Origin of the sequence: Abyssisolibacter fermentans, from assembly GCF_001559865.1 — a bacterium.
GTDB classification, from domain to species: domain Bacteria; phylum Bacillota; class Clostridia; order Tissierellales; family MCWD3; genus Abyssisolibacter; species Abyssisolibacter fermentans.
This window is the reverse complement of record NZ_LOHE01000024.1, coordinates 1-57671: the sequence shown is the minus strand read 5'-3', so window position 1 is coordinate 57671 and position 57671 is coordinate 1. Positions and strand designations below refer to the sequence as shown.

The following is a 57671-nucleotide window of genomic DNA, read 5'->3' as shown; positions in this document are numbered from 1 at the left end:
TATTAGTTCCTTTGCATCAGTAGGTTTTGTTATTGAAAAACTTGTTGAAGGACCACGATTTGATTCTCATAAAAATATTCCAGGTGAGTTTACATTAGTAGCATCTAAACTAAAAATTATTTTACCCCACACCAAAGGGTAGGTAGTATGAACATTAATACTTAACATATGTTTATATTATTATCTCGTAAAGGGATTTTGATACGAGTTGTTACGTGTTGATGAATTATTATAAATGGAACTAAGAAAAGTGTTAGTAGAATTAGTCGTACATAGAACTGTGAAATACGAGTTTACTAATGAAAGAGAACAGTTGAGAAATTTGGATTCTGAATATCGCAACGTTACACAAGAGTGGGTCACAGCTATTGAAGCATTGAGAATAGATGATAAGTTTAATCGTTTACTTTGTAAAGTCGGTCAAATGCTGTTGCTATAACATAAAAGAAGACAATATTACTTAAATTATTTTATTGATAAGGATTTAACAGCTAAGGTTAATTAGTCATCTTTAAGTGATATTCATAAAGAAAATAATTATTATTAATGGGAGATGGAATATTTGGAAGAGATTTTAAAAGAAGATAGATTTAACTTTATATCCGATAATGATAAAGCTTTTATGATTGCATTTGACAAAGAGTTAACAAACCTTGGGTATCATTTTGGTAGTAATATTGGGAGTGGTTATTGTTGGGGAAAGTATATGGTTATTTATTATAAAAAAGGTGTTAAAAGCAAAAAAGTTTATGCTAGAATTTATATCAGAGATAAGAGTATTGTACTTCGGTTATTTCTAAGCAAAATTGATTCACATCAAAGATACATTGAAAATGCGCCAGAACACATTCAGGAAGTTTTTGTTGGTGATTATGGAAAATGCAATCGTTGTCACAACGATAAAGCTGGTTTATGTAAGTTCAGGAAAACGTATAAAATTCATAACCAACTTATAGAAAAATGTAACGGCAAAACATTCGAGTTTTATAATCCGACTGTTCATAAATTGCCTGATTATATCAGCCTGTTTTCTGAATTTTATTCAAGAAAGAGAAAGTAATATAGTATATTCAGATTATCATAGGATACGATGGTGATTATTATATAGGGTTGTTTATTACTTCTCATAACAAAATGGTAGCACAAGGGTAAAACATTTTGAAAAATATAAATGATTTTTAATAATTGGAGGTTATACATGGATAAAAATTTACAAAATCTTATTGATAATTCTATAAAGTGGGCATTAAGCCATCTAAACAGTACAGCTTACACATTCATGTGTTTGGGATTTGTGGAAGATGCTTTGGAACGTAGTAATAGCATTGAGATATTCGGAGGAGATAGTGCCAAAGAATCTGCGGATTTATATGAAGCACATAGATTTAAAGGGATGCCGCCTAAAGGGTCTTTTGTGTTTTATGATTGTGTAGGAGTAATTAAAGGAATCACTAAAAACTGGGGACATGTAGGTTTGGCTACTGATGATGGTAAGGTAATTCATGCATGGGATAAAGTGAGAATAGATGATTATAGAGAAATTGAAAATCTTGCAACAGCACCAGGATGGGACAAACTTCAATATATTGGATGGGTACCACTTGAACGTATTTTAATAGGGCATTGTACTAAGGTTTATGAATAATTAAGTAAAGTTTTCAGTTATCGCCTAATATAATGTTCACGTTCGCTCGGACAAGGATACACCGCCTAAGCCTGTTGGTGCAGTCTTTGCATGAAGGTATGAACGACTCCTTCTAAGACTATAAAACGTTGTAGATAAGAATCGTTGTGGATTGCGATGCTCCATAAAAGCTTTGGGTTTGTAACCCAAGCAAAACGCTAGTCTAAATAAACTAAACTAATATAACACAAAGCACCGATTGGTCATAATTGGTGCTTATTTTAAATATTTTTTATTCTATGTGGTATTGGTTGACGTGGTTTTTTTATCTATAATTTAACCCTGATTATTCATAAAAAAAAGTATTAATTTTCTATGAATAATCTAGATTTAATACTTTTTAACATAATAGATTAGGTTAATTCCTAATCGGTTAAGGAGGTAACTAATCATCATATACTATATAGATGAGAGCTAAACTCTAGTAAACATCAAGATTTACAATATATCAAGCATTATCAAGAAAAGTAAATTGTTATATGATATACTGTTTTTAAAGGTTGGTGATGGAAGATGTCTGATTATTATAATAAGTTACAGAAAACACTGGATTATATTGAAGAACATATAAAAGAGGATATTTCACTTGAAGAATTATCGGCTTTATGTTTCTACTCTGCCCATCATTTTCATAGAGTATTTCAATCTATAGTAGGGATACCTGTTACAGATTACATAAGAAAGAGAAAATTGTCTGTAGCAGCGGGGGAAATAATAGAAACGGATAAGAAAATAGTGGATATAGCATTAGATTATGGATTTAACTCTCATGAAACATTTTCAAGAGCATTTAAGAGAATATTTGATATTACTCCAAATGCATATAGAAAGCTGAATACACATGCTATACCTACTGATTTCTGGAAAGTTAGTTTTGCTAATAGTGCTTTGCAGAAGCGATATATGAGAGCTGTTGAAACTTTATGTGAAAGATTAAAAAAAGACATTAATGTCCTTGCAGTAATTATAATGGGAAGCCTTTCTTATGATCAGGTTTGGGAAAAATCTGATATAGATATGACTATTATAGTTAATGATAATTGTAAACTTAAGTCTGAGCTATGCCTTTTAGAAGATGATATATATATAAACGGACATGTACTGGCTAGAACTGAATTTAAAAAAATGATTGGGAAAAGTTCACAAGCATCAATGACACATTCTTATTACTCATTAGGGACATTAATTTATTGTAAAGATGAATCATTAAAGGAACTGTTTGAAAATATTTTTGATACAAATAAAATAGGTGAAAGAGATAAATCCTATGCTTTAATGGAAAGAACGGAATGGGTTCTTTGGAGGTTATATAAAGCAGAAAAGTGGTTAAAAGTTAAAAGTGATGTTAAGTACTCGTATTTATGGATAACTGAAACATTAAAACATATAGCAGCAATCGAGGTACTATTAAATAATAATATTCCTTCGAGAGAGGTTATATTACAGGCCTTAAAGTATAATAATCCAATTATCGAAAAATTATATTTGGGATTGATGGATGAGAGAAAAAATAGTATATATGTATCGCGCTCTATTGACATGATTTATGAGTATTTAAGACAACATATAGATATCATATGCAAGCCTATCCTAGATTATTTTAATAAAGTTAATGAGATGAAAGCACTTTCAACAATTGTACAAGATTTTAATAAGACTATAAGTACTCATATAATTTGTGAAATATGTGAATGGCTTTGTGAAGAGGGGATTCTTGTGAAAGATATCTCAGAAACACATATAACGAATAAGAGTAATACTGTTGTATATGAACCTGCTTATTTTAAGAATGATGTAGATATTGACATATTCATATAGAAATACCTTTAGAGGAGTGGTTTAGTGTTAGGGATGAAAGATATAGAGATAAAGGGTGCAAGGCAGAATAACCTTAAGAACATTGATGTAAATATTCCACGAGATAAGATTACTGTCATAACAGGCGTAAGTGGATCTGGCAAGTCTTCACTTGCGTTTGACATTATTTATGGAGAGGGTCAGAGAAGATTTCTTGATTCATTACCTACATTTTCACGAAGTAGAATTTCACAACTGAAGAAACCAGAAGTAGATTTTGTTTTCGGGCTATCTCCAGTAATAGCTATAGAACAAAAAAGAGGACTTGTTAATCCAAGATCAACGGTCGGAACTATGACAGATATATATGATTATATGAGATTGTTATATGCGACTGTGGGAACAGTTAAGTGTCCTTATTGCGAAGAGAAATTTGACATTAAGACGTCTGGGCAAATAGTTGAAGCAGTATTATCATTGCCAGAGGGAACGAAGATTGAATTCTTAACACCAGTATGTAAACTGTATGGAGAAACCTATGCATATCTTTTTGATGAGATAAGAAAGAAGGGGTACAATAGTCTAGTTATAGATGGGAAGAGAATCGATATTAGTGAAGAAATAGATATAGATGAATATTGTGACCATGATATCAAAATAGTCATTGATAGATTTGAAGTAAAAAACAATATTGAAAAAAGCATAACAAATTCCTTAGAAACTGCACTAGAGGTAATTGGAGAACATATTCTTATTGCAGAGTTTCTTTCGGAGGATATACCTGAAGAAGTAAAAGACAAATTTTATAGTAGTTTTGGTTGTAAAAAACACCATATTACCATGGCAAACATTGAATCACATTACTTTGCATTTAATAACATTTCTAGTTCTTGTCGAACATGTGGAGGAATAGGTACTTCCAAAAAGGCAGATCCAAGGTTAATGATTGTTAATCAACAGAAAAGTATTAATGAAGGAGCATTCGATCCAAGTGTGTACAACTACCGAGGAGAAATAACATATAAACATATCTTAATGTATAATCTTTCAAGACATTATAACTTTAGCTTAGATACACCTTTTAATGAATTGCCTGATGATATAAAAGATATATTGTTTTATGGAACAAAAGGTGAAAAAATTACGATAGAAGCGCCACCTAATTTCAATAAGAGAAACTGGATTATTGGTAGAAAAATTCAATTTAGTGGATACGTAAATCAAACTGAACACTGGTACAGGGAAACAACAAGAAAGGATAAAGTAAATGAAGCAGTGCTTGAATGGTTTAAAAAGAAAATGGTAGAATATACCTGTCCGGATTGTGGCGGAAAAAAGTTAAAGAAACAAAGGTTCAATATTCTTATTAATGATAAGAATATACATGAACTATGCTGGATGCAGTTAACAGAATTATATGATTTTATGTCGAAGCTAAAATTTCCGTCAGATAAAAAATATATTGCAGAACCAATTGTCCATGAGATAAACAAAAGGATATCATTACTTATAGAGATTGGACTAGATTATCTTTCACTAGGTAGGAGAGCAGATACAATTTCTGGTGGAGAAGCACAAAGAATAAGATTAGCTTCACAAATTAGTTCAGGTCTTATGGGAATGATATATATACTTGATGAACCTAGTGTAGGACTTCATGCTCGAGATAGTAAAAAGGTAATAAAAATCTTAAAGCAACTTAGAGATATAGGTAATACAGTTATTGTTGTTGAACACGATATTGAAACAATAGAAAATGCTGATAACATAGTTGAGATTGGTCCAGGACCTGGAATACATGGTGGGAAGATTGTTGAAATAGGAAGTATAGATGTGATAAAGAAAGCTAAACAATCTATAACAGGAAGATATCTTTGTGGTAAAGAAAGGATACTTGTTCCTAAAGAAAGACGTAAGTATAATGGCAATAAACTGATAATTCTTGGAGCTAGAGAAAACAACTTAAAAGATATTGATGTAGAGATTCCATTAGGTGTTTTTGTATGTATATCAGGTGTTTCAGGGTCTGGGAAAAGTACACTCGTCAATGAGATTATCTATAAGAAGCTTAGGAGCATAGCAGATCCAAGAATTATTCCTGGAAAACATAGAGATTTAAAAGGGAACGAGCATATAAAAAACATTATAAATATTGATCAGTCTCCCATAGGGAAAAATAGCAGATCTAATCCTGCAACGTATATCGGCTTATTTGATAGCATAAGAAGATTATTTATGAACACTGAAGAAGCAAAGGCAAATGGGTATACTATTTCAAACTTTAGTTTTAACAGTAAGAATAGTGGGAGATGTGAGCATTGTAAAGGAGATGGACGAATAGTAACAAAATTACAATTTATGCCTGATGTTGAAATTGTATGTCCCATATGCAAGGGACAACGATATAAAAAAGAGATACTAGATGTTAAATATAACGGAAAAAACATATATGAGGTACTTGATATGAGTGTTGAAGAAGCAGCAGAATTTTTTAAGGATAAGAAAAACATATATCATAAACTTAGCATTATGAATCAATTAGGATTAGGATATATCAAGTTAGGCCAGCCTTCAACAACTTTATCAGGTGGAGAAGCGCAGAGAATAAAGCTAGCTTCTGAATTAGGTAAGATAAAGAGAGGTACAAGTAATCTTTATATACTAGACGAGCCTACTACAGGACTTCATATTTCAGATATAAAAAAGTTATTAAATTGTTTAAATCTACTTGTAGATAAGGGACATTCTCTACTTGTTATTGAACATAATTTAGAAGTACTTAAAACTGCAGACCATATCATTGATCTTGGACCTGAAGGAGGGAAAAATGGAGGATATGTGGTAGCACAAGGAACACCAGAACAAGTGAAAGAAGTGAAGGAATCTGTGACTGGACAGTATTTAAAACATGTTTTGTAAATAAAACAACTTACCTACTAAAGTAGGTGGATTTAGACATAAAGGTTTAAGACTAAAAGCCTTATTTAGGCTTAAGCCACTTAAAGAACTTGAGCTTAAGCCTAATAAATCTTTTTTATCAATCTTCTACTTTAAAAAAAGTACTTTTAGTAACCGTTATTTTTGATTTTCAATATAATATTTTACTATTTCTTCAATAGCTTATTCAAAGCTACTGAAAAATATTTCTGTTCCTCGTCTGTAAGTTTTTCGTTAATAATTTTTTCTATACGCTTAAACGCATTTTGTTCTGCCATTTCTACACGTTTTCCCTTTTCGGATAATCGAATATATGAAACTCTTCGATCTTCGTAGGATTTTTCTTTATAAACCAAGCCAATTCGTTCCATTTTTTGAATGTGAATCGTCACCGTTGGCTTTGACATGTTCATAGCTTTTGACAGTGCCGTAATTGTTGGTTTTTCTAATATAGATATCCAGTCTAGAATTGTAAATTGTCCATAAGTAATATTGTCAAGGTCTTCCTTTTCAAACAATTTTTCTTTTTCTTCTCTGATTATATTGGAACATTGCACTAAAATTTGATCTATTAATTTATAAAACTCCAAAAAATCACCTTCCAAGATTATTATAACAACGCAGGCAATTACGTAGTAATTGCAACACACCGTTTCAACGAGGCGAAAGATTGTACACCGCCTGTTAAATCTAATCGGTACCCGTCACCTATAGAGGTGGGGAATATTTTGCTTGTTATAAATTAATTTTATCAAAATTATAATTATTTATAAAGAGGTTTTATTTGTTTTATATATCCCTTCTGCTTTCAGAAATGGAATGTGAACAATAAGTTTAACTGTCATCCCAAATGCAAGAATTAAGACAGGGTAAATGATTTTTGGTTGTTCAAAAAGAATTCCGTAGATATACATACCTAATACCCTAGACAGTGATATTAACATCATAAAAATAGACGAAAATCGTCCAAGGTACTCTTTAGGCACTTCTGACTGATAAAAGGTTTTAAAAAATACGCCATAATATCCAAAGGACAGGAACATACAGAAGCATCCTATTGAAAGATATATTACTGGTAAATACGAATAATTTGAAATCCATGTAATAAAATAATTTGACCCTAAAGGTGCAAATAGAAAAACAGCACCAATCATCCCGATAATACCTATATTGATATGACTTGCAATCTTTCTTTTATCTTTTTGATGAAGTGCTATAAGAGACGCTAGGATAGTACTCACTGATATCGTTCCTTGAAGGACTCCATAATGAAATTCAGGTGTTTTAAAAGTAACCACTAATAAACTAAGCATACCAACTTCGATAAATGAAAATAAGAACAAGTGTGTTAATGCACCATTGCCTATTAGAGATGCCACACGAATATCACTGAATATTACTTTAACACCGGTTCCCATATCTTTAATCAAATTGGATTTTGCCTTTAGGTTTGAAATTGTATCTACATCAAAAAACATTTCAGCTAAAGCTGATAAAATAAAAGTAATGGCATCAATAAAAATAATCAGCTTGAGGCTCCCTGATGCTAAAAGCACACTGGCAATCAATGGAGATATAACATTAAAGGTGCTATAAATCGACTGATTCAACGAATTCACAGTTCCTATATTTTCTTTATTGAATAAACGAGGCACTATCGATATTGAAGCTGGCATAAAAAATGTATCAGCCATCGCAAATCCAATTATTAGAGGTACAATAACCGTAAGTCCAAGGTGATTAATAAACATAAGACCTAATAACACGAATCCTCGGAGCAAGTCTAAGCCAATCATAACTTTTTTCTGATCCAACCGATCTACAATAGCTCCTGAGAATATACTAAGAATCAATCTTGGTATGAAAGCTGTTGCGATTATACTTCCAAACATTTTAGGAGATTGTGTTAGTTTCATTATATGAAGTGCCAATGCTGTCGTAAGCATAACATCTCCAAATACAGATGTATTACTTCCAAATAAATAGAGATATAAATTTCGTTTGTATCGAATTTCTTTCATAGAAATTCCCCCTCTGTATAATTAGTTAGCATAAACTAACTAAATTATATAGTGCTTTGTAAATTATGTCAATATTTATATTAAAAAAATAGAATTTTCTTATCCTATATATTACGAGAATGTATTTTCGACATCATTTTCACAATAATAGTAAAAAAGATACATAGTAAACCATGGATTTAATTTATTTCATGGTTTATCTAAGCAGAGAATAAAAAATTTAGATTTGGTGTAAATCGTAAATAAAAATCAGCGAGTGAAAGTGGAAGCTTTTGATAATGGGAATTAAATTGTTCATTTTAATAATGACCGTATTAGAATTTATAAGGAGTTGTCTCAAAATGGCAAATTTCTGTGTTAGTGAAATATTTCACGACTAATCACGTCTATTACATATGAAATAAAAGGATTTAAAAGATAAATATAGAAATTATAAAGGTGTAGGTGCAATGATGATGCATGTATAAAAGCAAAAATAAAAAGAAAAGTTACTGTGCATCCCTTACTTGAGACATTCATTTGCAACTCACTTATTAGAAGGAGGAATATATTGAAAAAGTATTTACTTTTATCAATAGTTGTAATTATTGGATTTTTAAGTTTCTTCATTTTATCTTACCGTAATATGGATGAAGATGTTTTTTATAGTAATGAAGATAAAAAAACAGTTGTTGCTGAAATACCAGAAAAAAATATAAGACTATATGCCATAAATAAGGATAATGGAATGTATACAGAGTTTATTTTACAATTAGGAAATAGTGAAAGGTATTTTAATTGGCAAAATATATCTAATCCAACATTTAGTCCAAAACTTATACTTTCAGACTTGAATAAAGATGGGGTAGAAGAACTTATTGTTATACTAATAAATGGTACTGGTACAGGATTTCATACTGAACAAGTACACATTATAGATATTTCTACATTTCAAGATTATGATGCAGAAAATCCAATTCATGTTATTTACAAAAATGTTAAAACAAAACTTTCTCCTAAAGAAATAAGGATTTCTTTTGCTGATTATACAACAACACTTGTTTAAAGGTATATAGACATTGAACTTCAACAACTTTTTGAAGATATTGTTTTTGGAAACATAATAAATTATGAAATCAAAGATGATAAGTTATATGTTACAGTATGGGCACAAATTGGTCCAGCTTCTTTTATTGGTAAGATGGATATGTCATATTATTTTCAAGGTAAGATGTATGTAGTAGACAATATTAAATTCACACCTATAGAACTTAAAAAATAAAAAACTTAGACAACTACAGTCGACGATTATTTTAAAAGATTTAGGGAAAGAGCTACGAAGTTGAATAAGTCAACATCATATAATACCATATTGCTGTTCGCTTCGCACATCATCATATCTAGCACAAATAGTACAGAAGTTAAATGAGCTGATGAAGTCGACAATAAGCAAACGCTATATAAAATCTCGCGCAGAAGACCGCGCATTCGTGCACGGGAGATTGCTTGGAGAAAGCTTCTAAGATATTTAACACATATACAAGATTTTGCAAGTTAAATTATTTATGTACTGGAGGTAAGAGAGAATGAAGATTGTTTTTGTTCGGCATGGTGAACCGGATTATAATGATGTTAAACAAAGAGGATTTATTGGTCATGGACGTGACTTAGCTCATTTGACTAAATTAGGGAAAGCACAAGCACGAATAGCAGCAGAAAACCCGATATTAGACGGAATTGAACTTGTTGTATCATCGCCTTACACCAGAGCATTACAAACAGCGGCTATAATATCAAAATATAGGAATGTTGAAATTGAAGTTGAGTTAGACTTACATGAATGGCTACCAGATTTAACGTATTCTTTTTCCGATTATGATTCAGTTGACAAAGCTTTGAAACTTTGTATTTCTAGCAAAGGGATTTGTCCAAAAGATTCTCCAATCAAATATGAAGAACTATCAAATGTCTTTGATAGAGCCAAGAAATGCCTTGAAAAATACACATCATATAAAAAAATAGCAGTAGTCACTCACGGTATGTTAATATGCCAGTTTGCTTTTTCAAAAGAATTCCAATACTGTGGTGTTTCGGAAATAGAATTTGGTAAAAATTCAAAATGGTGTGGCTGGATTGATACACTGTAGTATAAGTTTATGAGTTAGAAATCAAGGGCTGACATCCTGTCAGTCTCTGGCTTCGTGGGCCCGCGACTTTACATAACAATGCAACGTTGGCAGCACATGGTACACCCCTCCACTAACCGAGTCAGTTTCTGCATTAGCCGACCCAAAAGGTCCCTCGCCATAAGCAGAAATTTGTAATTGTCTCACTCATTTCAGAGTATGTCTTTTGGGTCATAAACATTAGTGATAAGTTGGTATGAAATCATAAGATTTGGAAGTACCAAATTTAATTAAGGAGAGATAAAATGAATGCTATAGAGATATTAGCTAGAGAACGGGTATTATTATTTGCTTTTATTTTGGTCTTACTTAGTGGTTTCCTAATGGGAGAGATTATTTTTAGACTGAAAAAGGAAAAGGCTTTAAAGTTGGGAGAAAAACTTGATGGAAGTAGAGATGTTCATATTAGAATAATTTATAACAATATAACAAAATCTTATGGTGTTTTGAGAGTAATAATAGTTATATTTGCGATGAATTTATTGGGAGGAGCATTAATTTGGTCCTCTGTTGGTGGGATATTAATTGTTATTCCATTTTCACACTATGCTTTAATTGGATTTTTAACTAATCTAGTATTAAAAAGATATCCAGAGCGAATGAAGTGGGTAACAATACCTAATATATTGTTTGAAGTAGCAGCTTTTATGGTCGCAGCTGTTGGTGGAATAGGTATAGGGCTAAATATTTGGGGAGCAGGGAACTTATATGTTGCATTTAAAGAATGGAGTATACTTTTTATAACAATTGTGGTGCCATTTCAACTTATTGCAGCCATATTTGAAGGATTTCTATTTAAGAGAATCTACATAATAGAAAAACACCCATGGCCTCGAGAGATATCTAAAGAAAACAATTTATAGAATGAATGCAAGAGTTAGATTTCGAAGCTGCGTGAGGCAACATCCGATAAAAAATGTTTCCGTTCGTTATCACACATTCTTTCACCGGGTATAGCATCACCAAGAAGAAGGGCTCTGCGGGTTCTGTTCAGATGATATACATTGATACAATCTAGTCAACCTAGGAGACTCTATATGCTCTTTATTCAAGACTACAACCAAGATGTAGACAAGTTCTATGAAGCCTTAATATCAAGACTAGGAGAGTTTAGTATAGAAATAGCCAAAGAGAAGATAAAAATCTTATTCAGGTATGAGCAATTAGTTGTGCGCTGCGTTAGCCATGACCTTTTGGTTGGTAACCTAAGTAAAATGTGTTAGTTTAAATAGACTAAACTATTCGGTTGGAGTCTAGAGTCAGAGAAATAAAGGTACTTAAAATATGTTAGAAGGTTATGAAAAATGAAAGAAAGAGAAAAACTTGATTAAATTCATAATTTTATATATAATGGACACAAATTCTAAAATAAAAGGGGGTACATATATGAGATTAAAAAATGCTACTATTTTCGCAATAATCGGGAGTATAATAGGACTTATAGGAAAAATCATTATTTTCTTATTTACCTTAGATGATTTTTTATTTGTAGATAACCCGATATTATATTTCAGACTTGCAAATGCCTTTGATATTATTTTTGCCGGTTCATTAGTTATTTTTTTCGTTGTACTATTTTCAAATCAACGTAAACAAAAGAAACAGAAAGGAGAGGCGTAAATGTCTGATTTAGATAAAATTTTAGAAACCAGTGACGAAACTTTATCAACTGAAAGTGAGGATAAATCTAGAATAGAAAATAGTTCTACTAATAATAACCATTATAATTATGCTGATACATTAAAAACTTTTTCTACAGTGGTATTCATATTAAGTATAATAATTGCATTAATTGTTTTTTATAAATTTGGTTTTATTAAAACTTCTTACTATTCCACTGAAATTAATCCAATAGGGATAGGTGTAAGTTTAGGGATATTCGCACAAGGATTATTAATTTGCTTGTTTGCGTCTGTAGTTCATAGGTTAACACGTGATATTATTGATATTAAGAGCAATACACAATCAAAGAAAAAATAGAAGAGAAAATATAAGATTTAATTAATGTCAACTTGGTAAAGTTTATTTTTGGGTAATATGCACAAAAATTATCAAATATTCATTTAAGCATCTTTTTACTATTAACAATAAAATAAAAATACATAAAAACCATGAGATTGTAATAAATTTCATGGTTTTAGCTTTTTGTAAAATATAATATAGAAATACATGAAATAAAAAGTTTTTAAAGATAAATATAGAAGTATTATGAGGTAAATAAAATGCTTTTTAACTGTAATTTTGTACAAAAAATATTTGGAAAAGTATAATAAAGAGAAAAAATACTGTACATACTTTGAATTATTCATTTGTTATTCAATTATTAGATAATATAATGCATAGAACATTAATTGTTTAGCTCATAAGTTTTTGGTGAATTTGGGCAAAAGTTTGAACTAACATACGGAAATTTAAAAGTTATCTAACATATCCCTCTTGGATATTCCTTAAGAGTGATGAATAGAGATAGAAAGGAGAATCTAGAGATGAAAAAATCGCTATAATTTCGGATATACATGAAGCATTTTTACTAAATGATTTCTTTTTTGAGTAATGGATAATATAGCTTTTGCTTTCTATTTTACATAAAAAATATTAATATTTACAGGTAACACAATTCAGCTTTATCTAATATTATATAACAAGAGACATGCACAATAATCAAAAGTACTAATGAGAATTAAAAAGAGGTGAAATCATGAAAATTGATGCTTTTATATTTTTGTTAGGCTCACTAACTGGTTTTATTGCTTATTTAGCTGGATTGAATTTTGAGATTATTATGTTATGGCTGATATTATTAGTATTAGATCTCATATCAGGACTTTTGAAAGCATTTAGAACAAGGCATTTTTCCAGCCATTGTATGAGACTTGGTTTAACAAAAAAAGCGGCTGAAGTAATATTATTATGTGCAGTAGTTTCTGGTCAAAGGATACTATCTATAAATGGATTTGAAATTCCATTATTAGAGATTTTCGTGTGTGCCTTATGCTTTAAAGAATTTGGAAGTATTCTAGAAAACTGCAATACAATGGGAGTAAAAATACCAGAAATTATTATGAAATGGCTAAGAATACTAGATGATCAGATTAATAATAATGATGATAGTTAGTTGAAAAATAAATAGTAAACAGAAATATGTTCGAAATAACTCCTTTAATTTGTATAGAATAATATAATAAATGATATCTTTAATAGGCTAGGATAAATGCTATATTTGTCCTAGCTTACTTATTAATTGATAAATTCTATTTCATAAATAGAGTAGGTGATTTTTATTTCAGTTAAAGTAGAATTATTAAAGTTTCTATGTTTATTATTTCTGCTGAATGGATTTATTTTTTATAACCCAAAAGCTTAAGTTTGAAAAAAAAGATATTAAGTATATAATAATATTTGAAGAAATTGCTTTGAATATAAGATAATACCTTTATAAAATGAAAACTATGGAGGATAAACAATGATAATAAATGAAAATTTAATAGAGTTTAATATAAATGCCAAAAATAAAAATGAAGTTATAAAATTACTATCTGAGCTTTCAGCTAAAGCAGGTAAGGTATTGGATGTAAATACATTTATTAAAGATGTACATGCTAGAGAAAAATCATACTCTACAGGAATTGGAGATGGTATAGCTATTCCTCATGCTAAATCAAGTGCAGTTAAAGAGGCTATGATAGTATTCGGGAAATTACAATCGTCTGTAGAGTGGGAATCAATAGATAAAGAAAATGTAGATTTAGTTTTTTTATTAGGTGTTCCAAGTGAGAATAAAGATAATCTTCATTTAAAAATATTGTCTGACTTATCTAGAAAACTGATGGATAAAGAATTTATAAAGAGTCTTAGAAAAGCAAAGAATAAAACAGAAGTGATATCTATTATAAGTAGTGTGTTTGATTGATTTAATTCTTATGTCTTAAATTATCTCGCTCTGTTTATGAAATTAAACCTGATTATTAATTATAACTTTCATAATATGTTGTATAGTTCTGAATTAGAAGATTTCAGTGAGTTTGAAGGGATACTGAGTTGGTATGTCCGTCATATAATGGATTTCTTATAACAGAAGGATGCAATATAGTATCAATTTTCTATGAATAGTCTGGGTATATATTAAAAATAATGCTATCCAAAATTAAAAAGATGGTATATTATAATATAAATAAAGCGATTTATTGATTTAGAAGACTACCGTATATATCAAAACTTTATTTAACTCTAATTATTCATATAAAGCACAATAATATGATGTATAATATTGAATTATGAGCAGAGAGCTTAAATTTAATTTAGCATGCTTATTCATTTTAAAAATTACACATTTATAAAAAATTTATGAATAATCTGGGTTCAAACTTAATAATGGGAGAGGGACATATGAAATCAAAAAACAACAAATGGATATACTTATTAATGGTAGCAGCAGCTTTGTTTTGGGCAGGAGCATTTATCGCAGGCAAAATTTCAATTAAAGAGTTTAGTCCTGTATCAGTAACTTTTTTGAGATTCTTTTTTGCTTCAATTGTTATTTTTACTTTATTAGTTTACAAGCAAAAAGATTCATGGAAACCCAAAAAAGAAGATTTACCGATTATTTTTATGCTAGGCTTAGTTGGTATGGTAGGATATCATATATTATTTTTTACTGCATTAAAATATACAAAAGCTATAAATGCATCAATACTTGCAGCCACGAACCCATTGATGACTGTTTTAATAGCAGGGTTGATCGGACAAGAAAAATTAAGTATAAAAAAAATAGGAGCAATAGCATTAGCGTTTATTGGAGTAGCACTTACATTAACAAATTGGGATATAAACATATTGATAACAATGAATTTGAATAAAGGCGATATGATTATGATACTAGCAGTTTTTTGTTGGGCTACATATTCCATATTAGTAAAAAAACATGTGAAAAATTACACTCCATTATTTTTAACAGCATACAGCTTTATTACGTGTACTATTATATTATTTCCTTTTGCTATTGCTGAGGGGTTATTCGATGCTGTTGCGCTGGCTTCTAAAAATGCCTGGATTGCAGTGTTATATATGTCTATATTTCCAACGGTGTTTGGTTATTTAATTCAACAAAAATCTATTGGATTAATTGGTCCTTCAAAAACTTCAATATTTATAAATTTAGTGCCTGTTTTTTCAATAATTTTGTCTATAACTTTATTAGATGAACAGTTTTATTTACTAAATATATTTAGTGGATTATTAATTATTTTATCTGTCTATATAACGACTATAAAATTAAAGGATTAAAGATTTGAACAACAATACAGAGTAAGAATGAGTTGGATTTAATATTGCAATTTATAAAACATAAAAAAATATAATTTAATTGGAAAATTTATTTGACAAACATTTTATTTTATGTTATCATTAATTGTTACTTAAATTATTAGTAAACAAATTAACATTAATATTTTTAATTGGTGTTTGTATTTTATGTACTATCCTAATTTAGAAATGTTTGTTATGTGTTTTACAAAGATTTAAGGAAAATAAATTTAGGAGGTACAGTATATATGACTGGTACAGTAAAATGGTTTAACTCAAGCAAAGGATTTGGATTTATAACAGGAGAAGACGGAAATGACGTATTTGCTCATTTTTCTCAAATTAATGTTGATGGATTCAAAACTTTAGAAGAAGGTCAAAAAGTATCATTTGATGTTGCTCAAGGACCAAAAGGACCTCAAGCAGAAAATATTACTATTATTTAGTTAATGGATATTTTAACCTTATGCTATTATTAGCATAAGGTTTTTTGTGTTATTTAGTATATTTATTAGCATATGATGAAGCTGCGTATGATTCGGGTTTTATTTTAGTACTAAAACCTAATCCAGAAAAATATTTTATAATTTCGTTGATCATGCATCTTGTCTTACCGTTTTTACCTATGTCAATATGAATTTCATTATAAAAATCTGTTCCTTCATCTAAACAGTTAATAACCGAATTCAACAGTTTGTCAAAATAATTGATAGATATTTCGTTAACAATTTGTAAGGTTAAATTAGCTTCAATAGAAATTTTTTCTCTTATGCTATTAATTTTGTATGGAATTATAATCTTATTTACACAACCCCATGCACATTTACCTATTCTGTGAATTACTATAGCAGTGACAAAAACTGTAGAATTAGATTTGACTTGTGAATCAGTGCCTATAGAAAGACGATAGCTAGAATTACAATCTTGTTTTATAAAATTTATAACATAAGAGAAAACAGAATCTAAATCCATATTATCATGAGTGCTGTTATAAAAGCTGGATTTGTATAAAAGATTTTTCACATTAAATTCCATAACATCACCTTTCATGTGATAGGAATGTAATAACCATAGTAATTATTATTAAAAAAACAGTTGATATATGCTTGATAAAATAAGAAAGAAAACCATTCTATAAATAATAAAACAAAAAAGGTTAATTAATTGGGTATAATATGATAATAAATATTAAATTATAGAAGTATAAAATGTTTAAATATGATATACTATTTTCATTGAGCCTAGCTAAATAAATACAGAAATAATAAGTAAATATTTGTGTTAATAAACACAGAAAGGAATAAAAATTATGGATACAAAAGAAATGAAAATTAAAGATTACCCTTTATCAAATGAGATTAAAAGAGGTCTTAGTGAACTTGGTTTTAAAAAACCACTAGAGGTTCAAGCTATAGTTATACCTAAAATATTAGAAGAAGATAGAGATTTAATAGTACAATCACAGACAGGTAGTGGTAAAACTGCTGCTTTTGGAATACCAATTTGTGAGAAGATTAATGCTGAACTAGAATCCACTCAAATGTTAGTTTTAACACCAACAAGAGAGTTAGCAGAGCAGGTAAAGTATGATATAGAGGGTATTGGTAAATATAAAGGAATTAAATGTGTTGCAGTTTATGGTAAACAGCCAATTGAAATTCAAAGAAAAGAGTTGAAAAAGAAACCACATGTAATAGTAGCTACACCAGGAAGAATGATGGATCATTTGTTTAGAAAAAATGTTAAATTAAAAGATTTGAAATATCTAGTTATTGATGAAGCGGATGAAATGTTGATAATGGGTTTTGGTGAGCAGATTGAAAAAATAATTGAAAAGACACCAGACGATAGAGTTACATTATTATTTTCTGCTACTATGCCTTTAGAGGCACAATATTTAAGTCAAAAATATTTGAAAAATCCTGAAAATATTGAGGTAAAATCAGATAATAGTGTTTTAAATAAAATAGAGCAAATTCATTATACGGTAGAAGCTTTAAAAAAAGTTGATTTCCTTAAAATGATGCTAAGACGTGAGGCTCCTAGAAAAACTATAATATTCTGTAACACACAAGAACAGGTAGAAAGACTTTATGCTATTATGAAAAAATGGAGTTATCTAATATGTCGCGTACATGGAGGAATGAAACAATTAGATAGAATGAATACAATGACAGCATTTAAAAGAGGTCAATACAATACAATGATAGCGACAGATGTTGCAGCAAGAGGAATTCATGTAGAAAGGGTTACTCATGTTATAAACTTTTTTGTTCCTTTTGACAATGAGAACTACATACATAGAATCGGTAGAACGGGAAGGGTTGACCAAAACGGTGTGGCAATTACCTTTGTAACAAAGCCAGAAGTAGAGAGGTTTGAAGAGTTACAGAAATTTTTAGGATATAAAATCCCTTGTAAGGGAGGGCATGTTTCTAGGAAAATTGGTAAAAAAGAACAAAAAAGATTGTCTAAAAAAAATCGGTATATTGCTGGAAATAAGAAAGGCGTAATAGTTCAATTGAATGCAGGAAATGTGAACAGTATTTTTACCAAGAGAGATATAATTTCAACTCTTAGAAGCATAAGCGGTATTAATCAATCAGATATAGGTAAAATAGAAATTAAGGGCAAAGTAACAAATATTGAAATTTTAGGTGGCAAGGAAAGAATAGTTTACAAAGCTTTTAGTAATATAAAGATTAATGGTAAAAAATATCGTGCAAAACTAAAAAGCTAAAAAATAGTTATAAATAAAATAGTGTTAATGCTTAATTAATTAATGCTGTATTGAAAATTAAAAAAAATAAAAAATAACCTTGACAATAATTCATTATAAACTTATAATGTTTACAAAGTTAATAAAGTAAAAGCTATGATAGGAAGAGTAAATTAGAAAAAGTAATATAGAGAGGGAGTGCCTTGGCTGTAAGCATCCTATTACTTGCTAATCGAAGACTAACCTTGAGTTGTATCTGAGGTCATAAATTGTTTTATGACGTAAGGATTTCCGCTTAAATGAGCGTTATATGATTGAGTGAAGTATTATATATTTTATATAATATTTAATTAGGGTGGTACCGCGCGAATATACTCTCGTCCCTAGAAGCAATTCTAGGAACGGGAGTTTTTTTAATTTAAGCAGAGAACCCAAATTTATGATTTGGTGTGAGTCGCTTACTCCTAGGAACAAAATGAGTAGGAGTTACAGCTTGAAAGATTAAAGAAAAGGCAAAAATTCAGAAAGCAGAGAATCCAAAATTTAATTTGTTGTGAATCGCTTACTTCTAGGAAAGAAGTGAGTAGAGTTTCATTATTAATATTGGATTGAATAGAGATTTTTAAAAAATAAAAGGAGGATTATGATATGATTAATATTACATTACCAGATGGCTCAGTTAGACAATATGAAGCTGGCATAAAAGTTATTGATGTTGCAAATGATATTAGTTCAGGTTTAGCTAGAGTTATTTTAGGAGCTAAGGTGAATGATAAAACAGTTGGGTTAGATGAAGTAATAAATGAAGATATTAGTTTAGAATTATTAAAATTCGACAATGAAGATGGAAGAAATATATTTAGACATACAAGTGCACATATTTTAGCACAAGCAGTAAAAAGACTATTCCCTGATACAAAATTAGCAATAGGTCCTGCTATCAAAGATGGGTTCTATTATGATTTCGATACTGAGCACAAGTTTACACCAGAAGATTTAGAAAAAATTGAAGCTGAAATGAAAAAAATTGCTAAAGAAAACTTAAAACTTGAAAGATTTATACTTCCAAGAAATGAAGCAATACAAAAGCTAAAGGAAATGGGAGAGGATTATAAAGTTGAACTGGTAGAAGATTTACCAGAAGATGAGATTATATCATTTTATAAGCAAGGAGATTTTGTAGACCTTTGTGCAGGTCCTCATTTACAGTCAACAAAAAAAGTTAAAGCAGTGAAAATTCTAAGTATCGCAGGAGCTTATTGGAGAGGTAATGAAAACAACAAAATGCTTCAAAGGCTTTATGGTACTTCATTTGAAAAGAAAAAAGATTTAGATTTACATTTAGAAAGATTAGAGGAAGCTAAAAAAAGGGATCATAGAAAACTTGGTCAAGAATTAGACTTATTTAGTTTAAATGAAGCAGGAACAGGATTTCCATTCTTCCACCCAAAAGGAATGGCTTTAAGAAATGTCTTAGAAGATTTATGGAGAAAAGAACATGCATTAAGAGGCTATGGAGAAATAAAAACACCTATAATACTAAATGAAGAATTATGGCATACATCTGGACACTGGGACCATTATAAAGAAAATATGTATTTCACAAAAATAGATGATATGGATCATGCAATTAAACCTATGAACTGTCCGGGTTCAATGCTTGTATTCAAAAATAAAAGATACAGCTATAGAGATTTCCCAGTTAGAATGGCTGAACTTGGTCTTGTTCACAGACATGAAAAATCAGGAACTCTTCATGGATTAATGAGAGTTAGATCATTTACTCAAGATGATGCGCATATATTCATGTTACCAGAGCAAATTAAAGAAGAAGTTCTAGGAGTATTAAAGTTTGCTGATGATTTCTATAATTTATTTGGTTTTAAATATAGTTTGGAGCTTTCAACAAGACCAGAAGATTCTATGGGAACAGATGAAGAATGGCAAATAGCGGAAGACGCATTAAAAGAAGCATTAAAAACTGCTGGGCTAGAATATACAATAAATGAAGGAGATGGAGCATTCTATGGACCAAAGATAGACCTTCATTTAGAAGATGCAATAGGTAGGACTTGGCAATGTGGAACAATACAGCTTGATATGCAAATGCCACAAAGATTTGATTTAAATTATATTGGTAAAGATGGAGAAAAGCATAGGCCGGTTATGATTCACAGGGTTATATTTGGAAGTATAGAGAGATTTATTGGAATACTAATAGAACATTTTGCTGGAAAATTCCCATTGTGGATTGCACCAGTTCAAGTAACTGTTCTTCCTATATCTGATAAATACAATGATTATGCATATGATATCAAGAAAAAATTAATGGAAAAACAAATAAGAGTTGAAGTTGACCATAGAGCTGAAAAAATAGGTTATAAGATTAGAGAAGCACAGCTTCAAAAAATACCTTATATGCTTATTGTAGGAGAAAAAGAAGCAGAAGCAAATAGCTTAGCAATTAGAGATAGAGAAAAAGGTGATATAGGAGCAATGAAGGTTGAAGAGTTTGTTGATATGATAGTAAAGCAAATTGAAGAAAAGAAATAATTAACAAAAACCTAGAATTTTAATTCTAGGTTTTGTGCTATTAATGGAAAGCTTTACTGTTGTAATAAGAGTTTGAAAAATTATTAAAATAGCTAGGGTAAATCTTTGAGGAAAGTGATGCTCAATGTTTTTGTGTTGAAGCTATACAAGACATTTTTTTACTAGGAGATGCCTATATTTCGTTATCTAAGCTGCTCTTGCTCTTGTATAGTAATATAATTTATGATATAATCACATTGAAAATTTATAATTAGGAATAAATTAGGATGAGGAGGTGTAAAGGATGAACTTATTTGTTAGTTCGTACATGCTAGAGTATTATGATGTACATAGAAACATAACATTCAATTTTGGTGACCATAGGGGAGGTGCGTCCAAAATTAAATATTATGTAAACTAATTAATAAGTAAAACTTTACATTTAGAATATAGAATTATGTTTTAAACCTTAAGTAGAGTCTACTTAAGGTTTTTTTGCGCGCTTTCATTGGGAGGAGGGTAAAAGATATTATTAGGTAATTAAAAATTAACTATATACAACATTGGGGGTATTACCATGAGTTATAAAACAAATTTAAATAAAAATATTAATAGAAATTATTTATATACATTCATAAGTTCTTTGAACTTATCTCAGGGATTATGGATGATCTATCTAGCAGCAAAGGGAATGTCTTTAATGCAGCTTGGAATTTTAGAAGCAATATTTCATATTACGTCGTTTTTTATGGAAATTCCAACGGGGATAGTAGCAGATATTTATGGAAGAAAAGTTAGTAGAATAACAGGCAGATTTGCTTCAGTTGTTAGTACAATAATATTATTATATTCCAATAATTTTTATTGGTTTATGATTTCATTTGTTATATCAGCTCTATCATATAATTTGGAATCAGGAGCTGGAGAAGCTTTAGTATATGATTCTTTGAAAGAAATAGGTAAAGAGAAGAAGTATATGAAGATAAATGGGAAAATTGAGATGTTCATGCAGATTGGATGTATTACTTCGTATATTGTTGGTGGATATTTGGCTACAAAAAGTTATTTAATGGTATTTGCTTTAACTGCTGTTTTTGAAACTGTTAGCTTTATTCAAGCATTTTCCTTCACAGAACCAAGTATAAAAAACAAAACTGTAAAAGAAAAAAATCCATTTATTGTGCTAAAAAACCAGTTTACAAAGAGTATTGGTGTTTTATCTAGCAATAAGAGAATCGGTTTTCTTATAGTGTTTGGTGAAATCATTAGTGCAACAGCGACCAGTTTATTTTTTTATCTTCAAAACTATTGGAAAGGCAGTGGATACTCAGAAATAAAAATAGGTATTATTTTTTCAATAGCTTCATTATTAGGAGCTATTATAGCAACAAAAGTATATAAAATAGAGAGGGTTATTAAGGAGAAAGGAGTACTAATATTAATGCCTCTTATAACAATTTTATGTTTATGGGGAGTAGTATTGACTAAATTTACTTATGTATTTTATATCATTATATCTGTTGTAGAAGGAATTATATTTGTTGCGGTAGGTGATTATATCAATAAACAGATTCCTAGTAAATACAGAGCAACTATACTATCTTTTAGAAGCATGGTATTTAGTTTCTTCATGATTTTGTTATTTCCATTAATAGGAAAATTAGGTGATGTATTTTCGATAATGTTTGCCTTAAAGAATTTAGCAATCATAGGAAGTATTCTGTATATTATTCATCTATACTTTTTACTTAATTCTAGGAAATGATGACGTATTTCATTAGTCCAGATTATTCATATAACTTTGAATAATCTGGATTTAGATTTATTATTATATGTATATTCTTATTAATGTAATATGTTTTATGGTATAAAACTTTTTACTTAATACTATTTATTGAATTAAAAAAAAGAGTGCATTATAATATACATAGCATAGATTTTAAGTTAGGAAGGTTATTTATGAATTTAATTATATTATTTAAGGAAGATTTTATTGAAAAAGATATTGTTAGAATTGAAGGAAGAAGATTTGAACATGTCTTATCTGTACATAAAGCTGAAGTTGGTCAAACATTAAAGGTTGGATTACTTAATGGCAAAATAGGTACGGGTTATATAACAAATATGGAAAATAAAATGTTGCAAATGAAGGTCAATTTAACTGATGAACCACCTAAACCACTGCAATCTCAGCTAATATTAGCTATGCCTAGACCAAAAGTTTTTGCTAGAATATTGCAAACAGCTACAGCATTAGGTATAAAAAAAATATTTGTTATAAAGACCTGGAGAGTACAGAAAAGCTATTGGAATAGTCCAGTGCTTAGCGAGGAGAGTTTAAGTAAAAATATGATTTTAGGATTAGAACAAACAAAAGATACAATACTACCTGAAGTTAGAGTTGTTAAACTTTTCAAGCCTTTTGTAGAGGATCAAATATCTAGTATTATTGAAGGCACTATTGCATTAGTTGCTCATCCAATAGCTGATGCTATGTGTCCATATGATATCAAGAAACCTACAACTATTGCTATAGGTCCAGAAGGCGGGTTCATAGAATATGAAATTGATATGCTTAAGAAACATGGTTTTACAGTAGTAGGGTTTGGAAATAGAATTCTAAAAGTAGAGACAGCAGTTCCATATATTTATGGCAAATTATATTAAGGGTGATTAAGGTGCATTTAGATAGCATATATAAAGTTTTTAAAAATAGAAAAGGTAAACAGATGAATATAAGAAAAAGCTACTCTGTTTTGTTACCGTTAGTTAAGGTTGAGGGTGAATTACATATACTTTTTGAGGTTAGAGCAAAAGATTTAGAGACCCAACCTGGTGAAATATCTTTTCCAGGAGGAGCAATTGAGAATAATGAAACACCAATAGAGGCTTGTATAAGAGAAACATGCGAAGAATTAGGAGTGAATGAAAAAAATATAAATATAATTGGGGAGCTTGATTATATAGGAGCACCCGCTAATATTCAAATATTTGCTTTTGTTGGCATGTTGGATATAAAGAAGATTCAGGGGTATAGTAACAGTGAAGTTGACCATTGTTTTTTAGTTCCTCTTACATTTTTTTATAATACCGAACCTGATAAATATTATTCTGAAACTGATATTAAGTTAGATGATTCTTTTCCATATGGTTTAATTCCAAATGGTAAGAAATATATTTGGCGTAAAGGTAAGTATCCTATTCATTTTTACAACTATAATGGATACATAATATGGGGAATTACAGCAAAATTCATAGATAATTTCATCTCAACTTACAAACAATATTACATATATAATAAAGATTGAAATTATGATATGTAATAAATTGTTGAGTTTTTGTTATATTGTTTGATAGATAAGAAAAAATATGATAAGATTATTATTGGTAAATAATGGACTGCGAAAGGAGAAGATAAAATGGATAGTAGAATTGCTATATTGGCGAAAAATTTGGTTAATTATTCAACTAAAGTACAAAAAGGTGAAAAAGTATTAATAAGAACAGTAGGAACTAGCACATTTCCATTAGTTAGAGCTTTAATAAAGGAAATATATAAAGCAGGAGGTTATCCATATACTGATATTAGAGATAGTTCGATTAATAGAGAGGTAGCTTTAGGATGCAATGAGGAGCAAATGAAGTTTAAAGCTGAAATGGAATTACTAAACATGAAAAACATGGACGTATACATTGGTATTAGCGGAACAGATAATATGAACGAGCTATCTGATGTTGATAGTGAGAAAATTAGAATAATGAATAAATGTGCTAAACCTGTTTTAGAACATAGAATTGATCATACAAGATGGGTAGTATTAAGATACCCTAATGCAAGTATGGCACAAGCTGCAAATTCAAGTTTAGAAGGCTTTGAAGATTTCTATTTTGATGTATGTACTATGGATTATGGAAAAATGTCAAAAGCAATGGATAATTTAGTAGAATTGATGAGTAAAACAGATAGAGTTCATATAAAAGGAGAAGGTACAGATTTAACATTTTCCATTAAAGGTATTCCAGTAATTAAATGTGCAGGAGAAGTAAACATACCAGACGGAGAAGTATTTACAGCTCCTGTTAAGGATTCTATTAATGGTGTATTAACATACAATTGTCCAGCTGTATATCAAGGTTTTACTTATGAAAATATATGTTTAGAATTTAAAGATGGAAAAATAGTTAAGGCTACAGCTAATGATACTGAGAGAATCAACAAAGTATTTGATACTGATGAAGGAGCAAGATATATAGGAGAGTTTGCAATAGGAGTTAATCCATATGTAACAAAACCTATGAAGGATACATTATTTGATGAAAAAATCATGGGAAGCTTCCACTTTACACCAGGAAGAGCTTATGAAGAAGCACCTAATGGTAATAATTCAGCTATACATTGGGATTTAGTATGTATTCAAACACCTGAGTATGGTGGAGGAGAAATATACTTTGATGATGTATTAATAAGAAAAGACGGTAAATTTGTAGTACCTGAACTTGAATGTCTGAATCCTGAAAATTTAAAATAACTTTAAAGCAATACAACTGTAAAACTGATATTTATATAAATATAGATAAATTATTGTTATTAGCTTTATAAATCTTTAATTAGGGGAATCATCTAAAGTTTTTGATGGATGATTCCTTAATAATAATATTGAGATTTTTACAACTATTAATGGGGGAAACTGAGTTACTTAATATGTAGCAAAGAATTTATGAGTAGTATAGCTTTTGAAGCTAACAATAAAATAAAAGGGGGAAATATCATGGACTCAAGAATCGCTAAATTGGCAGAAAATTTAGTAAATTATTCTACAAAAGTTAAAAAAGACGAAAAGGTTTTAATAGAAGCTAAAGGAGCTAGTACATATCCTTTAGTTAGAGCATTGATAAAAGAAGTGTATAAAGCAGGGGGATATCCATTTACTTATTTAGAAGATGGAGCTATTTTTAGAGAAATTGCTTTAGAATGCAATGAAGAACAATTAAAATTCAAAGCTGAGATGAAATTATTAAAGATGAAAAACATGGATGTGTATATTGGTATTGGAGGATCAGACAATATTAATGAGCTTTCTGATGTTGATAGTGAGAAGATTGAATTAATATTAAAATGTGACAAACCAGTAAGGGATTGTAGAGTTGATAATACTAAATGGGTAGTATTAAGATATCCTAATGCAAGCATGGTACAAGCAGCAAATACAAGTTTAGAAAGCTTTGAAGAGTTCTATTTTAATGTATGTATTATGGATTATGAAAAAATGTCAAAAGCAATGGATAATTTAGTTGAATTAATGAACAGAACAGATAAAGTTCATATCAAAGGAGAAGGTACAGATTTAACTTTTTCAATAAAAGGAATTCCAGTAGTTAAATGTGATGGACAACTTAACATACCAGATGGTGAAGTGTATACTGCACCTATAAAAGATTCTGTTAATGGCAAGCTTTCGTACAATTGTCCTGCTGTATATCAAGGCTTTACTTACGAAAATATTTGTTTAGAATTTAAGGATGGAAAAATTGTTAAAGCAACAGCAAATGATACTGAGAGAATAAATAAAGTATTTGATACTGATGAAGGAGCAAGATATGTAGGAGAGTTTGCAATAGGAGTTAATCCATATGTAACAAAACCTATGAAGGATACATTATTTGATGAAAAAATCATGGGAAGCTTCCACTTTACACCAGGAAGAGCTTATGAAAAAGCACCTAATGGTAATAATTCAGCTATACATTGGGATTTAGTATGCATTCAAACACCTGAGTATGGTGGGGGAGAAATATACTTTGATGATGTATTAATAAGAAAAGATGGTAAATTTGTTGTACCTGAGCTTGAGTGTCTGAATCCTGAAAATTTGAAATAGTTTCAAGCAATACAACTGCAAAACGGAAATTTATATAAATATAGATAAATTTATTGTTTTTAGCTTTATAAGTTTTTAATTAGGGAATCATCTAAAATTTTTGATAGAGGATGATTGCTTAATAAAATATTGGTATTTTTTACAACTAGTGATGGGGGAAACTGAGTTACTTAATATGCAGCATAGAATTTATGAGTAGCATAGCTTTTGAAGCTGACAATAAAATAAAAGGGGGAAATATCATGGACTCAAGAATCGTTAAATTGGCAGAAAATTTAGTTAATTATTCTACGAAAGTTAAAAAAGGTGATAAAGTACTGATTAATACTGAAGGAACAAGTACATATCCTTTAGTTAGGGCAGTAATAAAAGAAGTGTATAAAGCAGGGGGCTATCCATATGTTAATCTTCAAGACAGTTCAATAGAAAGAGAACTTGCTTTAAATTATAGCGATGAGCAGCTAAAGCTATTTTGTGATATTGAACTAAAAAGAACAAAATCAATGGATGTACAAATTAATATAGGTGGAACTGATAATATAAATGAATTATCAGATGTAGCTCCAGAAAAATTCAGGCTATTATCAAAATATTATGAACCAATTATGGACTATGTTCTTAGTAATGTTAGATGGGTATATTTGAGATATCCAAATGCGAGTATGGCACAAGCGGCAAATACAAGCTTAGAAAGCTTTGAAGACTTTTATTTTAAGGTTTGTAATCTAGATTATAGCAAAATGTCAAAAGCAATGGATAATTTAGTAGAACTAATGACTAAAACAGATAGAGTTCATATAAAAGGAAATGGAACAGATTTAACTTTTTCTATAAAGGGTATTCCGGTAATTAAGTGCTGTGGAGATGAAAACATCCCTGATGGTGAAGTTTTCACAGCACCTGTTAAGGACTCTATAAATGGCATACTTTCTTACAATTGTCCTGCTGTATATGAAGGTTTTACTTATGAAAATATATGTTTAGAATTTAAAGATGGAAAAATTGTTAAGGCTACAGCTAATGATACTGAGAGGATTAACAAAGTGTTTGATACTGATGAAGGAGCAAGATATGTAGGAGAGTTTGCAATAGGGGTTAATCCATATGTAATAAAACCTATGAAGGATGCATTATTTGATGAAAAAATCATGGGAAGCTTTCACTTTACACCAGGAAGAGCTTATGAAGAGGCACCTAATGGTAATAGTTCAGTTATACATTGGGATTTAGTATGTATTCAAACACCTGAATATGGTGGAGGAGAAATATATTTTGATGATGTACTAATAAGAAAAGATGGTATGTTTGTATTGCCTGAACTTGAATGCTTAAATCCTGAGAATTTAAAATAATATTATTAGTGATGTTGTCTCAAAATGGACAAGTTTAGTACTGCCATTTTGAGACTTTTGTATTAATCTGCTTTTTTTATAGAGTACATTAGCTCACCATCATAAGAGCTACCTTCTGCTTCTTCATCCTTTATTTCGTATTCATAGTACATACCTATCTTCTTTAGTACCTTGCTAGATGCTTTATTATCTTTATTGACAGTAGCAACTATTTTATTAATATTCATGTTATTAAAACCATATACAATAATAGCTTTTCCTATTTCAGTTGCATATCCTTTTCTATAGTGTTCTTCAAATAGTCCATAGAACAATTCGTTTTCAGTAGTATCATAAGTAAGTGGGAATAATCCAACAAAACCTATACATTCGTTGTTGTCTTTTGAAACTACTAATAAGAGAAATCCTTGAAATTTGTTTATTGTACTTTCTTTATATCGATTTAATATTCTTTTCAATAACTTTTCACACTCTTTGAACGTTCTTTCTTTAGCAAAGGGAACATTTCTCATTATAGCTTCATCATTTACTATTCTATGTAAATTATAAATATCAGCATTGGCAAAATTTCTAATAAATAAACGTTCTGTTTCTATATTAATATGTTCATACATATTAATTTCACCCCTTAATATTTTGTACTATATAGATGTGTAATTGTGGTTTTCTGCACTTAATTATAACATAACTTATTATACTATAATATATAAATAATATAATAAAGATTTATATTTGTTATGTATAGGTTAATGTTGACAAGTATAATCAAGTTGACTATACTATAAATATAATCAAATAGAAATCTTTAAGGTGCTTAAAAAGTTAAAAGGGAAAAAGGTTAAAAGCCTTTGCAGCCCCCGCTACTGTATGTAGGGATGAGATTCTAATAGCCACTGCTCTTCAATTTTGAGTGGGAAGGTAGAATCAAAGATGAACTACAAGCCAGGAAACCTGCCTTTAAGAAAAAAGACTTATGCTTCGGAGGGAAGTGTGTGGTTTAAAAACACATATTCCAAATGTGTTATTTTTTTTTGAAAAACCTCCAAGGCAAAATATGAAAGGAGTAATATATATGAAAAAATTATTAAAATTATTTATTATTTGTTTAGTAGTTGTGTTTGCTTCAAGTAGTTTATATGTACAAGAAGGATTAGCTACTAGTCAAAGCGACTTTAATCGTCGTGCAGTGGATTTTAAAGTGATTAATGGCAGATCATTTATATCAACAGATGAGATATATGAATTTGGTGTTAGTGTAAAAAATGAATATAGTAGTACTATAGTGTCTAATGAAGATGTTACAATGACTTTTTATTTAGATTCAAACAAAGTAAAGGTTAATAATATTGATTTAACGGTTGATTGTAAAACCTTCAAGGAAGATAACAAAATATATTTACCATATAGATTCTTATTAGAAACATTAAATTATAGCATAATTTGGGATAGTGGAGCTGGAATAGTTAAGTATGAAAAAATATCAGACGATACATATAAATATCCTATTACAATAAAAAATGGTGATAATGAAATGGTAATTGAAAAAGAGCCTTCTAAAATAATATCATTAGCACCTGGAGTAACTGAAAAATTATTTGAAATAGGTGCAGGAGACAAGGTAGTAGGTAGGACACAATATTGTGATTATCCTAAAGAGGTAGAAAATATAAAAAATGTTGGAACACTTTATGAACCAAATATTGAGGTAATAGTCGATATACAACCAGAAATAGCTATTGCTGAAACACATTTTAAACAAGAGATATTAGATAAATTAAATGAAGCGGGAATAATATCTATTTCTTCAGCTACACCAAACAAGGTTGAAGGAATATATGCCCAAATAATACAGTTAGGTAAAATAGTTAATAGAAATTATGAAGCTAGAGCATTAGTATCAAGTATGAAATCAAAAGTTCAAAAGGTTAAATACGTTCTAAACAATCAAAGCAATCTAAATAAGCCAAGTATATATTACGTAGTAGGTACTGGACAATATGGTGAATATACAGCTGGTAGTGATACATTTATTGCAGATATTATCAGAACAGTTGGAGCTACTAATATTGCTGCTGATGTAACTGGTTGGAAATATAGTGTAGAAAAAGTTATAGATAAAGATCCGGATATAATAGTTGGTAATGAAACTAATGTAGATGCTATGATAAATAACAATAATTACAGCATATTAACTGCTGTTAATCAAAAATCATATTATAAAGTTGACAATAATATATTTGACAGATCATCACCAAGATCTATCAACGAAGGTTTAAAAATATTATTCAACATAGTTCACAGTGATTTAACAAAAAAATTAGGTTTCTAAAGCGGTGATTTAATGTCATACTTAAAAAACAAAAAGAAATATCATATAGCAATTTTAATACTATTTTTATTTCTTATATTGTTCATGTTTTGTGCTGTTGCATTAGGTACAGTACATATAGATGTCACGGATGTTATAAAAATAACTCTAAATAAGATTAAATTTCTAGATATTGATATTTCAAATATAAAAAAATCGAATATATTCATAGTTTTAAATGTAAGACTTCCAAGAATAATAATATCGGCTTTGTGTGGAGGAATATTAGCATTAGTTGGAGTAGCTTATCAAGCTATATTCAAAAATCCAATGGCAGAACCTTATATTATGGGATCGTCATCTGGTGCTGCCTTTGGAGCAACGCTAGGTATAGTTTTAGGTATAAACAAAAACATTATGGGTCTTGGTATTATTTCTCTTTTAGCATTTGCAGGTGCGTTAATAACGACTATATTAGTATATAGTCTGGCGAAAAAAGGAAATAGAATATCCACAACATCAATATTATTATCAGGAATAGTCATGAGTTCACTATTATCTTCTATAGTGTCATTAATTATGATATTTAATCATGAAGAATTAGGTAAAATAATTGGATGGACTATGGGGAGCTTTAATGGAGCAAGTTGGACACAAATAGTAGTAGTGGTAATACCGGCTATAATAGGTTCATTTGTACTTATTTCATTGGCTAAAGAATTAAATGCATTATCAGTTGGTGAAGAAAGTGCTCAGTGCCTAGGAGTAAATGTAGAAACTGTAAAAAAAATTGTTCTTGTAGTTGCATCCTTGTTAGCAGCTTGTGCAGTTTCTGTAAGTGGAATAATCGGATTTGTTGGATTGATAGTACCTCATCTATTGAGACTTATATTCGGTTCTGATCATAGAGTGTTGATGCCGATATCTTTTGTAGGTGGTGCAATGTTCTTGCTAATCTGTGATACTTTAGCAAGAAACATATTAAGAGGCGTAGAAATACCAGTAGGAATAATAACTTCAATATTTGGAGGACCATTTTTCCTTTATCTATTAAGAAAATCAAAAAATAGTATATAGAAAGGTTGAAAATTTATGATTAGTGCTATGGATATACAAAATATATCATTTAAATATTCTAACAATACTATATTAAAAAATATAAGTTTTTCGGTTGATAAGGGAGATTTTTTAGGAATATTAGGACCAAATGGATGTGGGAAGACTACTTTATTAAAAAATTTATGTAATCTATTAAAGCCATATGATGGTAAAATATTTCTTGGGAAAGAAGAAATCGGTAAAATAAGCTGTAAAAGTTTAGCTAAAAGGATGGCAGTAGTCCATCAATTTGATGTAATTAGCTTTGACTTTACTGTTCATGATATTGTATTGATGGGTAGAATGCCATATCAAAAAAGATATTCATCAGAAATAAAAAGAGATTATGATGTGGTAGAAGAATGCATGAAAAAAACTGAAACATGGAAGTTTAGAGATAAAAAAATACTTCAAATAAGTGGTGGAGAAAGGCAAAGAGTTATGTTAGCAAGAGCTTTAGCTCAAGAGCCAGAAATATTGTTATTAGATGAGCCTATTTCTCATTTAGATATAAAACACCAAATTAATTTGTTGAATTTATGTAAGAAATTAAATTTAGAAAATAATTTAACTATTATAGTTACTATACATGATATTAATTTAGCAGCAAAATATTGTGATAATATTATTTTAATGCAAGATGGTAAAATACAGGCATATGATAAACCAGAAAGGGTTTTGACAGAGAAAAACATTAAAAAAATATATGACATAGGAGTAGAGCTCATAAAGAATAAAGAACAAAATATGACATATATTATACCTAAAATTAATTGATATAGAAGGGTGTTTCAAATGTTTTTGAAACACCCATATTTTTAATAGTTTTGCTTATAGAAATTTACATTTATAATATAAATTATTTGAAGCTTTTATAATATCTTCGTTACCTAGTATTGCAGAAATAACTGCAACTCCATTTATCTTGGTATTATTTAATAGTTCTATATTATTTTCGTTGATGCCGCCTATAGCTACAATTGGTATATCAACAGAATTTCTAATATTAGTCAATATATCTATGTTTAGATTTTTTGCATCGCCTTTGGAATTAGTTGGGAAAATTGCTCCAACACCTATATAGTCAGCCCCTTGAATTTTAGCTTTTTGAGCTTGTTCAATATTTGATACAGAGACACCTAGTATTTTATCTTTACCTAGTAATTTTCTAGCTTCAATAGCTGGAAGGTCACTTTGTCCTATATGTAGACCTGCTGCATCAACAGCAAGAGCTATATCTAATCTATCATTTATTATAAGTGGGACATTATAATAATCTGTTAATTCTTTTAGTGCTAAAGCTGTTTGATAAAAATCTCTAGTAGAAATATTTTTTTCTCTAAGTTGAACTACAGAAACACCTCCGATTATTGCATCTCTTACGCATTCTACCAAATTTCTATCACCAATAATGTTACTATCAGTAACTAAATAGAGTTTATAATTAACTTTATTTATAGAGTTCAATATTACCACCCCTTAATATATTTTCATTCATATTTGAAATTCCATCAAAGATTTTTACTTTAAAAGATCCGATACCATCACTTTCTTTTAAGCTTTTAAAAGCATATTCTCCAGCTAAACTCATAGATAAAATACCTGATGTAGCTGCCAAAAGATAATCATCTGTAACACCACAAAATGCACCTATGAGTGATGCTGTCATACAACCAGTTCCAGTAACATCAGATAACATGGGATGACCATTTTTGATTATCATTGTGTTTCTGCCATCACTCACTACATCTTCTTTACCAGAAATAACAATTACATTCTTATATTTATTTGCAAGGTTTTTGGCAATGGTTTCTTTGTTATTATCGTTATCAATAGAGTCTACACCTTTCATCTTAGTTTCCAAACCGCTTATTGCTTTTATCTCTCCTAAATTTCCTTTAATAACGGATATGTAAAGTTCATTTAATAGTTTTTGTACAGAGTTAGTTCTAAAAGTTGTGGCGCCAGCACCTACTGGATCTAAAACAATTGGAACATTCAATTTGTTTGCAATTTTACCTACCAATAGCATATTATTTATAGATTCTTTTGTGGAAGTCCCTATGTTTAGTACCAATGCAGATGACATGCTTAATAATTCCTCTGCTTCAGAAACTTCAAAACTCATAATTGGAGAAGCTCCTATTGCTAAGGTCATATTAGCACAATCATTAATAGTAACAAAATTTGTTAAGTGAAGTACAAGTGGCTTTTTAGTATTAATATTTTTTAGTAAATCAGAACATGCTTTAAGATAATTAGTATTCATATTTTTCCTCCTAATAATATTGTACAAAAATTGTAGCGTATAATGTGAAACCTTACTCAATCTTTGTAGGAGTGAGCTACATACATAAATTACAGATTTTCATCCCGACTCAAAATCAATATTCGGTTTCTCTATAAAAAGCATAAGACCTGATTAAAGGACTCATGCTTTTTTATACCAAATAGCTCTCCTACGCTGGCATTACCCAGATCAGGTTAAGGGTCAAAGACTTTGTTGGGTCTTTTTCTCAGCCAGCCTTTCTAGCTCCCCTAGTTATTGAAACCTAGATTATTCAAAGTTATATGAATAATCAGGGTAATTATTTAATTGTCATACATATGTTAACACAATAAAGCAAAGAAAACAATAAGCAGAATTATACAGTAAAATATTCGAAATTGTATGAATAATTAGGGCTTATTATTATAAAAAAATATATATAGTTAATAAAAATTAATAAATTCGACAAATTTATTTAAGTGTTGAAGCCTTGAAATATGGGCTTTATATTGTATGTGGGAATATTTAATAGTATTATTGAAGGAAAAATATACAATAGTAGAGAATAATGTAATAATAATATTGTGGGGTGATTCAATGGGATTTAATGAAATAAGACTTAACCATACAAATATATCTAGTGTAATGAGTACATCGTTTTTAAAGATATATAGTAACAATACTTCCAATGTTATGAATAAATTTGTAGATGACGATATAAATATTGCAGTAATTGTAGAAAAAGCTAACAATAAAGATATACCTAAAGCTGTATTGACATCAAAGGATATTCTTAGGCTAACCCTAAAAAATATAGAATTAACAGAATATGTAGAAAATTGGAAAAAATCTAATAATTTTTTTTGTTGTGTTAGTTGTAGACGAGAAATAGGTGATGTAATAAACACTATCTCAAAATTTAATCCAGAATATGTTCTAGTGTATGAAGATAAAGAGGTAATAGGTATATTAACTCAGAAACAAATACAAAGGTTGTATGATGAAAGCCTTATGTATACTTGCACACTTCTAAATAAAATTGTAGATGTTGTAAATGATGCTGTATGTGTAGTAGATACAGATAGTATTGTTCGTTATTGGAATGCAAGTGCAGAAATAATGCACAATATAAAAAAAGTAGATATTATTAATAAACCCATATATGAAGTGTTCCCTAATGCTTTATTACCTAGAGTAATAAAAGAAGAAAAAACATTTGAAAATATATATAATGAATCTAGAGAAAATTGTTTCAATATAATAAGTGCTAGACCATTATATAAAGATGGAAAACTAATAGGTGGTATTAGCTGTGATAGAGATATAACAGAAATAACAAAAACATCAAGATTATTAAATCAAACTCAAAGTGATTTAGAAGCTTTAAAAGAAGAATTTGATAATATAAATAAGGACAAGATGACTTTTGATAAGATAGTCGGTAATGATGTTAATTTTAGAGAAAAAGTTAGATTTTGCAAAAGTATATCTAAGGCTAGTATTACTATATTATTGACAGGAGAAAGTGGTACTGGGAAAGAAGTGTTTGCCCAAGCTATACATTGTGAAAGTGAACGTAGAGGTAATTTTATTCCTATTAACTGTAGCGCCATACCAAAGGATTTGTTAGAAAGTGAGTTGTTTGGATATGAAAAAGGTGCTTTTACAGGTGCGAATAAAAATGGGAAAATAGGCAAATTAGAGCTAGCTAATAATGGAAGTATTTTTTTAGATGAAATAGGTGATATGCCATTAGAAATGCAGCCAAAGCTTTTAAGGTTTTTAGAAGATGGAGTAATAACAAAAGTAGGTAGTGAGAAATCTACTAAATTAGATGTAAGAGTAATAGCTGCAACAAATAAGGATATTCAAATTATGATAGATGATGGGCTGTTTAGAAAGGATTTGTTTTATAGGCTCAATTCTATAACAATAGAATTACCTCCACTGAGAGAAAGGAAAGCGGATATTCCTTTGCTAGTAGATAGCTTTGTTAAAAAGTTTTGTAAACAATACAATATGTTAGAAAGAAGTATTCCAACAAATATTATGGATTTATTAGTAAATTATGAATGGGAAGGTAATATAAGAGAGTTAAAAAATATCGTAGAAAGAATAGTAATACTAGCAAAAAACAATAGTATTGACATTAGTCTTTTGCCAGAGAAGATTTCTAAGAATAGAAATATTAACATAAATATTAATAATGAAAGTAATATGGATTTAAATAAAATTCTCATGAATGCTGAGGAAAAAGCATTACTAAGAGCTATGGAAGTTGCAAATAATAATAAGACAAAAGCAGCTAAACTTTTAAAAATACCTAGAAGTACACTTTATTTTAAGCTTGAAAAATATAAAATTGTAGAATAGTGACAATTTGTTGACATGTGTCGAATAACTGACACATGTTTTTTTAGTTTTTCTTGCATTAAAATGTCATAAAATTGTCACTATTCAAAATAATCAAAAAAGAATAGCTTAACCATCATGATATCGTTAGTTATTAATATGGAATGATAGTTGCATAATTATATAAATATATAAATATTATAGTAAAAAAAGAGGTATTGATGGGAGGTGCCTGATACCGTAGTATTGTATACATATATATGGTATGCTATATTATTTATTATTATATTTCAATAATTTAATATAATTTCTTTAATATAATTTCTAAGGAGGGTTTTTATGAGTATAAGCGGAAGTACAATTTTTACATTTGCATTATATTTACTTTTTATGTTAGGTATTGGTATGTATTTTTTCAAAAAAACTGATAGTTTATCAGATTATGTTTTAGGTGGTAGAGGATTAAATAGCTGGGTTGCAGCTATGAGTGCATCTGCATCTGATATGAGTGGTTGGCTTTTAATGGGTTTACCTGGGGCTGCTTATTTATCTGGTTTAGAAGCAAGTTGGATAGCAATAGGTTTAGCAGTTGGTACATACCTAAATTGGAGATTTGTTGCTAAGAGATTAAGAAAATATACAGAAGTATCAAATAATTCTATCACATTATCTGATTACTTTGAAAATAGATTTAGAGATGATTCAAGAATACTAAGAATGTTATCAGCTTTTTTCATAGTATTGTTTTTCTTAGTATATACAGCTTCAGGTTTTGTTGCAGGAGCTAAATTGTTTAATACAGTATTTGGATTACCTTATATTTGGGCGTTAGTAATCGGTGTGGTAGTTATTATAGGGTATACTTTCTTAGGTGGCTTTATGGCAGTTAGCTGGACAGACTTTTTCCAAGGAATACTTATGTTTATCGCAATTATAGGTGTGCCTATTGGAGCTATTTCAATACTAGGTGGTTTTGGTAGTACGATGGATTCAGTTAGAGCGGTTAATCCAGAGTTGCTGAATATTTTTACTAAAACTGATGGAACAAGTTTAACATTAATTTCAATTATATCGCTTACTGCATGGGGACTTGGATATTTTGGTCAACCTCATATACTTGTTAGATTTATGGCTATCAGATCTTCTGGCGAAGTAAAACAAGCTAGAATAATAGCGGCTGTTTGGTCAGTATTAAGTCTTGGAGCAGCAGTGTTAGTTGGTGTAATTGGTATAGTATTTTTAAAGACTCCACTAGAAGGGACAACAGCAGCAGAAACAGTATTTATGGTTATGATAAATACAATATTCCATCCATTGGTTGCAGGTGTTTTCTTAGCTGCAATATTAGCAGCGGTTATGAGTACAGCTGATTCACAGCTTCTTGTAACATCATCTTCCTTTACTAAAGATTTTTACAAAGTTGTTCTTAAAAAAGATGCAACTGACAAAGAACTAGTTTTAATTAGTCGTATAGCTGTAGTAGTTGTAGCTTTTATAGCTTTCTTAATAGCGACAAATCCTGAAAATAGTGTACTTGGCTTGGTATCATATGCATGGGCTGGTTTAGGAGCATCCTTTGGTCCTATAGTATTGATTTCTATCTATTGGAAACGTATGACAAGAAACAGTGCTATAGCAGGTATGATAGTAGGTGGACTAACGGTCATCATATGGAAACAGCTTGAAGGTGGATTATTTGATGTATATGAAATACTTCCAGCGTTTATATTTGCTAGTATAACAATATTTGTTGTCAGCAAGTTAGGAAAAGAACCATCAAAAGAGATCGAGGAAGAATTTGATAGTGTTCAGAAAGCAGAAATTTAATTAATTTATAATTTGAAATGAAAATAGAAAACCTAAGCATTGGAACTTGGATTCGATGTTTAGGTTTTTTAACGTAATGGTACTTTTGTAAAAAGAGTTTGTTAAAATGGCTAGGGTAAAACATTGAGAGAAGTGTGGCTCAATGGTTTTGTGTTGAAACTTTCTACAGAAATATTTATATTTCCCACAGCATATAAAGGTGAAAGAATATAGGAAGGCTTTGTGAGTACGAAGTCATTAGATGATAGTTCATTACCAAATGGAAGGACATGAATCTGAGAATCTTTGTTGGCTCCTGTGAAGAAACAATTTCATTTTATAGAACCACTAAAAAAATTGCTTTAAATATTATTATTCTATGGTTAAATATGTTTAGACATAGCTGTTAATTTATTTTGAATATTTGAGGATAATATTGTTTAAACTTTAATACTCTGATAAGATAAAACACAAGGTAGGTGTAAGAATTGAAAATTAAGAATATTATATTAAGCAATATCAATCTAAAAGATGTTATGGATAAAAATGTATTAATCAAAGATAAACAGGCAAATGTACATGACATACTAAATGAAATGATAGATAGAGAAATAGATAATGTAATAATTATAGATAATGAAAATGCTAAGGCGGTATTATCGATAAAAGATATAATTAAAGCTGAGATTTGTAAATTGACAGTTGATAAATATATTGACTTAAATAATAAATATATTAGATATGCTTTATATGAATATAATTGCACTAATGATTTGATGAATATATTGGTAAATAATAATGATGTAGAATATGTAGTTATATTAAATGATAATAAAAAACCTATTGGATTAATTTGTAATAGAGAAATAAATGAGCTTTATACTAAAATAATAGACAAAAGTTATAAGTTGTTTGAAAACATTATAGATAATATGCACGACGCTATCTGTGCAGTAGATAAGGATAATAAAGTAATTATATGGAACAAGAGTGCAGAAAAATTATATGAAATAGATGAAAAAGATATAGAGGGAAAACTTATAACCGAGATGTTTCCAACAGCATTACTTCCAAAGGTTGTTATGGATAGAAAAGAATATAGAAATGTTTATAATAATCCACGTGAGAATTGCTATGATATTATTAGTGCAACTCCACTTTATGATGAAGGGGAATTTATAGGTGCTGTAAGTTGTGATATGGATATATCTGAACTTATAAGAATTTCGCAATTGTATAATACTGCTAGATCGAATTTATCAGTATTAGAAAATGAAGTAGCTAAATTAAATGAAAGCAGATTTGCATTTTCTCAGATAGTTAGTGCTAATAAGAAATTTGAAAATATTATTAAGCTATGCAAAAATATAGCTAAATCAAAAGTGAATATTTTAATATCTGGAGAAAGTGGAACAGGAAAAGAGGTTCTTTCAAGAGCAATACACATAGAAAGTAAATTAAAGGGATATTTTGTACCAGTTAACTGTAGCACAATTTCAAATGATATGCTAGAAGAGTTATTTGGCTGTGATGGTACAATTAAAAGTAAAAAAATAGGAAAATTTGAATTAGCAGATAAGGGAACCATCTTTTTAGAAGAGATATCAGATTTATCGTTAGATATACAAGATAAAATTTTAAAGATTATAGATGAAGGAATAATAATCAAATCAGGTAGTAATGAGAAAACAAAAGTTGATGTAAAAATAATTGCCGCTGTAAGTAAAGATTTAAAGAAGCAAGTACAGATGGGATTATTTAGAGAAGAATTATTCCATAGATTAAATGCAGTATCAGTACACTTACCACCGCTAAGAGAAAGACAAGAAGATATACCAATACTCGCAAATAAATTCATTAATGACTTTTGTATAACATATAGAAAAAATGTTATAGAAATACCTAAAAAAATAATGCAAATGATGATAAACTATGAGTGGAAAGGAAACATCAGAGAATTAAAAAACGTAATCGAAAGAATTGTAATACTATCAAAGAATAATATACTTGACGAAAGATTTTTACCTGATATTATAGTGAATTCATCAGATAATGATATGATAAATAATAAAGAATCATTAGACTTAATTAAAGCGATAGAAAATACAGAAAAAAATACAATAAAAGCTGCTATGAAAATTAGCGGTGGTAATAAAATGAAAGCAGCAAAGCTGCTAAACATACCTAGAAGTACATTATATTTTAAACTTAGTAAATATGAGATAGAATAAATAATATGATAGTAAAAAGCTTGGAGAAGATTGATATGAAGGTTAAAAAAATACTTAAAAAAGCTCTAATAGTTATAATGATAATTGCATTAAGTTACAATTTTTATGTAGCTAGGAGTATATACTTATATGGTAATATAAGTGAATGTGTGAAAGCAGATGCAGTAATAGTATTGGGAGCAGCAATTTGGGATGATAAACCATCACCAGTTTTTGAAGAAAGGATAAAGCATGGTATTTGGCTATATAAGAATGGCTATGCTAATAAAATTATATTTACTGGGGGTAAAGGAAAAAATAAAAGATACTCAGAATCAAGAGTTGCAATGAATTATGCTTTAGAGAATCAAATACCAAAGAAAGATATTTTAATAGAAGAAAAATCTAAAATAACTGAGGAAAATATATTTTATGCGGAGCAAATTGTAGAAAATAACGATTTTTCCAAAGTTATAATAGTTAGTGATCCATTACACATGAAAAGAGCTATGTTAATGGCAAAAGATTATGAATTAGAAGCTTATGCCTGTCCAACACCAACAACCAAATATAAAAGCTTAAGAAGTAAGATTCCTTTTTGGTCAAGAGAAGTGTTTTATTATTTAGGCTATAGAATGTATAAAATACTCCTATAACATTTATGTAGTAATAATGTGTTATTAAAGCGTCAGAATTCAGACAATAACGTCTAAATTCTGACGCTGTTTTTATTGAATTGGCTTTAAAAACGTCAGAAAATTGATACTAAATAAAAACTAAATATCATGATAAGTTTATTACTAACTTCTAATAATGATAATTTTGGCATACATTTTGCTATTATATTTTCATAATATCTTAATTTGATACATAAGAATTGTAGGAGGGATTTATATGAGGATTAATGAGCATCCTATATTAGATTTTAAAAGAGGTAAAAAAGTAAAGTTTACTTTTAATGGTCAAGAAATGGAGGGTTACAAAGGGGAAACTGTTGCAGCTGCATTACATGCAGCAGGAGTAAAAGTTCTTGGACAGAGTGTATTTAAGCATAGACCAAGAGGATTCTATTGTGCTATAGGAAATTGTTCTTCGTGTCTAATGAAAGTAAATGGTGAACCTAATGTAAGAACTTGTATTACAGACCTTGAAGAAGGCATGGTTGTTGAGACACAAAATGGTAAGGGGGAAATTCTATGAAGAATGTAGAATTGGCTGTTATTGGTGGTGGACCAGCAGGTCTATGTGCAGCAATTAGTGCAGCGTCTAGTGGTGCTAAAGTACTTATAGTTGATAGAAACAAGAAAATAGGTGGACAACTTATAAAACAAACGCATATGTTTTTTGGTTCTGAAAAACAATATGCTTCAACAAGAGGTATAGATATTACAAATATACTTTTTAACAAATTAGCAGAATACAAAGATAATATAGAAATTTTAGATGATACTACTGTTTTAGGAATATATGAAGATGGAATTATAACACTAGAAAACGAAGGTAAATACATAAAAGTAAAACCAGATGCCATGGTTGTAGCTACTGGTGCAAGTGAAAAGGTACTTGCTTTTCCACAAAATGATCTTCCTGGTATATACGGAGCTGGTGCAGTACAAACTCTTATGAACGTACATGGAGTAAAACCTGGAAATAGAGTTTTAATGGTAGGAGCAGGTAATATAGGTTTGATAGTCAGTTATCAGCTTATGCAAGCAGGTGTTAAGGTAGAAGCAATTATAGATGCAGCTCCAAAAATAGGTGGATATTTAGTACATGCATCAAAGGTTAGAAGAATGGGAGTACCAATATTAACAAGACACTCAGTTAAAGAAGCTATAGGAAAAGAATGTTTGGAAAAAGCTGTTATTTGCGAGCTGGACGATAAATGGCAACCAATAGAGGGTACAGAAAAAGAGTTGGATGTTGATGTAATGTGCATTTCTGTGGGATTAACTCCACTAACTGAATTATTATGTCAGGCTGGTTGTGAAATGAAATATGTACCTGAATTAAGCGGCAGAGTTCCTGTTAGAGATAACAACTACGAAACAACAGTAGAAAAGATTTTTGTGGCAGGAGATGTTACAGGAGTAGAAGAAGCAAGTAGTGCTATGGTAGAAGGATATCTTGCAGGTTTATGTGCAGCAAAGGGTATAGGTTATGAACATCCTAATTTTGATGAACTTAGAGAAGATTATATTAATCAGCTTAATTCTTTACGTTCAGGGCATGTAGGTGAAAGAATAAGAGCCGGTATAGATAAAATAGTTAGGAGTGAAGCGACATGTTAGAGAGTACAGGTATTGCTACACCAGAAATGATAAAAGAAATATTTCCTAGTGAAGACAGAATAAATAAAGGTCCTGTAGCTGTTATAGAATGTTTTCAAAGAATACCGTGTAATCCATGTTCTACTGCTTGTACTAAAAATGCGATGAAAGACTTTAAAGACATTAATGATAGACCTCAGTTAGATGAAGAAATATGCAATGGATGTGGATTATGTATAAGTAAGTGCCCGGGTTTAGCAATTATGGTTGTAGATGGTAGTTACTCTGAAGATGAAATATTGTTTAAAATTCCTTATGAATTTTTACCTTTGCCTGTTGAAGGTAACATAGTAGCCGGACTTGATAGAGCAGGGGAATATATATGTGATGTTAAAATAATTAAAGTTCAAAATCCAAAAGCTTTTGATAGAACACCAGTTATAAATGTTGCTGTACCTAGAAAGTATATGTACGATTTTAGAAATATCAGAGTGGAGGTAAGATAATAATGGATGATAATACTATTATTTGTAGGTGCTCGGATGTAACATTAAAAGAAATTAGAGATTTAATAAAACAAGGCTATACAAGCCTTGAAGAGATAAAGAGAATAACAAGAGCTGGTATGGGTCCGTGTCAAGGGAGAACATGTGGGCAATTGATTCAAAGAGAGATTGCAAAATATACAGGAAAAAGCATGGCAGAAATAGAACCTTGTACTAGTAGACCTCCTGTTAAAAGCTTGAAAATTGATCAATTTGTTAAGGGAGGTAGTGAAGATGATTAAAACTGCTGATGTTGTAATTATTGGTGGTGGTATTTCTGGGTGTTCAATAGCATATAATTTAGCAAAAAAGGGTGTAAAAAATGTTGTTGTTATAGAAAAAAATTATTTAGCTAGTGGTTCTACAGGTAGATGTGGCGCTGGTATTAGACAACAATTTGGTATGGAAATGAACTGTAAGCTGGCAATGGAGAGTATTAAATTCTTTGAAAATGCTAACGAAGAGCTTGAATATGATAGAGATATTGAATTTAAGCAGGGTGGATATTTAATGGTTGCAACAACTGAAAAGGAAGATGAGCAATTCAAAAAAAATGTAGAACTTGAGAAAAGCTTAGGAATAGATGTAGATTATATAACACCAAAGGAAGCAAAAAAAATAGTTCCATACTTAAATACGGATATTATGACAAGTGCAACTTTTTGCCAAAGTGACGGACATTTAAATCCATTCTTAACTACAGATGCATATGCAAAAGCAGCAAAAAGATTGGGAGTTAAATTTTATTTATATACTGAAGTAATTGGTATTAAAAAAGAAAACGGAAAGGTTAAATCAGTAATAACAAACAAAGGAGAAATAGCTACAAGAGTAGTAGTAAACGCAGCAGGTGGATATTCAAAACAGATTGGAGAAATGGTAGGACTAGATATACCAGTTTACTCAGAGAGACATCAAATATTAGTAACAGAGACTGTTGAACCAACTCAAGGACCTATGGTTATGTCATTTTCATTAAATTTATATTGTCAACAAACACCAAATGGCTCATTTTTAATGGGTAGAGGAGATGCAAATGAACCTAGAGACTTGAGAATGACTTCTAGTTGGCATTTCTTAGAGGAGATGTCCAAAACTATTACTAATTTACTACCACCTATTGGTAAATTGAGAGTAGTAAGACAATGGGCTGGATTGTATAATATAACACCTGATAGTCATCCGATATTAGGTACAGTTAAAGAATTAGAAGGTTTCTATCTAGCAGTTGGATTTAGCGGTCACGGGTTTATGTTAGGTCCTGTAACTGGGATGCTTATAGCTGAGCAAATACTAGGTGAAGAAAATACTATAGATGTAAGCTCTCTAGATAAAGATAGATTTGCAAGGGGAGAATTAGTTTACGAGCCTTCAGTAGTTTAAAAAATTAGTAATAATCTACAATGGATAAACAGTTACATGTTATAAAACAAATTTCTATAATTAAACACATTAGAAGTAAAGATTATATATTATTTAAAGGGGATAATTATGATAGAATTACGAAAAATCACAGATGATAATTTTGATGAATGTATCAAATTAGAACCAAAAGAAGAACAAAAAAGTTATGTAGCAAGTAATATATGCAGCCTTGCAGAGGCGTATGTTGCTTTAACGAATAATGAGTGCATTCCTATGCCTTATGCCATTTATGACAATGATATCATGGTAGGCTTTATAATGTTATCATATAATGAAGCAGATGAGAATGATGATGAAAATGCTTATTGGGTGTGTAGATTAATGATCGACAAACGATATCAGGGTAAAGGTTATAGTAAGGAAGCTATGGCAAAGGCACTTGAATTGATTAGGACTTTCCCGTATGGAAAAGCTTCGGTAGTTTCCCTTTCTTATGAACCAGAGAATGTGGTAGCAAAGGCACTTTACGCATCTTTTGGTTTTGTAGAAACAGGTAAGATTGAAGATGGTGAATTGGTAGCAAAATTAACTTTGTAGAACCGATAATTATAAATAATAATCTGGTTATGAGTATAACTTTAATGATATTCTTAAAATGCGTACTAGCCTATAAGAATTAATAATTAAATTACAGACTACATTGATAATATATAGTCTATGTGTAAATATAATAAAATAAGTTGGTGTAGGGTGTGCTGCACTAGATATTGTAAGGAGGTGTAAAAGTATGAAAAGATTAGCTGTAAATACTGATTTGTGTATTGGCTGTCACAATTGTGAGGAAGTATGTTCAAAAGCTTTTTATAAAGAGAAAAATATATCAAAAGCAGCATTGAATGTAAAAGAGGTAGTGGATGGTCCAAATTTAATTAGCCATTGTACTCAATGTGGTGAGTGTATCGATATATGTCCTGTTGAAGCAATTTACAGAGATAAAAATGGAATCGTTAGAATTAATAAAGATATATGTGTTGGATGTTTTATGTGCGTTGGATATTGTCCAGAGGCTGCAATGATGCAGCATGATGATTATATTGAACCGTTTAAATGTATATCATGCGGGTTATGTGTTAAAAAATGCCCTACAGGAGCATTGACACTAGAGACTGTTGAAACATCAAAAGTTTAAAAAGGGGGTGTAATTATTATGGACTTAGAAAAAATTAAAAATTCAAGAAAACTCTTAACAGAGTTTAAGTATGATTTGGGGACTATAGAAAGAGGATATACTAATAGAACTTTATATGTAGATATTTCAAATAACACTATAAAATCGAAACCTGTAACTCAGCTTATGAAAGATAAATTCATAGGTGGTAAAGGTTTTGGTTTGAAATTTTTATGGGAAGCAACACAACCTGATACTAAATGGGATGATCCTGAAAACGAAATTATAATAGCATGTGGACCAGTAGGTGGAATAACTCAATATCCTGGTGCAGGAAAATCATTGGTAGTTACAATATCACCAACTACAAATATTGTAATTGACAGCAATGTTGGTGGATATTTTGGACCACTATTAAAATTTTCAGGTTGGGATGCATTAGAAATACAAGGTAAAGCAGATAATGATGTTGTGATTTTCATAGATGGAGACACAGGTGTAGTTAAAATAGAAGAAGCTCCACTTGATGCTATAGACAGCCATGTTTTAGCTGAACAACTGACAGAGATGTATGCAAAGACAGAAGCTGATAGGAGAAATATATCTGTTGTTTCAGCAGGAACAGCTGCTGATAATTGTTTAGTTGGAATGTTAAACTTTAGTTTTTATGATGTTAGAAGAAAAGTGGCAAGATTAAAGCAAGCAGGTAGAGGTGGAATAGGTTCAGTATTTAGAAATAAAAATATAAAAGCTATAGTTGTAAAATTCAGTAAAGTTAAAGGTGATTTAAATAACCCTGCAGATCAAGGTAAAATAAATAGGGCGGGAATAAGATTCCATAAAGAAATGTGCAGGTTTGATGATGAACAAAATGGAATGAGAAAAATAGGAACGGCAAATATAATTGAGGTTATGGATGAATATGATTTATTGCCAACACATAATTTCAAATTTGGAGCACATCCAGATACTTATAAAATAGCTTCTACTGTATTTAAAGATAAATATATTACTCAGGGGAAACCTGATGGTTGCTGGTATGGATGTTCAATGTCATGTGCTAAGGCAGCAGATAATTTTGAGCTAAAAACAGGACCGTATAAAGGTGATAAAGTTACGATAGATGGACCTGAGTACGAAACAGCAGCAGGTGTTGGTGCAAACTGTGGAATTTTTGATCCTGAATATGTATTGGAATGTAATTTTTATTGTGATACTTACGGTATAGATACGATTTCATTTGGAACATTAACAGCATTTATAATGGAATGTTATGAAAATGGAATATTAAACAAAGAAATAACAGGTGGATTAGATCTTCATTTTGGAAATGGTAAGGCAGCTATTGAATTGTTGCATCAAATGTCAAGAGGAGAAGGTTTTGGTCTTATAGCTGGTCAAGGTGTAAGAAGAATGAAAAAGATATTCATTGAAGAATATGGAGCAGACCCTGATTTTATAAATGATATAGCTATGGAACAAAAAGGTTTAGAGTTTTCTGAATATCTTTGTAAAGAATCCTTGGCTCAGCAAGGTGGATATGGCTTAACAAATAAAGGACCTCAACATGATGAAGCTTGGCTTATATTTATGGATATGGTTCACAATCAAATACCAACATTTGAAGATAAAGCTGAAGCATTACATTATTTTCCTATGTTTAGAACATGGTTTGGATTAAACGGATTATGTAAATTACCTTGGAATGATGTTACTCCAGCCAGTAATAAAAAATCAAAAGAGCCTGCTAAAGTTATAGAGCATGTTCAAAATTATGTAGAAGTATTTAATGGTGTTACAGGCAAAGACATTGATTTAGATGAATTAATAAGACAATCAGAAAGAGTATATAACTATCAGAGGATATTTAATATAAGAAGAGGCTATGGTAAGAGAATTAATGATGCTATACCTTATAGATCAATGGGTCCGGTAACAGTAGAAGAATATGAATCAAGAGCAGAAAGATATGATAAACAACTAAAAGAATGGTTAAATTACAATTCTGAAGGTAAGACAATTGATGAAAAGATTAAAGTCATGAGAGAGTATAGAGAGGACCAATATCAAAAACTAATTGATGCTGTATATAAAAGACGAGGATGGACTAATGATGGGGTACCAACGATAGAGAAGCTTAAAGAACTTGGTATGGATTTACCTGAATTAATAGAAGTAGTAGAGCAACATTTAAAATTAGAAAGAAGTCAATAGTTAATTAAAACAAACAAGGCTGTAACAAAACAAAAATATTATTTGGTTTTGTCACAGCCTTTCTCCTTAAATCTTATATATGGAAATATTCATATAATAATTAAATAAGATAGGATACTGTAATTAAAAAATTGTTAGCATAAAAGGGGGAATAAAGAGTGCTTTATATAAGTGAAAGTGATATTAAAAATTCAATATCATTTAATGAACTAATGGATTCAATAGAGCAAGCTTATGTAGTTTATGAGGAGAAAAACTATAAAATGCCTGATCGAATACATATAAATAATAGTAATGATACTTTATTATACATGCCTTGTTTCACCAATCAAGTTTTTGGTACTAAAATATTAACTGTATTTCCTAATAATACAGAATTCGACGAACCTGTTATACAAGGATTAATGCTGCTAAATGATATTAATACAGGTAAACCATTATGTATTATTAACGGTGCTAGTTTAACTGCTTATAGGACAGGTGCTGTAGGTGGAGTAGGGATAAGGCATACAACACAAAAAGATATTAATAGTGTTGGTTTAATTGGAACAGGAGTACAAGGATTTTATCAGATATTATTTGCCTCTACAGTTAGAAATGTTAAAAAAGTATCTATATTTGATATATCAAAGGATAAATTAAAAGCATTTAAAGTAAAACTACAAAAATATTTACCAGATGTTAAAATTAATATTGCTGACAGTGCAGTCGATTTATTAAATCAAAGTCAAGTTGTTATAACATGTACGACAGCTAATGAACCAGTACTACCTAATGAAAAAGAATTACTCCAAAATAAACATTATATAGGTATAGGATCATATAAGCCAAATATGAGAGAATATCCAAAAGAGCTTTTTAATATGCTAGATGAAATGTATATAGATACTGATTATGCGAAAGAAGAGTCAGGAGATATAATTACACCAATAAAAGAGGGATGGATAAAAGAAGAACAAATTAGAACATTTGGTTATTATATTAAAAACAAAAAATCTGCTGTAAAGAATACAACACTATATAAATCAGTAGGCATGGCTTTATTTGATATTGTCGTAGCACAGCAGATTTACAATAAAGTTAAAGAGAAAGGGCTAGGTCAAAAAATAGAGTTGTAAAAAGGGGAGTAAAAATATGATAAACTTTACAAGGATGATAACAGCTATAGATGCTCATACAGCTGGTGAGCCACTAAGAATAATAACCTCTGGTTTACCTCCTATTAAAGGTAATACTATTTTAGAAAAACGAAAGTTTATGCTTAAGAACTATGATGACATTAGAAAGATGCTTATGTTGGAACCAAGAGGACATAGTGGAATGTATGGATGTATAATTACACCACCAGTAACATCAGATGGTGATTTTGGAGTTTTATTCACACACAATGAAGGATTAAGTACAATGTGTGGTCATGGGATAATAGCAGTTACTAAGGTAGCAATTGAGGTTGGAATGTTGAAATGTACTGAAGGGATTAATGTAGTAAAGATAGATTCACCTGCTGGCAGGATTGTAGCATATGCCAATATACAAAACGATAAAGTTCAAAAAATTAGTTTTGAAAATGTACCTTCATTTGTTTATGCAGAGAATATTAAAGTGAATGTAGAAGGTATAGGTGAGGTTACAGCAGACATAGCTTACGGCGGAGCTTTTTATGTATATATAGATGCACAAAAAATAGGCTTAACAGTAGATCCTAAACATATAGAAAAACTAGTAAAGATAGGTATGGAAATAAAATATAAGGTAATGGATGCAATGGATGTAGTACATCCGATAGAAAGAGGAATAAAGGGTATCTATGGAACTATAATAACTGGACCATTAAACATAAAAGGTGATACAATAGAATCAAATAATGTATGTATTTTTGCAGATGGTCAAATAGATAGATCACCTACAGGAACTGGAACTGCAGGTAGAGTTGCTTTACTTTATAAAAAAGGTGTTATGAAAAAAGGAATGACACTAATTAATAAAAGTATAATAGATACAATTTTTGAAGGTAAAATAAATGATTTTACTAGTATATCAAATTTAGATGCAGTGATACCTGAGGTTTCTGGAAATGCATTTATTACTGGTTTTAATCAATTAGTATTAGATCCGGATGACCCAATACCAGAGGGTTTTAGGATTATAGGAGGGTAAATATGAATCAAAAATATTTAAAAAAACTTACTGATTTGATGTCAGATAACAATGTTGAAGCTATGCTAGTAGCACCATCAGAAGATATGTCATTTTTATTAGGTTTTTCTCCACATATGGATGAAAGGTTTCAAGCATTTTTCTTATTAAAAGATGGCAGATATTTTTATGTAGTACCGAAATTAAATTTTGAAGAAATGCAAAAAGTACTTGGAAAAGATACAGCAATTTATCAATGGGATGATGGAGAAGGTTTTTTATGTAAAGTAAAAAAAGCTTTTGAAGAATTCGACTTAATAGGTAAGACTATAGGCGTTAACAAAAGTGCAAGAGCTGTGAATATGCTAGATATGAAAGAAACTATGGATATTAAATTTGTTAATGGTAATCACATATTAGAAGAACTTAGAATAATAAAAAGTGATGATGAAATAGAAAAATTAAGAATAGCTGCTAAAATGGCTGATGATGTTTTTGCTGATATAATTAAATTTATTAAACCAGGTATGACAGAAGATAATATTAGAGAAAAAATGGAAGAGTTATTTTTAGAAAAAGGAGCAGAAGGATTATCTTTTGATACAATAATTGCATCAGGTCCAAATAGCTCAAAACCACATTACAATGAATATTCAAGAGTTATACAGGAAAAAGATATTATAATTATAGATTTTGGGTGTATTTACAAAGGTTTTTGCTCAGATACAACAAGAACCGTATTTGTAGGAGGTATGACTGAAAAAGAAAAAGAAGTATACAATACAGTACTTGAAGCGAATTTAGCTGGTGAAAAACAAGCAAAATCTGATGTTAGCGCACAAAGTGTAGATAAAGCAGCAAGAGATGTGATAGAGAAAGCTGGTTATGGTGAATATTTCATAACTAGAACAGGTCATGGTATAGGATCTAGTGTACATGAAGCTCCTTACATAAGAAGCGGAAATGAACAAATTTTAAGAGAAGGAATGGCTTTTAGTGTAGAACCGGGTATCTATATTCCAAACGAATTTGGTGTAAGAATAGAAGATATAGTTGTAGTTACAGAAAATGGAGTAGAAGTATTAAATAAGTCTCAAAAAACACCAGTTATAATATAATTAACACAAAAGCTACGGATAAAAAGCCGTAGCTTTTCAATATAAATCACGAGAATTAAGGGACGATTTTTTTGCTGATTTCAATTTGATTTTTAAATCTTGTAATATCGGTTTGCTACAAGGAGCTATATTTTTTGGTAAACTATCAAAATTAAAGAATTTCAATTCCGAACCCTCTATACCATCAGCTTTCATTTCTCCTTCGAAATTTTTAGTTATGTAAACTACATTAGTAAAATACACTTCATTACCATCAGGATAAATACAATGTTGTTCTTTTCCAGAATAAACATTAAACAATTTAATATCTTCAACAATAAGATTTGTTTCCTCATATACTTCTCTTTTTGCCCCTGCTTCCAAATTTTCTCCTAATCCAAGACCACCACCTGGTATACTCCATGATCCATCATCTGTCCTATGTTGAAGTAGTATTCTATTTTTTTTATCGAGTATTATGACTCCTGCACTACTGATGTTTAATGGTATTTTTCCGACTAGTTTTCTTAAATTCCAATAATAATTATCAGACATGTTGTTACCTCCTCAGTATTCTATAATTAAATATTACTACATATGACATTTAATGACAAGCCCTGTTTAGTTAGCTTTGTGGCGAATAAAGAGATTCGACAAGAGGATTATCTAAAAGAATGTAGAATATATAAATATTATACTAATAGTAGTTAGCGGGCTACAAAGTGTGAGTCGCTTACTCAGACGAAGCAATGAGTCTGAGATACATCTATAATCCAATTTAATTCGAAGGCATGTCGAGTTGACATGTATGATATTTAATGGATATCTTATAACAACGGAAGTAATTACGTAGTAATTGCAACACACTGTTTCAACGAGGCGGGAGATATACACACCGCCTGTTAAATCTAATCGGTACCCGCCACCTATAGAGGTTGGGGGATATCTTGCGCCTTGTTATAATCAGAAGGATATTATTAATGAATCTCCTATCATAATTTTCTATGAATAATCTAAGTTTAAGTATATTTCAAGAATGTAGTAATAAAGTTTAGCTTGACCGAACAGGTATAATTGATGGAGGAAGAAAAATGGATGAATTTGATTGTATAAACTATAAGATAGACGATTTTGAAAATGAAATAAATGGTGGAAAGCATATTATAGAAGAAAAAATTAATAAGACTATAATAGCTAGAAATAATGAAATAGAATCTATTAAAAAGCATTTTGACCGTGTTCTAGAAGGTGGCGGGTGGATATCGATCATTACTGGTGTGCCAGGTATTGGAAAAACTTTTTTAGTAGAGCATGTAATAAAGGAGCTGGCAAGCAGCAACGTAACCTATGTATACGGTAAATTTAGACAGCATGACAAAAAGCCCTTTAGTGCCATTTCAGAAATTATAGAGCAAATGGTAAAACATCTTTTGACCCTACCATATGAACAATTGAAGAACATAAAAAATGCTTTAAAAAAATCCTTGAATTCTGACATAGAAATAATAACATCAATATGTCCATATGCACGAAAGCTTTTAGATCATCACAAAACTATTAATATGAATAATTATGAAAAACTAAAATACAGAGTAAAAAAAGCCATTTATCAGTTTTTGTTGGCTGTTTCAGAATCGCTATTCCCACTGATTATGTTTATAGATGATTTGCAATGGGCGGATACACCCTCTTTAGAAGTGCTTCAGCCTATATGCAAGGATAATGAACTGTTAAACTTACTCCTTATACTTGCATATCGGGATAATGAAGAAAGAAGTATTAAAAAAGTGGAATGCATTACTGAAATACCACAGATTAAAAATGACCATATTCCTATACAATTACAGGAACTAACGGCTTTAGATATAAAGGATTATCTGCAATTAATCTTTGGAGTAAATATTGAAAACCTAGATTATTTAGCAAGAATTATATATGGTTTAACACTTGGAAATCCTTTTTACATAAAGGAAATTCTTAATGTATTTATTGGGGAAAAAATACTCTCATATTCTCCTAAAAGAAAACAATGGGTAGTAGAAATTAATCTGATAAATAGTTTAAATTTGCCCAAGGATATAGAGCAGATTATAACAAATAAAATGAACAAACTAAAGAGTGAGGATAAATCACTCCTTGAGCTGATAGCATGTTTTGATGGCAAAGTAGAATATAAGCTATTAAAAAAAATAATAAATACAGAGGATACCTTATTAAATAAACAGTTACATAGATTATGTAAAGCTGCTTTTCTTGTAAAAACAGTAGAAGAATATCAGACAGAGGGAACCTTAAGCTATGGTTTTGTGCATGATATTATATTAGAACTGGTGTATAAAAAAATTGACTCTGAAAAAAGAGCAAAGCTTCATTATAATATTGCTAAAAAACTTACAGACAACGTAGACGAAACATTTAAAAAAAACAATAGACTTTTCATAGCATCTCAATTATTACGCAGTGACTATCAGATGTTGACACAAGAAAACACAGAAATGTGGATTTATGAGCTATACTATGCAGGTATGGAGGCAAAACAAACAATTGCTATAGAACAAGCCCTAAAAATATTTGAGTGCTGTGTACACTTACTTCCCTATTGCGAATTTAAAGATAAGCATGATTTAGAGATGAGAATTAATCTAGAATTAGGAGAGTGTGAATATATCTGTGAAAGATACCAAGAAGCAAAAAAAAGATTTGAATTACTCATTGACAAATACAATACAGCAGAAAATATGATAACCATAAAAAGAAAATATATGAACCTTTATTCTTATAACGGTAATTCCGAAAAGGTAATAGAGTTAGGTATTGAGGTATTAAATCAATTAAACTTTAAATTCAATACAAAACATCTTGTTACTGATTTTATAAAAGGAAAATTGTTATTTTCCAATAATAAGATAGAGAAGCTTAAAAATGCACCTATGATTAAAGATAAAAGACTAATGATTATCTTAGAAACCTTAACCAAAATGATTCCTGCTGCTAATATTGTCAATGATAAGATATTTGGACTGACTCTCATGAAAATAGGTATTCTTTCTGCAAAATATGGTAATTCGCCTTATTCACCCATTGGATATACTGCCTATAGTTATGTTGCTAACAATATATGGAAAGATCATAAAAAAGGAGAAAGACTAAAGGACATTGCATTAGATTTGCTTGAAGATACAGATAATCTATATACAAAACCAATTGTATATTCTCTTATAGGAACTTTTATAGATCATTGGTCAAATTCTATGGAAAAATCCATAAAATATCTGGAAAATTCCATTGAAGAAGGGATAAAGATAGGCGAATTTATATATAGTGGTTATGCTATTATTTCCATTATTTATGCAAAGTACGTCATGGGAGTACCATTAAAGGAAATAATCAACTATGCTAACGTCCAAGTAAAAAAATTACAGAGGATGGGAGATGACATCGTATTATTTATAGATCAACTTTTTAATCGTCATATTCATTATCTTGAAGTAGGGGTACTCACAAAAGAAGATTATCAAATAGAAAAGGAGATAGAACTATTAAATAATAATAAAAGCCTAGCGTATTACGCCTTCATGCTCCAAAGGTTATACCTAGAAGGAGAAATTGAAAAAGCTTACGAATTGGTAGAAAATATTACACCAAGCATAGGTTTATTAAAAGGACATATCATGTATATAGACTTGCTTTTTTATTGTATACTCACAAGACTTGCTGAGCATAAAGCTTTACAAGTAGCAGAAAAGAGGAAAAATAAAACACTAATAAAGAAACAAATGAAGGAGCTAAAATATTGGGTTGATATTTATAAGGAAAACCATTATACAAGATATTTACTAGCCAAGGCTGAATACACAAAGATTTTTGAAAAGGAGAAGCCTTTAGAGAAACTATATAATGAAGCAATTAGCTTTGCAGAAAACAGAGGTCAATTGCAACTAGCAGCCATAGGTAATCTTTTGGCAGCAAGGCATTATGAGTACAACAAAAGGCTTTCAAGATTTTATGCAAAAGAGGCTGCAAGTTTTTTTGAAAAGTGGGGAGCTATATATATTGTGAACTTAATTGAAAAGAACTTTGGACTAGAAAATAACATAAAACTGCTTACAGAAGAAAAAAATCTTCAGCTAAAAAATAAAATGACCGAAGAGATAACAGTAGATGAAGAAATAAACAAAAACATATTGTATCATTTAAATCAAATTGAAAACATGGAAGAGAAACAAGGGTTCATATATATGCTAGATGTTCTTATTCAGATTAATAATGCAGATTATGGCGCTGTTTTATTTGAAAAAGTTGATGAAATGTATCTACAATATGAAAAGAAAAACAATGAAAATGTAAAGGTTCATAAAGAGCCTATATATATGAAACATGTAAGTTATCTATCTCGGAAAGTAATTCGATACGTAGCGAGAACAGGAGAAGAAGTAATTTTAAACAAGAAACCCGATAAAGGTATATTTACAAAGGATATATATATAATGGATAAAGATGAAATATCTATTGTTTGTATTCCAATCAACTATTTAGGGGTATTTGTGGGGATTATTTATTTAGAAAGAGTGAGTAGAGAGGGTTTTGATGAAAATATTTCTGGGGTTATTAAAAGTGTAATTCCTTCACTTATATCAAAGATAACAAAAATAAAGGATGTGAATCTTCACAGTATATTAAATCCTGGGAAAGCTTCATCACCTTTAACTGATAGAGAATTAGAAGTATTAAAATTAGTTGCAGAGGGAATGTCAAACTCTGCTATAAGTAAAAAGTTATTTATTACCCTTGGAACTGTAAAAAGTCATTTGAGCAACATATATAGTAAATTGGAAGTGGATAGTCGTATAAAAGCAGTTATAAAAGCAAAAGAACTTAATATTATTAAAATATAAAATAGCATCTTGAAAACCTGCAAAATAGCAGGATTTTTCATATTTTGCAAAATATAACTTTTGACAGATGTAAAATCTTACACAATCTATATAATGAAGCAATAAATAATTATGCTTATAGTACATGTGAAAGGAGGTAGAAATTATATGAATCAAATGTTAGGGGAGATAAAACTCTTACCCTATTATGATATACCTGAGGGTTGGCTTAGGTGCAGTGGGCAAGCATTGCATAAAAATAAATATCCTAAACTTTATATGCTGATTGGTACTAAATTTGGAAAGGAAGGAGACCTCCAATTTAAATTACCGGATTTAATAGAAACTGCACCCAAAGGTCTGACCTATTGCATTGCCACGGAAGGTAAGCTACCTAAAATTCACTCTTAAAATGAGGCTAAGGAAATAATAGAAATTCTACTGGAAGATATAGATAAAGAAAAAGTTGATATCGACAAGTTAAGTATCTATGTATTTAACGAAGAAACTAAAGAGTGGGAATATGTAAAGAGTAAAGTAGTAGGAAACAAATTAGTATTTGAAGCACCACACTTGAGTATATATGCGGTGATGGAACATAACAAGACATTCAAAGACATACAAGGACACTGGGCAAAAGAAGAAATAGAAATAATGGTAGCAAAACACATAGCAAAAGGAAAAGTCAAAGATAACTTTGCACCAAATGACATAATAAGCAGAGCAGAATTTACAGACTTGATAGTTAGAGTATTAGGATTAGAGGGCTCAGAGAATAATGAATATGCTCCAGAAAAGGCGATAACAAGTGATAACAATGATGGAAATAAGATATGCTCTGGATAATGGCTTAGTAAATGGTTTTAAAGATAATATACTAAGACCAAAGGACAATGCTACAAGGGCAGAGGCAGTGGTAATGATTATGAGGTTGATAAAGTAGTAGGATTTACCCTGTCCCTTTGCTTTCTTATTAAAATATGAAAATAAAGAAAAATAGTCCAAAAACCTGCAAAATCAGCAGGTTTTTCTCTTTCTAAAACATATTTCAGATTTTTTATAGAAAATATAACTTTTGGCAGATGTAAATTACTATACAATTTATATAATGAAATTGGAAACAATTATGATTTTAGACTGTATATAGATAAACAAAACTGAAATTAGATATATTTAGAAGTTGATTTTTTCAAAAAGGAGGTAAAAATTACATGAATCAAATGCTAGGGGATATAAAATTGATTCCCTATGATGATGTACCAGTGGGATGGCTTAGGTGCAGTGGGCAAGCTTTATATATAAACGAATATCCTAAGCTTTACATGCTCATAGGTACAAAATTTGGAAAAAAAGGTAAATTTCAATTTAGATTGCCTGATTTAACAAAAGATGAACCTGAGGGACAGACTTATTGTATTGCGACGGAAGGTAAGGTACCCGAAATTCATGGTAAAAATATGGTTTCTAAAGACCAAATATAATACATGAAAATCTTAAACCTATAATCTAAGAAGTTACAGATACTTTGAAATACTATACAGTAGAAGGAATTAAATGAAAATATTAATCCCC

The 57671-nt window shown here is 29.9% G+C and carries 53 protein-coding genes, 2 riboswitches and 1 other annotated feature (1 of these 56 running past the window's edge); of the genes, 46 read left to right on the top strand and 7 right to left on the bottom strand.

The genetic code is table 11. The features are described 5' to 3' along the window. From AYC61_RS01465 to uvrA, 5 genes are all read left to right on the top strand, one after another. Nucleotides 1–142 carry the 3' portion of a class I SAM-dependent methyltransferase gene (locus tag AYC61_RS01465; RefSeq protein ID WP_066495746.1) on the top strand. The gene continues 665 nt to the left of window position 1, outside the view, so only the last 142 of its 807 coding nucleotides appear in the window; its start codon lies beyond the left edge, outside the window; its stop codon occupies nt 140–142. A gap of 420 nt (nt 143–562) precedes the next feature. Beyond that, on the top strand, nt 563–1060 hold the full coding sequence (locus AYC61_RS01455) for a hypothetical protein (protein WP_066495739.1): 498 nt from the start codon (nt 563–565) through the stop codon (nt 1058–1060). A 138-nt stretch (nt 1061–1198) separates the two neighbouring features. Further along, nucleotides 1199–1645 carry an NlpC/P60 family protein gene (locus tag AYC61_RS01450; RefSeq protein ID WP_066495737.1) on the top strand — a complete coding sequence of 149 codons (447 nt, stop codon included), beginning with the start codon at nt 1199–1201 and terminating at the stop codon, nt 1643–1645. A gap of 552 nt (nt 1646–2197) precedes the next feature. Continuing rightward, entirely contained in the window at nt 2198–3502 is a 1305-nt protein-coding gene (locus tag AYC61_RS01445; protein ID WP_066495734.1) for a helix-turn-helix domain-containing protein, read from the top strand. A 33-nt stretch (nt 3503–3535) separates the two neighbouring features. Next, the gene (uvrA, locus tag AYC61_RS01440) at nt 3536–6400 is read left to right on the top strand and encodes an excinuclease ABC subunit UvrA (RefSeq protein WP_066495824.1); all 2865 of its coding nucleotides are present in this window, start codon (nt 3536–3538) and stop codon (nt 6398–6400) included. Nucleotides 6401–6585: 185 nt separating this feature from the next. On the opposite strand, the gene AYC61_RS01435 is transcribed toward uvrA, so the two are convergent. Continuing rightward, nucleotides 6586–6975 carry a MarR family winged helix-turn-helix transcriptional regulator gene (locus tag AYC61_RS01435; protein ID WP_162265420.1) on the bottom strand — a complete coding sequence of 130 codons (390 nt, stop codon included), beginning with the start codon at nt 6973–6975 and terminating at the stop codon, nt 6586–6588. 210 nt (nt 6976–7185) lie between these two features. Then, complete coding sequence (locus AYC61_RS01430; RefSeq protein WP_066495728.1) at nt 7186–8439, bottom strand: MFS transporter; 1254 nt, start codon at nt 8437–8439, stop codon at nt 7186–7188. A 550-nt stretch (nt 8440–8989) separates the two neighbouring features. Here AYC61_RS01430 and AYC61_RS01425 point away from each other — a divergent pair. From AYC61_RS01425 to AYC61_RS01380, 10 genes are all read left to right on the top strand, one after another. Beyond that, nucleotides 8990–9484 carry a hypothetical protein gene (locus AYC61_RS01425; protein ID WP_066495726.1) on the top strand — a complete coding sequence of 165 codons (495 nt, stop codon included), beginning with the start codon at nt 8990–8992 and terminating at the stop codon, nt 9482–9484. Nucleotides 9485–10004: 520 nt separating this feature from the next. After that, nucleotides 10005–10565 (top strand): histidine phosphatase family protein, encoded by a 561-nt coding sequence (locus AYC61_RS01420; RefSeq protein ID WP_066495724.1) that lies wholly within the window; start codon nt 10005–10007, stop codon nt 10563–10565. A 284-nt stretch (nt 10566–10849) separates the two neighbouring features. Continuing rightward, nucleotides 10850–11467 carry a hypothetical protein gene (locus AYC61_RS01415; RefSeq protein ID WP_066495722.1) on the top strand — a complete coding sequence of 206 codons (618 nt, stop codon included), beginning with the start codon at nt 10850–10852 and terminating at the stop codon, nt 11465–11467. A 174-nt stretch (nt 11468–11641) separates the two neighbouring features. Continuing rightward, complete coding sequence (locus tag AYC61_RS01410; RefSeq protein WP_066495716.1) at nt 11642–11827, top strand: hypothetical protein; 186 nt, start codon at nt 11642–11644, stop codon at nt 11825–11827. Between the two features lie 163 nt (nt 11828–11990). Next, a complete protein-coding gene (locus AYC61_RS01405) occupies nt 11991–12224 on the top strand; it encodes a hypothetical protein (protein ID WP_066495714.1) in 234 nt (77 codons plus the stop codon). Next, a complete protein-coding gene (locus AYC61_RS01400; protein ID WP_066495709.1) occupies nt 12225–12584 on the top strand; it encodes a hypothetical protein in 360 nt (119 codons plus the stop codon). 718 nt (nt 12585–13302) lie between these two features. Further along, nucleotides 13303–13719: a phage holin family protein gene (locus AYC61_RS01395; RefSeq protein ID WP_066495705.1), complete on the top strand. Its 417-nt coding sequence runs from the start codon at nt 13303–13305 to the stop codon at nt 13717–13719. Between the two features lie 348 nt (nt 13720–14067). Continuing rightward, the gene (locus tag AYC61_RS01390; protein WP_066495702.1) at nt 14068–14514 is read left to right on the top strand and encodes a PTS sugar transporter subunit IIA; all 447 of its coding nucleotides are present in this window, start codon (nt 14068–14070) and stop codon (nt 14512–14514) included. A 476-nt stretch (nt 14515–14990) separates the two neighbouring features. Next, nucleotides 14991–15887: a DMT family transporter gene (locus AYC61_RS01385; protein WP_066495699.1), complete on the top strand. Its 897-nt coding sequence runs from the start codon at nt 14991–14993 to the stop codon at nt 15885–15887. Nucleotides 15888–16153: 266 nt separating this feature from the next. Next, complete coding sequence (locus AYC61_RS01380) at nt 16154–16351, top strand: cold-shock protein (RefSeq protein ID WP_066495697.1); 198 nt, start codon at nt 16154–16156, stop codon at nt 16349–16351. Between the two features lie 49 nt (nt 16352–16400). Here AYC61_RS01380 and AYC61_RS01375 read toward each other — a convergent pair whose 3' ends face one another. Then, entirely contained in the window at nt 16401–16928 is a 528-nt protein-coding gene (locus tag AYC61_RS01375; protein ID WP_162265419.1) for a ribonuclease H-like YkuK family protein, read from the bottom strand. Between the two features lie 286 nt (nt 16929–17214). Between AYC61_RS01375 and AYC61_RS01370 the strand changes: the two genes are divergently transcribed. From AYC61_RS01370 to AYC61_RS01335, 8 genes are all read left to right on the top strand, one after another. Continuing rightward, nucleotides 17215–18645: a DEAD/DEAH box helicase gene (locus AYC61_RS01370; RefSeq protein ID WP_066495693.1), complete on the top strand. Its 1431-nt coding sequence runs from the start codon at nt 17215–17217 to the stop codon at nt 18643–18645. 126 nt (nt 18646–18771) lie between these two features. Beyond that, nucleotides 18772–19012: a binding site (T-box leader), on the top strand. A gap of 260 nt (nt 19013–19272) precedes the next feature. Beyond that, the gene (thrS, locus tag AYC61_RS01365; protein ID WP_066495691.1) at nt 19273–21177 is read left to right on the top strand and encodes a threonine--tRNA ligase; all 1905 of its coding nucleotides are present in this window, start codon (nt 19273–19275) and stop codon (nt 21175–21177) included. A gap of 556 nt (nt 21178–21733) precedes the next feature. Then, entirely contained in the window at nt 21734–22921 is a 1188-nt protein-coding gene (locus tag AYC61_RS01360) for an MFS transporter (RefSeq protein ID WP_242866723.1), read from the top strand. 194 nt (nt 22922–23115) lie between these two features. Further along, complete coding sequence (locus AYC61_RS01355) at nt 23116–23823, top strand: 16S rRNA (uracil(1498)-N(3))-methyltransferase (protein ID WP_066495679.1); 708 nt, start codon at nt 23116–23118, stop codon at nt 23821–23823. A 2-nt stretch (nt 23824–23825) separates the two neighbouring features. Continuing rightward, on the top strand, nt 23826–24464 hold the full coding sequence (locus tag AYC61_RS01350) for an NUDIX hydrolase (RefSeq protein WP_242866722.1): 639 nt from the start codon (nt 23826–23828) through the stop codon (nt 24462–24464). Between the two features lie 111 nt (nt 24465–24575). Further along, nucleotides 24576–25685, top strand: a complete 1110-nt coding sequence (locus AYC61_RS01345; RefSeq protein ID WP_066495675.1) for an aminopeptidase — start codon at nt 24576–24578, stop codon at nt 25683–25685. A gap of 237 nt (nt 25686–25922) precedes the next feature. Continuing rightward, complete coding sequence (locus AYC61_RS01340; RefSeq protein WP_066495822.1) at nt 25923–27035, top strand: aminopeptidase; 1113 nt, start codon at nt 25923–25925, stop codon at nt 27033–27035. A gap of 239 nt (nt 27036–27274) precedes the next feature. Beyond that, nucleotides 27275–28387 (top strand): aminopeptidase, encoded by a 1113-nt coding sequence (locus tag AYC61_RS01335; protein ID WP_202906778.1) that lies wholly within the window; start codon nt 27275–27277, stop codon nt 28385–28387. A 62-nt stretch (nt 28388–28449) separates the two neighbouring features. On the opposite strand, the gene AYC61_RS01330 is transcribed toward AYC61_RS01335, so the two are convergent. Beyond that, on the bottom strand, nt 28450–29001 hold the full coding sequence (locus AYC61_RS01330; RefSeq protein WP_066495666.1) for a GNAT family N-acetyltransferase: 552 nt from the start codon (nt 28999–29001) through the stop codon (nt 28450–28452). A gap of 177 nt (nt 29002–29178) precedes the next feature. Next, a riboswitch (cobalamin riboswitch) is annotated at nt 29179–29360 on the top strand. A 99-nt stretch (nt 29361–29459) separates the two neighbouring features. Here AYC61_RS01330 and AYC61_RS20890 point away from each other — a divergent pair. Genes AYC61_RS20890 through AYC61_RS01320 form a run of 3 tightly spaced genes read left to right on the top strand, consistent with a single transcriptional unit; the run spans nt 29460 to nt 32570 of the window. Beyond that, a complete protein-coding gene (locus tag AYC61_RS20890) occupies nt 29460–30716 on the top strand; it encodes a helical backbone metal receptor (RefSeq protein WP_162265418.1) in 1257 nt (418 codons plus the stop codon). A gap of 12 nt (nt 30717–30728) precedes the next feature. Next, nucleotides 30729–31772, top strand: a complete 1044-nt coding sequence (locus tag AYC61_RS01325) for a FecCD family ABC transporter permease (RefSeq protein ID WP_066495664.1) — start codon at nt 30729–30731, stop codon at nt 31770–31772. A 15-nt stretch (nt 31773–31787) separates the two neighbouring features. Then, nucleotides 31788–32570: a heme ABC transporter ATP-binding protein gene (locus AYC61_RS01320; RefSeq protein ID WP_082759722.1), complete on the top strand. Its 783-nt coding sequence runs from the start codon at nt 31788–31790 to the stop codon at nt 32568–32570. Between the two features lie 54 nt (nt 32571–32624). Here the strand turns inward: AYC61_RS01320 and thiE are convergent, their stop codons facing one another. Both thiE and thiM read right to left on the bottom strand, forming a co-directional pair. Beyond that, entirely contained in the window at nt 32625–33251 is a 627-nt protein-coding gene (gene thiE, locus AYC61_RS01315) for a thiamine phosphate synthase (protein ID WP_066495813.1), read from the bottom strand. After that, entirely contained in the window at nt 33244–34062 is an 819-nt protein-coding gene (gene thiM, locus AYC61_RS01310) for a hydroxyethylthiazole kinase (protein ID WP_066495663.1), read from the bottom strand. Before thiM ends, thiE begins: the two co-directional genes overlap by 8 nt. A 170-nt stretch (nt 34063–34232) precedes the next feature. Continuing rightward, nucleotides 34233–34343: riboswitch (TPP riboswitch) on the bottom strand. Between the two features lie 232 nt (nt 34344–34575). Between thiM and AYC61_RS01305 the strand changes: the two genes are divergently transcribed. The 15 genes from AYC61_RS01305 (at nt 34576) to AYC61_RS01235 (ending at nt 51246) form a co-directional block, all read left to right on the top strand. Beyond that, the gene (locus AYC61_RS01305) at nt 34576–36435 is read left to right on the top strand and encodes a sigma 54-interacting transcriptional regulator (protein WP_066495658.1); all 1860 of its coding nucleotides are present in this window, start codon (nt 34576–34578) and stop codon (nt 36433–36435) included. Nucleotides 36436–36753: 318 nt separating this feature from the next. After that, on the top strand, nt 36754–38241 hold the full coding sequence (gene putP, locus AYC61_RS01300; protein ID WP_066495655.1) for a sodium/proline symporter PutP: 1488 nt from the start codon (nt 36754–36756) through the stop codon (nt 38239–38241). A gap of 467 nt (nt 38242–38708) precedes the next feature. Then, nucleotides 38709–40451 carry a sigma 54-interacting transcriptional regulator gene (locus AYC61_RS01295; protein WP_066495654.1) on the top strand — a complete coding sequence of 581 codons (1743 nt, stop codon included), beginning with the start codon at nt 38709–38711 and terminating at the stop codon, nt 40449–40451. Between the two features lie 35 nt (nt 40452–40486). Further along, nucleotides 40487–41086, top strand: coding sequence for a YdcF family protein (locus AYC61_RS01290; RefSeq protein WP_066495647.1), 600 nt, complete (start codon nt 40487–40489; stop codon nt 41084–41086). A gap of 238 nt (nt 41087–41324) precedes the next feature. Further along, complete coding sequence (locus AYC61_RS01285; RefSeq protein WP_066495645.1) at nt 41325–41630, top strand: (2Fe-2S)-binding protein; 306 nt, start codon at nt 41325–41327, stop codon at nt 41628–41630. Then, nucleotides 41627–42721: an NAD(P)/FAD-dependent oxidoreductase gene (locus AYC61_RS01280; RefSeq protein WP_066495643.1), complete on the top strand. Its 1095-nt coding sequence runs from the start codon at nt 41627–41629 to the stop codon at nt 42719–42721. Before AYC61_RS01285 ends, AYC61_RS01280 begins: the two co-directional genes overlap by 4 nt. Further along, the gene (locus tag AYC61_RS01275) at nt 42715–43206 is read left to right on the top strand and encodes a 4Fe-4S binding protein (protein WP_066495640.1); all 492 of its coding nucleotides are present in this window, start codon (nt 42715–42717) and stop codon (nt 43204–43206) included. Before AYC61_RS01280 ends, AYC61_RS01275 begins: the two co-directional genes overlap by 7 nt. A 2-nt stretch (nt 43207–43208) precedes the next feature. Then, complete coding sequence (locus AYC61_RS01270; RefSeq protein ID WP_066495638.1) at nt 43209–43487, top strand: (2Fe-2S)-binding protein; 279 nt, start codon at nt 43209–43211, stop codon at nt 43485–43487. After that, nucleotides 43480–44628 (top strand): NAD(P)/FAD-dependent oxidoreductase, encoded by a 1149-nt coding sequence (locus tag AYC61_RS01265; protein WP_066495635.1) that lies wholly within the window; start codon nt 43480–43482, stop codon nt 44626–44628. Before AYC61_RS01270 ends, AYC61_RS01265 begins: the two co-directional genes overlap by 8 nt. A gap of 108 nt (nt 44629–44736) precedes the next feature. Further along, complete coding sequence (locus AYC61_RS01260; RefSeq protein ID WP_066495632.1) at nt 44737–45207, top strand: GNAT family N-acetyltransferase; 471 nt, start codon at nt 44737–44739, stop codon at nt 45205–45207. Nucleotides 45208–45397: 190 nt separating this feature from the next. Next, nucleotides 45398–45799: a 4Fe-4S binding protein gene (locus tag AYC61_RS01255; RefSeq protein WP_066495623.1), complete on the top strand. Its 402-nt coding sequence runs from the start codon at nt 45398–45400 to the stop codon at nt 45797–45799. Nucleotides 45800–45817: 18 nt separating this feature from the next. Then, nucleotides 45818–47992 carry an aldehyde ferredoxin oxidoreductase family protein gene (locus AYC61_RS01250; RefSeq protein WP_066495620.1) on the top strand — a complete coding sequence of 725 codons (2175 nt, stop codon included), beginning with the start codon at nt 45818–45820 and terminating at the stop codon, nt 47990–47992. Between the two features lie 158 nt (nt 47993–48150). Next, nucleotides 48151–49110, top strand: coding sequence for an ornithine cyclodeaminase family protein (locus AYC61_RS01245; RefSeq protein WP_066495618.1), 960 nt, complete (start codon nt 48151–48153; stop codon nt 49108–49110). A gap of 16 nt (nt 49111–49126) precedes the next feature. After that, nucleotides 49127–50149, top strand: a complete 1023-nt coding sequence (locus AYC61_RS01240) for a proline racemase family protein (protein ID WP_156456288.1) — start codon at nt 49127–49129, stop codon at nt 50147–50149. Between the two features lie 2 nt (nt 50150–50151). Next, entirely contained in the window at nt 50152–51246 is a 1095-nt protein-coding gene (locus AYC61_RS01235) for a M24 family metallopeptidase (RefSeq protein WP_066495615.1), read from the top strand. A gap of 36 nt (nt 51247–51282) precedes the next feature. Here the strand turns inward: AYC61_RS01235 and AYC61_RS01230 are convergent, their stop codons facing one another. After that, nucleotides 51283–51780 (bottom strand): NUDIX hydrolase, encoded by a 498-nt coding sequence (locus tag AYC61_RS01230; protein WP_066495610.1) that lies wholly within the window; start codon nt 51778–51780, stop codon nt 51283–51285. Between the two features lie 536 nt (nt 51781–52316). Here AYC61_RS01230 and AYC61_RS01225 point away from each other — a divergent pair. From AYC61_RS01225 to AYC61_RS01210, 5 genes are all read left to right on the top strand, one after another. Further along, nucleotides 52317–56120: an AAA family ATPase gene (locus AYC61_RS01225; protein ID WP_066495609.1), complete on the top strand. Its 3804-nt coding sequence runs from the start codon at nt 52317–52319 to the stop codon at nt 56118–56120. 147 nt (nt 56121–56267) lie between these two features. After that, nucleotides 56268–56510, top strand: coding sequence for a phage tail protein (locus AYC61_RS01220; RefSeq protein ID WP_066495607.1), 243 nt, complete (start codon nt 56268–56270; stop codon nt 56508–56510). A 180-nt stretch (nt 56511–56690) separates the two neighbouring features. After that, the gene (locus AYC61_RS01215) at nt 56691–56945 is read left to right on the top strand and encodes an S-layer homology domain-containing protein (RefSeq protein ID WP_156456287.1); all 255 of its coding nucleotides are present in this window, start codon (nt 56691–56693) and stop codon (nt 56943–56945) included. Next, on the top strand, nt 56917–57042 hold the full coding sequence (locus AYC61_RS20515) for an S-layer homology domain-containing protein (protein WP_082759719.1): 126 nt from the start codon (nt 56917–56919) through the stop codon (nt 57040–57042). Before AYC61_RS01215 ends, AYC61_RS20515 begins: the two co-directional genes overlap by 29 nt. 268 nt (nt 57043–57310) lie before the next feature. Beyond that, nucleotides 57311–57580 (top strand): phage tail protein, encoded by a 270-nt coding sequence (locus AYC61_RS01210; RefSeq protein ID WP_066495599.1) that lies wholly within the window; start codon nt 57311–57313, stop codon nt 57578–57580. Nucleotides 57581–57671: the final 91 nt, after the last annotated feature.

What these genes read in the sequence shown, in the direction of transcription:
- AYC61_RS01450 (WP_066495737.1), top strand. Translation starts at nt 1,199, where the DNA reads ATGGATAAAAATTTACAAAATCTTATTGATAATTCTATAAAGTGGGCA.
- AYC61_RS01445 (WP_066495734.1), top strand. Translation starts at nt 2,198, where the DNA reads ATGTCTGATTATTATAATAAGTTACAGAAAACACTGGATTATATTGAA.
- uvrA (WP_066495824.1), top strand. Translation starts at nt 3,536, where the DNA reads ATGAAAGATATAGAGATAAAGGGTGCAAGGCAGAATAACCTTAAGAAC.
- AYC61_RS01430 (WP_066495728.1), bottom strand. Translation starts at nt 8,439, where the DNA reads ATGAAAGAAATTCGATACAAACGAAATTTATATCTCTATTTATTTGGA.
- AYC61_RS01420 (WP_066495724.1), top strand. Translation starts at nt 10,005, where the DNA reads ATGAAGATTGTTTTTGTTCGGCATGGTGAACCGGATTATAATGATGTT.
- AYC61_RS01415 (WP_066495722.1), top strand. Translation starts at nt 10,850, where the DNA reads ATGAATGCTATAGAGATATTAGCTAGAGAACGGGTATTATTATTTGCT.
- AYC61_RS01410 (WP_066495716.1), top strand. Translation starts at nt 11,642, where the DNA reads ATGCTCTTTATTCAAGACTACAACCAAGATGTAGACAAGTTCTATGAA.
- AYC61_RS01405 (WP_066495714.1), top strand. Translation starts at nt 11,991, where the DNA reads ATGAGATTAAAAAATGCTACTATTTTCGCAATAATCGGGAGTATAATA.
- AYC61_RS01400 (WP_066495709.1), top strand. Translation starts at nt 12,225, where the DNA reads ATGTCTGATTTAGATAAAATTTTAGAAACCAGTGACGAAACTTTATCA.
- AYC61_RS01395 (WP_066495705.1), top strand. Translation starts at nt 13,303, where the DNA reads ATGAAAATTGATGCTTTTATATTTTTGTTAGGCTCACTAACTGGTTTT.
- AYC61_RS01390 (WP_066495702.1), top strand. Translation starts at nt 14,068, where the DNA reads ATGATAATAAATGAAAATTTAATAGAGTTTAATATAAATGCCAAAAAT.
- AYC61_RS01385 (WP_066495699.1), top strand. Translation starts at nt 14,991, where the DNA reads ATGAAATCAAAAAACAACAAATGGATATACTTATTAATGGTAGCAGCA.
- AYC61_RS01380 (WP_066495697.1), top strand. Translation starts at nt 16,154, where the DNA reads ATGACTGGTACAGTAAAATGGTTTAACTCAAGCAAAGGATTTGGATTT.
- AYC61_RS01370 (WP_066495693.1), top strand. Translation starts at nt 17,215, where the DNA reads ATGGATACAAAAGAAATGAAAATTAAAGATTACCCTTTATCAAATGAG.
- thrS (WP_066495691.1), top strand. Translation starts at nt 19,273, where the DNA reads ATGATTAATATTACATTACCAGATGGCTCAGTTAGACAATATGAAGCT.
- AYC61_RS01360 (WP_242866723.1), top strand. Translation starts at nt 21,734, where the DNA reads ATGAGTTATAAAACAAATTTAAATAAAAATATTAATAGAAATTATTTA.
- AYC61_RS01355 (WP_066495679.1), top strand. Translation starts at nt 23,116, where the DNA reads ATGAATTTAATTATATTATTTAAGGAAGATTTTATTGAAAAAGATATT.
- AYC61_RS01345 (WP_066495675.1), top strand. Translation starts at nt 24,576, where the DNA reads ATGGATAGTAGAATTGCTATATTGGCGAAAAATTTGGTTAATTATTCA.
- AYC61_RS01330 (WP_066495666.1), bottom strand. Translation starts at nt 29,001, where the DNA reads ATGTATGAACATATTAATATAGAAACAGAACGTTTATTTATTAGAAAT.
- AYC61_RS20890 (WP_162265418.1), top strand. Translation starts at nt 29,460, where the DNA reads ATGAAAAAATTATTAAAATTATTTATTATTTGTTTAGTAGTTGTGTTT.
- AYC61_RS01325 (WP_066495664.1), top strand. Translation starts at nt 30,729, where the DNA reads ATGTCATACTTAAAAAACAAAAAGAAATATCATATAGCAATTTTAATA.
- AYC61_RS01320 (WP_082759722.1), top strand. Translation starts at nt 31,788, where the DNA reads ATGATTAGTGCTATGGATATACAAAATATATCATTTAAATATTCTAAC.
- thiM (WP_066495663.1), bottom strand. Translation starts at nt 34,062, where the DNA reads ATGAATACTAATTATCTTAAAGCATGTTCTGATTTACTAAAAAATATT.
- AYC61_RS01305 (WP_066495658.1), top strand. Translation starts at nt 34,576, where the DNA reads ATGTGGGAATATTTAATAGTATTATTGAAGGAAAAATATACAATAGTA.
- putP (WP_066495655.1), top strand. Translation starts at nt 36,754, where the DNA reads ATGAGTATAAGCGGAAGTACAATTTTTACATTTGCATTATATTTACTT.
- AYC61_RS01290 (WP_066495647.1), top strand. Translation starts at nt 40,487, where the DNA reads ATGAAGGTTAAAAAAATACTTAAAAAAGCTCTAATAGTTATAATGATA.
- AYC61_RS01285 (WP_066495645.1), top strand. Translation starts at nt 41,325, where the DNA reads ATGAGGATTAATGAGCATCCTATATTAGATTTTAAAAGAGGTAAAAAA.
- AYC61_RS01280 (WP_066495643.1), top strand. Translation starts at nt 41,627, where the DNA reads ATGAAGAATGTAGAATTGGCTGTTATTGGTGGTGGACCAGCAGGTCTA.
- AYC61_RS01275 (WP_066495640.1), top strand. Translation starts at nt 42,715, where the DNA reads ATGTTAGAGAGTACAGGTATTGCTACACCAGAAATGATAAAAGAAATA.
- AYC61_RS01270 (WP_066495638.1), top strand. Translation starts at nt 43,209, where the DNA reads ATGGATGATAATACTATTATTTGTAGGTGCTCGGATGTAACATTAAAA.
- AYC61_RS01265 (WP_066495635.1), top strand. Translation starts at nt 43,480, where the DNA reads ATGATTAAAACTGCTGATGTTGTAATTATTGGTGGTGGTATTTCTGGG.
- AYC61_RS01260 (WP_066495632.1), top strand. Translation starts at nt 44,737, where the DNA reads ATGATAGAATTACGAAAAATCACAGATGATAATTTTGATGAATGTATC.
- AYC61_RS01255 (WP_066495623.1), top strand. Translation starts at nt 45,398, where the DNA reads ATGAAAAGATTAGCTGTAAATACTGATTTGTGTATTGGCTGTCACAAT.
- AYC61_RS01250 (WP_066495620.1), top strand. Translation starts at nt 45,818, where the DNA reads ATGGACTTAGAAAAAATTAAAAATTCAAGAAAACTCTTAACAGAGTTT.
- AYC61_RS01240 (WP_156456288.1), top strand. Translation starts at nt 49,127, where the DNA reads ATGATAAACTTTACAAGGATGATAACAGCTATAGATGCTCATACAGCT.
- AYC61_RS01235 (WP_066495615.1), top strand. Translation starts at nt 50,152, where the DNA reads ATGAATCAAAAATATTTAAAAAAACTTACTGATTTGATGTCAGATAAC.
- AYC61_RS01230 (WP_066495610.1), bottom strand. Translation starts at nt 51,780, where the DNA reads ATGTCTGATAATTATTATTGGAATTTAAGAAAACTAGTCGGAAAAATA.
- AYC61_RS01225 (WP_066495609.1), top strand. Translation starts at nt 52,317, where the DNA reads ATGGATGAATTTGATTGTATAAACTATAAGATAGACGATTTTGAAAAT.
- AYC61_RS01220 (WP_066495607.1), top strand. Translation starts at nt 56,268, where the DNA reads ATGAATCAAATGTTAGGGGAGATAAAACTCTTACCCTATTATGATATA.
- AYC61_RS01215 (WP_156456287.1), top strand. Translation starts at nt 56,691, where the DNA reads ATGGAACATAACAAGACATTCAAAGACATACAAGGACACTGGGCAAAA.
- AYC61_RS20515 (WP_082759719.1), top strand. Translation starts at nt 56,917, where the DNA reads ATGATGGAAATAAGATATGCTCTGGATAATGGCTTAGTAAATGGTTTT.
- AYC61_RS01210 (WP_066495599.1), top strand. Translation starts at nt 57,311, where the DNA reads ATGAATCAAATGCTAGGGGATATAAAATTGATTCCCTATGATGATGTA.